This is a genomic window from uncultured Lacinutrix sp. (assembly GCF_947500325.1).
In the GTDB taxonomy this organism is placed as follows: Bacteria; Bacteroidota; Bacteroidia; order Flavobacteriales; family Flavobacteriaceae; genus Lacinutrix.
In genome coordinates, this window is record NZ_CANMRQ010000024.1 from 1 (window position 1) to 53,793 (window position 53,793).

41 protein-coding genes are annotated in these 53,793 nt (G+C 31.0%); 18 read left to right on the forward strand and 23 right to left on the reverse strand.

From position 1 onward, the window contains the following. Positions 1-269 precede the first annotated feature (269 nt). Complete coding sequence (locus tag Q0997_RS17885; RefSeq protein WP_299891427.1) at positions 270-926, forward strand: IS1 family transposase; 657 nt, start codon at positions 270-272, stop codon at positions 924-926. A gap of 159 nt (positions 927-1,085) precedes the next feature. Here Q0997_RS17885 and Q0997_RS17890 read toward each other — a convergent pair whose 3' ends face one another. The 6 genes from Q0997_RS17890 to Q0997_RS17915 are packed head-to-tail and all read right to left on the reverse strand — an operon-like array spanning position 1,086 to position 6,936. Then, complete coding sequence (locus tag Q0997_RS17890) at positions 1,086-1,451, reverse strand: hypothetical protein (RefSeq protein WP_299891429.1); 366 nt, start codon at positions 1,449-1,451, stop codon at positions 1,086-1,088. Positions 1,452-1,454: 3 nt separating this feature from the next. Beyond that, positions 1,455-1,802 carry a DUF6686 family protein gene (locus tag Q0997_RS17895; protein WP_299891432.1) on the reverse strand — a complete coding sequence of 116 codons (348 nt, stop codon included), beginning with the start codon at positions 1,800-1,802 and terminating at the stop codon, positions 1,455-1,457. 10 nt (positions 1,803-1,812) lie between these two features. After that, entirely contained in the window at positions 1,813-4,011 is a 2,199-nt protein-coding gene (locus Q0997_RS17900; protein ID WP_299891435.1) for a PepSY domain-containing protein, read from the reverse strand. Positions 4,012-4,025: 14 nt separating this feature from the next. Further along, positions 4,026-4,484 (reverse strand): DUF2271 domain-containing protein, encoded by a 459-nt coding sequence (locus Q0997_RS17905; protein WP_299891528.1) that lies wholly within the window; start codon positions 4,482-4,484, stop codon positions 4,026-4,028. Positions 4,485-4,529: 45 nt separating this feature from the next. Then, positions 4,530-6,029, reverse strand: a complete 1,500-nt coding sequence (locus tag Q0997_RS17910; protein ID WP_299891437.1) for an ankyrin repeat domain-containing protein — start codon at positions 6,027-6,029, stop codon at positions 4,530-4,532. A gap of 4 nt (positions 6,030-6,033) precedes the next feature. After that, positions 6,034-6,936: a DUF6607 family protein gene (locus tag Q0997_RS17915; protein ID WP_299891440.1), complete on the reverse strand. Its 903-nt coding sequence runs from the start codon at positions 6,934-6,936 to the stop codon at positions 6,034-6,036. Positions 6,937-7,048: 112 nt separating this feature from the next. Here Q0997_RS17915 and Q0997_RS17920 point away from each other — a divergent pair, with 112 nt between their 5' ends. From Q0997_RS17920 to Q0997_RS17935, 4 genes are all read left to right on the forward strand, one after another. Further along, positions 7,049-9,130, forward strand: coding sequence for a TonB-dependent siderophore receptor (locus Q0997_RS17920; RefSeq protein WP_299891442.1), 2,082 nt, complete (start codon positions 7,049-7,051; stop codon positions 9,128-9,130). Positions 9,131-9,149: 19 nt separating this feature from the next. Beyond that, positions 9,150-9,764 carry an HmuY family protein gene (locus tag Q0997_RS17925; RefSeq protein WP_299891445.1) on the forward strand — a complete coding sequence of 205 codons (615 nt, stop codon included), beginning with the start codon at positions 9,150-9,152 and terminating at the stop codon, positions 9,762-9,764. Between the two features lie 132 nt (positions 9,765-9,896). Continuing rightward, positions 9,897-10,346, forward strand: coding sequence for a Fur family transcriptional regulator (locus Q0997_RS17930; protein ID WP_299891447.1), 450 nt, complete (start codon positions 9,897-9,899; stop codon positions 10,344-10,346). A gap of 226 nt (positions 10,347-10,572) precedes the next feature. Next, positions 10,573-10,752 carry a hypothetical protein gene (locus Q0997_RS17935; protein ID WP_299891449.1) on the forward strand — a complete coding sequence of 60 codons (180 nt, stop codon included), beginning with the start codon at positions 10,573-10,575 and terminating at the stop codon, positions 10,750-10,752. A 121-nt stretch (positions 10,753-10,873) separates the two neighbouring features. On the opposite strand, the gene Q0997_RS17940 is transcribed toward Q0997_RS17935, so the two are convergent. The 14 genes from Q0997_RS17940 to Q0997_RS18005 form a co-directional block, all read right to left on the reverse strand. Beyond that, on the reverse strand, positions 10,874-11,503 hold the full coding sequence (locus Q0997_RS17940; RefSeq protein ID WP_299891452.1) for a carbonic anhydrase family protein: 630 nt from the start codon (positions 11,501-11,503) through the stop codon (positions 10,874-10,876). A gap of 18 nt (positions 11,504-11,521) precedes the next feature. Further along, positions 11,522-13,390, reverse strand: coding sequence for a SulP family inorganic anion transporter (locus tag Q0997_RS17945; RefSeq protein ID WP_299891455.1), 1,869 nt, complete (start codon positions 13,388-13,390; stop codon positions 11,522-11,524). A 104-nt stretch (positions 13,391-13,494) separates the two neighbouring features. Further along, positions 13,495-14,118: a DUF2490 domain-containing protein gene (locus tag Q0997_RS17950; RefSeq protein ID WP_299891531.1), complete on the reverse strand. Its 624-nt coding sequence runs from the start codon at positions 14,116-14,118 to the stop codon at positions 13,495-13,497. Positions 14,119-14,178: 60 nt separating this feature from the next. Beyond that, positions 14,179-15,726, reverse strand: a complete 1,548-nt coding sequence (locus Q0997_RS17955; RefSeq protein ID WP_299891457.1) for a SulP family inorganic anion transporter — start codon at positions 15,724-15,726, stop codon at positions 14,179-14,181. Between the two features lie 88 nt (positions 15,727-15,814). Continuing rightward, positions 15,815-16,072 (reverse strand): hypothetical protein, encoded by a 258-nt coding sequence (locus Q0997_RS17960; RefSeq protein ID WP_299891459.1) that lies wholly within the window; start codon positions 16,070-16,072, stop codon positions 15,815-15,817. Between the two features lie 102 nt (positions 16,073-16,174). Then, positions 16,175-16,930, reverse strand: a complete 756-nt coding sequence (locus tag Q0997_RS17965; RefSeq protein ID WP_299891462.1) for a tetratricopeptide repeat protein — start codon at positions 16,928-16,930, stop codon at positions 16,175-16,177. A gap of 51 nt (positions 16,931-16,981) precedes the next feature. Beyond that, positions 16,982-18,754: a BatD family protein gene (locus Q0997_RS17970; protein WP_299891464.1), complete on the reverse strand. Its 1,773-nt coding sequence runs from the start codon at positions 18,752-18,754 to the stop codon at positions 16,982-16,984. 51 nt (positions 18,755-18,805) lie between these two features. Next, positions 18,806-19,651: a tetratricopeptide repeat protein gene (locus Q0997_RS17975; protein WP_299891467.1), complete on the reverse strand. Its 846-nt coding sequence runs from the start codon at positions 19,649-19,651 to the stop codon at positions 18,806-18,808. A gap of 57 nt (positions 19,652-19,708) precedes the next feature. Then, positions 19,709-20,746 carry a VWA domain-containing protein gene (locus tag Q0997_RS17980; protein WP_299891469.1) on the reverse strand — a complete coding sequence of 346 codons (1,038 nt, stop codon included), beginning with the start codon at positions 20,744-20,746 and terminating at the stop codon, positions 19,709-19,711. A gap of 2 nt (positions 20,747-20,748) precedes the next feature. Then, the gene (locus Q0997_RS17985) at positions 20,749-21,261 is read right to left on the reverse strand and encodes a flavodoxin family protein (RefSeq protein ID WP_299891472.1); all 513 of its coding nucleotides are present in this window, start codon (positions 21,259-21,261) and stop codon (positions 20,749-20,751) included. Between the two features lie 2 nt (positions 21,262-21,263). Continuing rightward, positions 21,264-22,268 (reverse strand): VWA domain-containing protein, encoded by a 1,005-nt coding sequence (locus Q0997_RS17990; protein WP_299891474.1) that lies wholly within the window; start codon positions 22,266-22,268, stop codon positions 21,264-21,266. Next, entirely contained in the window at positions 22,268-23,950 is a 1,683-nt protein-coding gene (locus tag Q0997_RS17995; RefSeq protein WP_299891477.1) for a hypothetical protein, read from the reverse strand. Before Q0997_RS17995 ends, Q0997_RS17990 begins: the two co-directional genes overlap by 1 nt. Positions 23,951-23,957: 7 nt before the next feature. Next, positions 23,958-24,824, reverse strand: coding sequence for a DUF58 domain-containing protein (locus Q0997_RS18000; RefSeq protein WP_299891479.1), 867 nt, complete (start codon positions 24,822-24,824; stop codon positions 23,958-23,960). A 91-nt stretch (positions 24,825-24,915) separates the two neighbouring features. Beyond that, positions 24,916-25,917 carry a MoxR family ATPase gene (locus Q0997_RS18005; RefSeq protein WP_299891482.1) on the reverse strand — a complete coding sequence of 334 codons (1,002 nt, stop codon included), beginning with the start codon at positions 25,915-25,917 and terminating at the stop codon, positions 24,916-24,918. 206 nt (positions 25,918-26,123) lie between these two features. On the opposite strand from Q0997_RS18005, the gene Q0997_RS18010 reads away from it, so the two are divergent. The 5 genes from Q0997_RS18010 to Q0997_RS18030 are packed head-to-tail and all read left to right on the forward strand — an operon-like array spanning position 26,124 to position 30,279. Then, on the forward strand, positions 26,124-26,999 hold the full coding sequence (locus Q0997_RS18010; RefSeq protein WP_299891485.1) for an aldo/keto reductase family oxidoreductase: 876 nt from the start codon (positions 26,124-26,126) through the stop codon (positions 26,997-26,999). Positions 27,000-27,009: 10 nt separating this feature from the next. Continuing rightward, positions 27,010-27,768, forward strand: a complete 759-nt coding sequence (locus tag Q0997_RS18015) for an SDR family NAD(P)-dependent oxidoreductase (RefSeq protein ID WP_299891488.1) — start codon at positions 27,010-27,012, stop codon at positions 27,766-27,768. Then, positions 27,765-28,391 carry a hypothetical protein gene (locus Q0997_RS18020; protein ID WP_299891490.1) on the forward strand — a complete coding sequence of 209 codons (627 nt, stop codon included), beginning with the start codon at positions 27,765-27,767 and terminating at the stop codon, positions 28,389-28,391. Before Q0997_RS18015 ends, Q0997_RS18020 begins: the two co-directional genes overlap by 4 nt. Then, the gene (locus tag Q0997_RS18025) at positions 28,388-29,149 is read left to right on the forward strand and encodes a phosphodiester glycosidase family protein (protein WP_299891493.1); all 762 of its coding nucleotides are present in this window, start codon (positions 28,388-28,390) and stop codon (positions 29,147-29,149) included. The genes Q0997_RS18020 and Q0997_RS18025 overlap by 4 nt, the downstream gene beginning before the upstream one ends. Further along, positions 29,146-30,279: an ATP-binding protein gene (locus Q0997_RS18030; protein WP_299891495.1), complete on the forward strand. Its 1,134-nt coding sequence runs from the start codon at positions 29,146-29,148 to the stop codon at positions 30,277-30,279. The genes Q0997_RS18025 and Q0997_RS18030 overlap by 4 nt, the downstream gene beginning before the upstream one ends. Positions 30,280-30,486: 207 nt before the next feature. Here the strand turns inward: Q0997_RS18030 and Q0997_RS18035 are convergent, their stop codons facing one another. The 3 genes from Q0997_RS18035 to Q0997_RS18045 form a co-directional block, all read right to left on the reverse strand. Beyond that, positions 30,487-31,068, reverse strand: a complete 582-nt coding sequence (locus tag Q0997_RS18035; RefSeq protein WP_299891498.1) for a hypothetical protein — start codon at positions 31,066-31,068, stop codon at positions 30,487-30,489. A 21-nt stretch (positions 31,069-31,089) separates the two neighbouring features. Then, positions 31,090-32,022, reverse strand: a complete 933-nt coding sequence (locus Q0997_RS18040) for an OmpA family protein (protein WP_299891501.1) — start codon at positions 32,020-32,022, stop codon at positions 31,090-31,092. A gap of 194 nt (positions 32,023-32,216) precedes the next feature. Continuing rightward, the gene (locus tag Q0997_RS18045) at positions 32,217-33,770 is read right to left on the reverse strand and encodes an aldehyde dehydrogenase family protein (protein WP_299891503.1); all 1,554 of its coding nucleotides are present in this window, start codon (positions 33,768-33,770) and stop codon (positions 32,217-32,219) included. A 121-nt stretch (positions 33,771-33,891) separates the two neighbouring features. Here Q0997_RS18045 and Q0997_RS18050 point away from each other — a divergent pair, with 121 nt between their 5' ends. The 8 genes from Q0997_RS18050 to Q0997_RS18085 form a co-directional block, all read left to right on the forward strand. Next, the gene (locus Q0997_RS18050; protein WP_299891505.1) at positions 33,892-34,971 is read left to right on the forward strand and encodes an isoaspartyl peptidase/L-asparaginase family protein; all 1,080 of its coding nucleotides are present in this window, start codon (positions 33,892-33,894) and stop codon (positions 34,969-34,971) included. Between the two features lie 125 nt (positions 34,972-35,096). Further along, on the forward strand, positions 35,097-40,679 hold the full coding sequence (locus Q0997_RS18055) for an MG2 domain-containing protein (RefSeq protein WP_299891508.1): 5,583 nt from the start codon (positions 35,097-35,099) through the stop codon (positions 40,677-40,679). A gap of 332 nt (positions 40,680-41,011) precedes the next feature. Next, positions 41,012-41,872 carry an SH3 domain-containing protein gene (locus Q0997_RS18060; protein WP_299891511.1) on the forward strand — a complete coding sequence of 287 codons (861 nt, stop codon included), beginning with the start codon at positions 41,012-41,014 and terminating at the stop codon, positions 41,870-41,872. Between the two features lie 108 nt (positions 41,873-41,980). Next, complete coding sequence (locus tag Q0997_RS18065) at positions 41,981-43,714, forward strand: helix-turn-helix domain-containing protein (protein ID WP_299891514.1); 1,734 nt, start codon at positions 41,981-41,983, stop codon at positions 43,712-43,714. 1 nt (position 43,715) lies between these two features. After that, on the forward strand, positions 43,716-45,434 hold the full coding sequence (locus Q0997_RS18070; RefSeq protein ID WP_299891517.1) for a helix-turn-helix domain-containing protein: 1,719 nt from the start codon (positions 43,716-43,718) through the stop codon (positions 45,432-45,434). Between the two features lie 10 nt (positions 45,435-45,444). Continuing rightward, positions 45,445-45,789, forward strand: a complete 345-nt coding sequence (locus tag Q0997_RS18075; RefSeq protein ID WP_299891519.1) for an antibiotic biosynthesis monooxygenase — start codon at positions 45,445-45,447, stop codon at positions 45,787-45,789. A gap of 138 nt (positions 45,790-45,927) precedes the next feature. Continuing rightward, the gene (gene pbpC / locus Q0997_RS18080; protein WP_299891522.1) at positions 45,928-48,279 is read left to right on the forward strand and encodes a penicillin-binding protein 1C; all 2,352 of its coding nucleotides are present in this window, start codon (positions 45,928-45,930) and stop codon (positions 48,277-48,279) included. A gap of 219 nt (positions 48,280-48,498) precedes the next feature. Continuing rightward, positions 48,499-53,793 (forward strand): choice-of-anchor L domain-containing protein (locus Q0997_RS18085; RefSeq protein WP_299891525.1); only part of this gene is annotated, 5,295 nt, incomplete at its 3' end.

The following is a 53,793-nucleotide window of genomic DNA, read 5'->3' on the forward strand; positions in this document are numbered from 1 at the left end:
TGCAATGTCTTTAGAGGTTAATCCATATAGAGGAACTTTAGAAGAAGACTTAGCACATTATAACAAAACATTTAGGTAGTGTCCCAAACGGGTGCTTTTTAAAACTGAGTGAAATTAAATACTGATTATCAGTATTTTAAATAAATGACAAGCCTCTTAATTGAGGCTTGTTTATGTTCATTGAAATAGTTAAAGTTTCTTAGAAGTCGTCAAATAGGGATTCTTTATCTCTACGTGGGTCAAACGGGTGCTTGCTTATATTTACAGTCATGAATTGTAAAAAATGTAACTCATCAAACTGTATAAAACGAGGAAAACGAAGAGGAAAACAAAGGTATTATTGTAAAACATGTTCTTTTAATTTTCAAGATTCGTACTCATATCTTGCTTATAGAAATACAACAAATGTTTTGATAACAAAACTTTTAAAAGAATGCTGTGGCGTTTTAAGTATTTCTAGAATTATAGGGATATCAAAAAATACAGTCTTAACCAGAATGCTCAAAATAAGTAAGGCCATTAAAACACCATATTTCCAAAAGCTTGGATGTAATTTTGAAGTTGACGAGATGTTTGTAAAAATTGGAAATAAGGATGTTAAGAATTATCTGACTTATGCAATCGAACAAAAGACTAAAAGTATTATTGGTTTTGTTTTAGGCAGTAGAAATACAGAAAACTTGAAGTTGGTAATAGATAAAGTACTTTTGCTCCATCCAAGAAAAATTTATACTGATAGATTAAATATTTATCCTAGTTTAATACCTAAAGAAATTCACAAACGCTTTCAATATTGCACAAATAGAATTGAAAGAATGAATTTAAATTTAAGAACTCATATTAAACGATTAAGTAGAAAAACCATTTGCTTTTCAAGAAACAAAATCTATCTTGAAGCACATTTAAGAATCTACTTTTGGGGATAAGAAACTAAAAATAATATGTATTTAGATTATGAGTAAGGCTTTCATAAATTAAAATAACTTATTTATGTTCGTTGAGATAATAAAGCAGTAAGTTGTTTTTTATAATATTAACAAAGGTTCCCTAAAAACACATTATAGTTTGCAAATTGTTAACCCGCTTTATCTGTTTTTACATATAGCATTAATTTTAAACACATTATCTAGCTCTAACTGTACTAATGTACCTTTTACTAAATCTTGAATACTTTTAAGTTCTATATAACTTACTGCAAAACTTATTTGCGGATTTGGAGCTTCTTGCAATAACGACTTACACGATTCATTTTCTTTACAATCTTTACATAAAGATGGCTTAGAAAATACTTTTTCTATATTTTTTGAAAAAACTAATAACTCATTAAAAGATAAAAACAATCCTGTATTTCTAAATACTAATTGAATCTTTTTATAATCTTCTATAGCACATCTTTTCCATTGAAAAGCAATTCCAAAATCATTATAATAAATAGTATTTATATCGTCCATAATTTAATTTATTATTAATTTGTAATCAATATCTTGAAAATCTAAAAACTCATCTTTTTTATTAGAACTAACAAGTGTTTTTAATTCATTTATTTCTTGTCTATTAAAGACTAAATACAAATTTTTTTGAAGTGATGGTATTGGTATCTTTCTTTGAATTTTAGGGCAAGCATATTTATGTTCCCAATACTCTAATTCAATATTAAATAAATAGCTTTTAAAGCTATTAAACTCTTTATTATTAAATTCAAAATAAAGGTTGTTATAAGTTAATTGATACATATTACATTGTTTACACATTGTAAGCTCTCCACTTTTTACTTTAGTAATTAGTTTTATATTATCGCACATAAATTATTTATTAGTAACAGTCCATTTTAATTTGTTCGTTATTTTCGAATGTGCTTAACGGCTCGTTTAACTTTGATTTTGTAATATTCTCTATAATATCTAGAACTACATTTTGCATGGCTATGGAACCACAAATCATTATTACACCTTTATTTACAAGTACATTTATTATTAAATCTGTGTATTCTAACAATAGATCTTGAACGTATATTTTCTCTTCTTTTTCTTGAGAATATGCAATATGAAAGCTTGACAATGTTTTTTTATTAAATGCTTCGTCTATTAATGCAGAATACATTTCTAACGACTCTCTTGTTCTTCCGCCCCAAAACAAATGTGTTTTTACTTTTTTAGGGTTTTCATTTATCATTCCTAAAAAAGGAGCAATGCCAGTACCATTAGCAATCATTAATACTTGACTTGAATATTTTGGAAAATGAAAATCATGATTTCTTTTTATTGCTGCTTTAACCATGTCTTTATTTTTTAATTGATTAAAATAATTTGAGCATATACCAAACTCATGTTTTTTTATGCTTAATAAAATATCTTTATCTATTTTACCTATAGAATATAGACGTTCTACTGCTTCGTTTTTTGGGTATATAGATAGTAAATCTCCTGATTCGAATGTTGTTTTTTCATTGGGTTTAAGCCTAATTAAAAACGAATGATCTTTATTAATCTTTGTTTTACTAACTACTGTAAAAGGTTTTTCTTTTTTATGTTTTGTTTTTAACTCAAGTGCTTTAATGTTTATATTTAATCCTGTACTTTCACTCCATTGACGAGACCAATTTTTAAAAGCATTAAACGACTGATTGTTTATCTTGTATAGTGCCATATTAGGAATGAATTTAGGGTGCAATTGTAACATTGCATCTACCACTATAGCATACTTACAAAAATCTGGATACATTAAAGATCCAAAACCAACAACTGAGTATGTAATTGGTTTATCTTGATGTATCTCTTGAAATAATTTTTCGAATTTTTTTGCATTAACTGGTGCTTCTCCTTCACCATAAGTAGACGTAAAAACAATAAAATTTGTTGCGTTTTTATAAGTAGTATATTTATTTAAATCTGATATAAATACAGCTTTTCCTTCTGCTATTAATGCATTATAAAATAGCGATGCGAAACTAAAAGTGCTACCAGTTTCTGAGCCAACAAGGATAATATATTGCGCTTTATCTTTACTAAATTTATTTTTTAATACTATGTTTTTCTCTTTTCGTTTTATAGTCATTGAAAATCCAGAATACATAAAAAATATTATCGAAAAACAGACCAATAACAAAACAATTGCCCATATTATGGTACCTTGCCCGGTATGTAAAAATAAACTCCAAGCAGAAATTAAAGAAATTAAAGGATAGTCTTGTCTACTTATTACTGCTCCAGTATATTGATTAACCAATAGTTCTTGAGTCTTAAGTTTTACAGTAAAATAGTCCTCTATATCTTTAGAAAAAGGAAATTCTACCTTCTTTATAGTTTCTAAATTAATCGTTTTAAATGTTTGAAAATCTTTTGCAGCTAATTTTGAAATTGAAGGTTCTTGTTCTTCAATTTTATGAGATATTTCATTTTTTGGTAATAATGAAAATTTTTCTAGAGATAAAAAGACGCCTGTTAACGTAATTATTATAATAGGTATAATTGCATACCTCCCAATTATTATATGCCAATACTGTTTAAAATTTTCTTTAACAATGCTTGAAAAAAAATGTTTTATTCCACCTTGTCTTTTTACTATTAATAAAATACCTGTAACAACTATTAAGAATAATAAAAAGGATACAAAACCTATAATAAAACGTCCTGTTGACTTTAAAAATAATGATCTATGTAGATTAGTCGCAAATTTAAAAATGGGCGCTTTTTTAATTAAACCACCAATCTTTTTTCCATTAAATGGATTAACATAAAAGGTTTCATTATTACCTTCATTTGTAAGAACATCTGTTATTACAAAATTATTCTCATCTATTTCAATTGTAATTATTTCTTTATGCTCTTTTCCTAAATTTTCAATAACCTTAGCAAGCGATAGTGTATTTGCATCTTTTACAGCATAAGGTTTTAGCTGATTTGAGATAGGCTCAAATGCTAAAATAATACCCGATAAAGCAGCTATTAATATAAAAATAGAAGAAGATACAGCTAACACTAAATGACTGTATCTCCAAATTGAAATGGTCATATTAAACTTAATTGTTATTGCTGCGGCATCATACGTACATAACGTATAAACCCTATACCTTCAGTTTTTGTCTTTACAGATGTTGATGTCAATTCAAATTCAACATCATTTTTATAATAGTCTTGATCTTCTACTGCTGTTTCAAACCTTATTTTATAACCTGTATCTATTTTATCGTTTTCTATTTCAATAATACTTATTAAACGTTCGCCACCACTAATAGTTGCTCCAGTGATAGCATCTATGTTTGTTCGTTTTTTACCTTGAAATTTCCACCATTCGGTAATATCAAAATACCACTCATCATCATCTCCTTGCACATATAGCGTCTCTTCATAGTCTCCTTCTGGATTAATTAATGATATCGCTATGTAGGCACCTTCGCCTGTATAATTTATCATTTGAATCATACATTTATAAGTGATTTTTTTAGGTTGATTTTTAAAACTTAACAACATAAAAATCATCAACATAAAAAATGTTGCTATTCTAAAAGGTTGTGTCCTTTTCATTTCTTTTTATTTTAAAAAGTTAATATCTATATTTTGTTGTTTAAGTAATTCGTTCTCTTTTGCTAAATCGTAAACAGTTTCATTAAAATTTGTTTTTGCTGTTTTATCTGCTCCAATAGAAATTAAATATTTAATAATAACATCATCTTTGGCTTTCATGACGGCCTTATGTAAAGGTGATATCTTATCATCATTTTTTATGTTCACATCTATTCCCATTTCATGAACACGTTTTAATAATTCTAGATTATTCTTATCTAATGCTACATGATATAAGGTATTTCCTTTAGTTTGAATCGCTTTTGGATTTAAACCTTTGCTTTTTAACAACTCTAATTTCTTATTAAATTCTTCAATTTTATCGCTGTTAAAATGCTTTAAAATGTAATACATAAGGGTATTGCCTTCTTTATCTTTTACAGTAATATCTGCTCCTTTTTTTATTAAAAATTTAGCAACAGCAATAGTATTTCTAGAGATGGCATTTGTTAATGCAGATTTGCCTTCTTTATTTTTTGTATTTATATCTTCTATATGCTTTTCAAGGTGCTTAACAATCTCAATATCATTATTATATGCTGCATTTAAAAAAGCTGTATTACCATCTTCATTGGTTTGATTTACGTTAACTCCTTTAGAAATAAAATAATCGAAAACATTAATATCTTTACTTTTATATGCTAAAGCATGCAATGGCGTAACTCCATTATTTGTTGTTACGTTAGGATTAATACCCAAAGATTCTAAATATTTAAAAGTCTCTATAGCGTTTACATTTCTTCGAGTGCCTTGACTAGCAAAAATCATAGCATTTCCGCCGTCTTTATTTGGTGAGTTAAATAATACTTTCATATGTATTAAACGTTTCATGATTTCTATATTTCCATTTTTTGCGGTATAATTAAAAATACCATTGCCTTTATTATCTACACTATTAATATCTAATCCCTGGGTAAGAAAATAATCCAGTAGTTTAATATCCTTAATAAAAGGTGCCACTAATAAAAGCGCATTAGCACCATCATGATTTTTTTCTTCTTTAATATTAGATCCATTTGCTATACAGAAATCATATATTTTAGTGTTAGATTGCCCTGTAACAGCGGCGAAATTTAACATAGAATAACCATGGCTATCTACAACATCTGTTTTAGCACCTTTTCTTACTAAATAGTCCATTATTTCTAGGTTACCTCTATACGCTGCCCAAAAAATATATGTACGCCCATCATGTGTTAGTTTATTAACGTCGTTACCTTTTTTGTTTAATAAAAATTTTATCGTTTCGTTATCTACTTTTTCTATTAATGCCAATGAAGTAGCATCGAATGCAGATGCATTTAATTCTGAAGGATTATTACCTTCCTTAATTTTCAATTTTATGTCTTGAACACTAGGATTCGTTTTCCAATATGCTCTATCTAAAAAAATGTTTGGTTCTTGTGCATACACAGTTATTGAAATAAAAGCACATAGCAACCCTATTATTTGCCTTGAAATAGTCATTGTTTTATTTTTTTACAAAAGATTCAATCGTATTATTTATCTCTTCAGCGTTAACCATTTCATCAGAAAATAAATACTTATATAACAACTTATTATCTACTTTAGATTCTAATGCTAAATCTAAATTTCTATTATAAATAGCTTCCCATTTGTTACGTACCAATTGCCATTTACTATTATGCTCTTCCCACCAATCTATAGCAGCTTGACATCTACTATCTTCAACTTTCTTATAAGTATTATAACCTTTTTCTTTAGCTATAACTATGTCCTTTTTCCCCGCTTCTCGAATTACTTTATCATTGTTTTGATCGTGAATCCAACCATCTTTAGTAATCTCATGCCTGTTACCTCTAACGGTAATATTATAATCGCTTCTCTTAGTGTATTCTCGTCTTGGTAAAGGAGCATCGGTAGTATTTTCCCAGTAACTTTTACCATCTACATGTACCCAAGTACCAGAACCTTCGTAACGCGGGCTATCGTCTACCTGATACACTTTCTGTGTCCATTGTCCTTTTACCTCTTTTTTAGATTTACTTTCATAATTCCAAGTATTATCACCATTGTACATATAGAAATCTGTATTTTGATATAACCAGTCTTGCCTCCAATGTTTCACTATGTATGGTTTTGATGGTTTTCCTACTTGTAATAAATGTTGAATCGACACTTTATTTTTACCATCTTCTACTAATTGTGCCCATTCTAATCCTTTATCTGTTTTTGCCTTAGATGGTTTGTATAACGAGTCTTTTGTATAACTAAAAGTTTCAACAAAATTGAAAGTAACTTCATAGCAGCCACACATTTTTTTTATGGCATTAGCATCACGTTTTTTTTTGTTTTGGGCATTTACAGAATAGACTATTAAAAAAGTAAATAAAGAATAAAATATAGTTTTCATTGTGTGATTGTTTTTGATTTTAAGTTCGACACAAAATTAGTTATTTTTATTTAATCTAAATAAGAATAATTTATATATTTGCGCTTTATTAAGAATCATTCTAAACAATAATATGCATAAATCACTGATAATCAGTATTTTATTTTTTATACCTTTTTTAAAAATAGAAGCGCAAGACGTTTATAAAGAGGTTCTTGAGCCAACAAATTTAGAAGAAGTGGTTTTAACTGCTACTAGAACTATGAGGCAATTATCCTCTTTACCATTGCCTGTAACTTTAGTTTCTAAAAAGCAAATTTTAGAGTCTGGAACAATAAGATTAAATGAGATTTTAAATGAACAAACTGGAATTATTACAATCGCAGATGAGAGTGGTTTTGAAGGAATACAAATACAAGGCATAGCTTCAGATTATATTTTAATTCTTATTGATGGTGTGCCATTAGTTGGAAGAAGTGCAGGGAATTTTGATTTAAGTAGACTTACTACTGGAAACATAAAACAAATAGAAATTGTTAAAGGACCTTCTAGCAGTTTGTACGGAAGTGAAGCCCTTGGAGGTGTTATTAATATAATTACAGAAAAGCCAAAAACTGAAGATTTAAAAGGGAATGTCTCTTACCGAATAGGTAGTTTTACACAACAAGACATTAACCTTGAGCTAAAACAACGCCTAAATAAATTTAGATATAACGTTTTTGCTAACCGCTTTTCGAGTGCAGGTTATGATTTAGATTCTAATACCGATGGGCAAACCGTAAATCCATTTGAAAACTATACACTTAACGGAAGGCTGTATTACGACTTTAATGATAAATTATCTCTAGTTACTTCAACTCGATATTATAACCAATTACAAGACGCAGGATTTATATTTAATAACGAACAATTTGAAGGTGATAGTAAAGAAAATGAATTAAATGTTCATGGTAGATTAGATCAGAAATGGAATAAAAAGCTATCAACTAGTTACGAGTTGTATTATACCAATTATAAAGCTAATGAATTACTTAAAAATGCCAATTCTGGAATAATTTTAAGTGATAGTGATTTTAATCAAAAATTATTAAGGCCAGAGATAAGAAGTAATTATACGTTTAAAAATTCAGGAACTATTACTGTTGGAATTGGATTACAATACGATGCTTTAGATCGTACGTTTTTTGATAAGCAAGTCGATTTTAATTCGCAATATATTTATGTACAATATGATGTAAACCCTACTGAAAAACTAAATATAATTGCTGGTGGACGTTTTGATAATCATTCAGAATATAGTAATCAATTCAGTCCAAAATTAGCGGTACGTTATAAGATTACAGAGCATTTAGCAACAAAAGCATCAATTGGTTATGGTTTTAAAGCTCCAGATTTTAGACAACTGTATTTCGATTTCACAAACTCTGCTGTTGGCTATACTGTTTTAGGTTATAATGTTGCTATTGAAAAATTAGCAGAGCTTCAAGCACAAGGTCAAATTATTGATGTATTAATACCTGAAAATGAATTAAGAGAACCATTACAGGCAGAAAGTTCTATTGGTTATAACATAGGTTTTACTTACAAAAAAGATAAATGGAAAACTGAGTTAAATGTATTTAGAAACGATTTTAAAAACTTAATAGACACTAGAATAATTGCTCGTAAAACCAATGGCCAAAATGTATTTAGCTATAGAAACTTTGATAAAATATATACTACAGGTTTAGAGATTAATGTTAATTATAAAGCATCAAAAAAACTAAACTTAAGTAGTGGTTACCAATTACTATATGCTTTCGATAAAGCTAAAAAAAGACTAATTGATGACGGTAACGTATTTGCAAGAGATCCAGAAACAAACGAGACAGTAGTAGTAACAAAATCTCAATATTTTGGGCTTGTTAATCGCTCTAGGCATAATGCCAATTTTAAAGTTTTCTACGATATAGAAAAAATTAAAGCAAACATAAATCTAAGGCTTTTATATAGAAGTAAATATGCACAATTTGATACTAATGGCAATGGTTTAATAGACATCTATGACACAAGTTTTATTGATGGTTATGCAACTGCAAATGTATCGGTATCAAAAACATTATATAACAGCTTTAACCTAATAGTTGGCGCAAATAATGTATTGAATTATAAAGACGAAAACATTCCCACATTACCAGGAATTCAAGGGTACATAAAACTCAATTATCAATTTTAATATTTAAACACAATCAACAATGAAAAAAGGAATCTTTTTATTAACAGTACTAAGTATCGTATTTACATCTTGTAATAATGACGATGATACACCACCTGCGTCTAATCCAGACCCATTACAATCTGAACAAATTATAAATTTTTACGCACCTCAAACTGGAGGACAAGGACAACCAGTTGGTGGAGCGTTTACTAAATTTGACTTTACAACTGGTACACAAACTACAAGTGATACCGATTGGGATATTGCATTTAGGGGAACTACAATTGCCATTAATGGAGGAGAAGCTACAGGTACGTTAGATGAGCCTATTCGAAATGGAGAAGCTGCTGCAACAATAGTATCTGGTACTTTTGCAAGTGTTACTAGTGCAGATGGATTAACATTTGCACAAGATGGAGATACTGCTTTTGCAATACCAACAGGTAGTGATAATGGATGGTATAACTACAATTTTATGACAAATATTGTATCGCCTATACCTGGAAAAGTATTGGTAGTAAAAACAAGAAATGGTAAGTATGCAAAAATAGAAATACTTAGCTATTACCAAAATCAAGACACAGCTCAAGATGGTCGTTATTATACGTTCAATTATGCATATAATCCAAATGCTGGAGACTCTTCTTTTTAATCAATTTTTGATTTAAGTTAGTCTAACTAAAAAAGGTTCTTCTAATTTTAGAAGAGCCTTTTACCTTTATTTAAAACACCTCGCAGAAAATATTACACTTACAAAATTTACTAATTTTATTAAACAATAATTATGGCTTGTATCAGTAGTTTTAAAATTATTAAAGAGAAATTTACTTCTTTCTTAGAAGAGAATGGCCATAGAAAAACACCAGAACGGTATGCCATATTAAAAGAAATATATAGTACGAACGAGCATTTAGATATAGAAACGCTTTTCGTAAAAATGATAAATAAAAATTATAGAGTTAGTAGAGCTACTCTTTATAATACTATGGAAATTTTAATAGAATCTCGATTAGTTCGTAAGCATCAATTTGGTGATAAAGTAGCTCATTATGAAAAATCCTTTTTCTATGGAAAACACGATCATATTATTTTGACAGATACTGGAGATATACTAGAGTTTTCCGATCCAAGAATTCAAGAAATAAAGAAAACCATTGAAGACGTTTTTAATATGAAAATTGACGAACACTCATTGTATTTCTATGCTACTAGAAATAAGAAAACTGAAGATTAAAAAGATAAACTAGTAAATAATTCACCCTTTACTTATAATACGTGGAGACAAATATTGTAATACTTTACTATTACTATAATTAAAGACATTCACACTTATATATTATTCACTTTTATATTTTTAGCTTGCACTTATACATTTCCCCCATACATTTATGTATTTTACGTTGGTGTGGTTTTTCTTTTTTTATATAATTGATAATTATTAATTTAAAATACATGAGATTATGAAAAAAGACAATAGAATTTTAAATAGCTTAAAATTAAACACTTTAACGTCTATTGAAAAAAATAATATTCGAGGTGGTTTTGCAGATACTGGTGGCGAAGACAGCGCAGAGTTAGACAACTGTAGATGTGAAGACGAAGACGAAAATGGTTGCAGTTGTGGAGGCAATGATAGATAACATTAATTATAACTCTGATACACGAATTTCTATATTAAATTACAATATAAAGACAAGCTGTTTTTGAACAAAAAAAGCCACTCTTTTGAGTGGCTTTTTAGTTTCTATAATTTATATGTTTTTATAACATACCTACTTTTCCTGTCTGTAAGCTATAAACACCTCCAACAATTTTAATCTCACCGTTAGCTTCCATCTCTTTCAAGATTGGGCTTTTCTCACGAATACGATCCATTGTTAATTTTACATTATATTCTACAGTCTTTGCTACATAATCTTTATTAGCAGATGTTAATTCGCCATCAAACTCATCTGATGCCTTTTTAACTGCTGGTAAGATATTATCTAACATCGCTGTAATATTTCCTAGTTCTACTCCATCACAAGCTGCTTTTACTGCTCCACAAGCTTCATGACCTAAAACTAAAACCACTTTACTTCCTGCTACTTTACAAGAGTACTCTAAGCTTCCTAAAATGTCTGTGTTTTCAAAATTTCCTGCAACACGAGATACAAATACATCTCCAATAGCTTGGTCTAATACTGTTTCTACTGGTACACGAGAATCTATACAAGATAGTACTACTGCTTTTGGAAATTGCCCACCTGTGGTTTGTGACACTAAAGCAGCATTATCTACTGCTTGAGAGTTTCCATTTACAAATCTTTCGTTTCCTTCTAATAAATCTTGTAATACACTATCTGCTGTTAATGTATCTTGAACTTGTTTTGTTATTGCTATATTTTTCATTGTAATATATATTTTGTTTTAATAAATATCTTCTACATTATTATTAATCCACTGTAGACAGGATTTAAAATCTTTAAAAATAAAATCTTTAGATACTAAGCCTGGTATAATATCTATACGCTCCATCATATATCTAGGTTGCTTAAGAAGATCTACAAAAAGTATTTTCACATTTTTCTTTTTTAAATCTAATAATACATCTTCCATAACGTATAAACCCGATTGGTCTAGGTACTGCATACGCCCTAATCGTATAACCACAGCTTTGGCTGTGTTGGGGATTTGTTTAGACAACGCTTGAAAATCGCTTGTCGACCCAAAAAATAAAGGCCCTTTAATGTGTTTTATAAACACCTCCTCTTTTAGTTTTGATGGAAAATCACTCTCATCTTCCCAATAGTCTTCTTTAAAAGCTTTAATATTTGAACTTTCAGCCGTAAGGTCACCTATTTTTTTCATAAACATTAAAGAAGAAATTATAAGCCCTATTCCTACAGCATATACTAAATCCCATAGTGATGATAACACTAAAACAATAAGCATAATCATAACTTCAGAGCTTAATTTAACTGGTCCTAATGTTATATCTTTTGGTAAATGCGGAATGGCTTTTAACCCTTTATAATCCATAACACCAATACCAACAGTTATTAATATCCCTGCTAAAACTGCTGTCGGTATTTGAGACGCTAAGTTTGGTAATCCGGGAATCATTAAAATACTAAATAATAGTAATCCAGCAATAACTCCTGACAATTTAGTTTTACCTCCAGAATTTATATTTACTACCGTTCTTATAGTCGCACCAGCTCCAGGAATACCTCCAAAAATTGCTGCTATACTATTACCAATACCTTGCCCAACTAATTCTTTATTAGGTTTGTGTTTGGTTTTAGTCATATTATCTGCCACAATACTCGTTAATAACGAATCTATAGCACCTAATAAAGCCAAAGCTACTGCTGTAAAGATATACGGTTTTATAGTCCCAAATTTAAATTCTGTTATAATACCCAGATTTGGTATTGGTAGACCTTCAGGGATTTTTGGTATTGGTCTGTAATCTAGGTTAGCAATAATGGCAATACCAGACATAATAACTAAAGCTACTAGTGTACTAGGTATTTTTGTTGTAATCCGTTTAAAACCATAAATAACAAAAATGGTACTAAGTGCCAATATAAGCTCTAACCAATTGATGTTCTTGATGGCACGTGGTAATACTTTTAAAGCTCCCAAAACACCTGAAGCATTTTTTGCAGCTAGTGTTTGCGACTCCTTTAAAATATCAGCTTCAGTAATCTTTTCTGCTCTAATAATAGTCTCTTTAAAATCCTCTAACACAAGTATGCCTTCTTCAGCTTCTTCTATTAAGATATTTTCTAAGATAACTTCCTCTGCTTGAGGTTTAAATTTATCTACATAGCTCATATCTTCCTTTGGGTAGTAGCCAAGCGACGGTAAGAACTGGGTTATTAAAATAATAACACCAATAGCGGTCATAAAGCCAGAGACTACAGGATAGGGAATATATTTAATATACTGCCCAACACCTATAGCACCCAAAACTATTTGTATGAGCCCTGCTAATAAAAAAACCGTTAGTATGGCTGGAAGTGCTTTAGTAACATCGCCATCATTAGCTGCAATTATGCCCGCTATAATAACCATACTAACTGCTGTCATAGGTGCAGTTGGTCCAGAAATTTGAGTATTTGTACCTCCAAAAATCGCAGCGAAGAAACTAATAAAAATAGCACCATATAAACCTGCGCTTGGACCTAACCCAGAAGAAACGCCAAAAGCTAATGCTAATGGTAATGCTACGATTCCTGCGGTGATGCCTCCAAAGGCATCTCCTTTAATGTTTGAAAACAATTTCTTCATAATCTGCTTTTTGGTTTAACGTCCTTACTAATTTAACTATTTCTTGAATATTATAAAGGCAATACTGGCTTAAAAATCAAGTATTAACGATTAATTCTATAAAATTAGAAATTAACAAAAGCTATTACATTAATTTGATCTCTTCCCGAGTTTTCAAAAAACTGGTTCATATAACCTAGTTCAACTCTTAAGGCTTTTGAAAATTTATACCCTAATCCTCCATATAAACGATTTCTATCAAAAACAGATGATTCTGTATTTAAAAATATCTCATTGTATGCTGAAAGATACAATGGATTTTTACCATCTTCTTTGTATTGAAGTGGAATATTTAAACCAAGAAAATATCTTAATCTCATTTTAAAATCGTCTTCAACAAAACGTTGCTCGAAACGGTAACGATGGCTTAAACCTATCTTACCTATTTTTTGTTTTGTTGTGAACTGTTGAAAAATACGATGTTCATTAACAGATACTTTCTCGTTAGAATCACCTACATAATTTTCAGACAAAATATAACCATATCCAAATAATATATTATTATTGTTTTCGGTTAAATTATATCCTATTCCGGTTCTTAATAATAATTGTTCTAAGTCACCAATAGCATCATAATTACGGTATTGCACCTCATTATGTATATTCCATTTATTATTAAGTTTTTTACTCCCAATATAAATAAGCCAATTCCCAAGATTACTATCTTGAGCCATTATCGCTTTTGGCATTAAAAACACTGTAAATAATATAGAGAATGTTAGGTATTTAAAAATTTTCATCTTAATTATTTATACAGCTTTTGGTCTTAATTTGAAAAACTCAATAAAACTTTCAGGGTTTTCAACTATGCCGCGTTCTGATATTAACTTTATGTCTATGTTTCGTTCTTTAGCTTTGAAAGCAAAATCTTCTAATATTTCAATAATATCATTATCAAGATATCTTGTATTTCTAACGTCTAATTCTAAGTATGAATTTTCAGGAAGTTTATCTAATTCTTTCAATATAGAACCTTTATTAAAAAAAGTTACTTCTTCTGCAAGTGTCATTTTCATTTTCTGTTCTCCATTACTTTGATCTTCTTTATGCAAAAAGTGAGAATTTTGGAAACTTTTAATTAAAATAACTACTATACCTACTGCCAATCCTAATCCAATTCCCCATAAAAGATCTATAAATACAATACCTAACACGGTAACAGTAAAAGGGATAAATTGTTTCCAACCTAAATTGTACATTTTTTTAAATAAAGCTGGTTTGGCTAATTTATAACCAACAAGTAGTAATATAGCTGCTAAAACAGATAACGGAATCATGTTTAGTAATCTAGGTATTATAATTACTGAAGTTAATAAGAAAAAACCATGAATAATTGCCGACATTTTACTAACCCCACCAGATTGTATATTTGCCGAACTTCTTACTATTACTTGAGTAATTGGTATTCCTCCAATTAAACCTGAAAGAATGTTTCCCGTTCCTTGAGCAAATAACTCACGATTAGTTGGTGTTACATTTTTTGCTGGATCTAATTTATCTGTAGCTTCTACACAAAGTAAAGTTTCTAAACTTGCTACTAATGCAATAGTAAAAGCAATAATCCAAATTTGTGGATTAGTAATTGCATCAAAGTTAGGAAAGCTAAATTGTCCAAAAAATGAGGCTGCATCTTCAGGAACTGGTACATTTACTAAGTTTTTATTTTCAATTAATAAAGCTGGTGTATCTTTAAAAATCATATAAAAAACAATCCCTACTATTACGGCAACTAATGGTCCTTGTATTAGACTAAATATTTTATGCTTTTTTGTAAGCACTTTTTCCCATAATAATAATATTGCTAAACCAATAATAGATATAATAATATTTGGTTTACTAATATTTAAAAGTGAATTATAAATTGGCGTAAAAGTCCCTTCTCCTTTTGAAGGAATATATCCTACAAAATATGGTATTTGTTTTAAAATAATAATAATACCAATACCTGTTAGCATTCCTTTAATTACTGAAGATGGGAAATAGTAACCAATAATCCCTAATTTAAATACACCAAAAAGTATTTGAATTATTCCTGCAATAACTACTGCAACTAAAAAGTTTTTATAGCCTAATGTAGCAATTGCTGCAAACACAATAGCAGCTAAACCTGCTGCTGGACCACTTACTCCTATTTTAGAGCCACTAAGACCTCCTACTACAATACCTCCTATAATTCCTGCTATTAATCCAGAAAATAATGGCGCTCCACTCGCCAATGCAATACCTAAACATAATGGTAATGCAACAAAAAACACAACTATACTAGCTGGTAAGTCACTTTTTAAAGTTTTAAACATATATAAATTCATTTATACTATTGAAAAGATCAATAGTTATTTTTTAATAATTTTGTTTGGACTTTCGTCCAGTATTCCTATAAAATTATTAAATGAATTCTGGTGGTGGAGATATTAAATTAAGATGTGGTTTAGTATACTTCTTATAAGCATATTGAAGATTGTCTTCTTTTTCTGAAGCGATAAAAAACTCTGAATCACAAAGGTCTTCAGTTACAAAAAACTCTAATCTTTTATTCTTGTCTTGACCTTTTTCTTCCTCTTCTTCTGAAAGATCTAATATTAAAGAAACGTCAAGTGTATCATCAGCCAACAACAATACAGATGGCGCAACTATTGTAGCCATAAACAGTACTGTAAAGAAAATTGAAAGATTTCGTTTTAACATACTTTAAAATAATAAAGTACAAATATATACTATGGAAAGCATTAAATTGTTAAAGAAACTCTAAAAAGTGTTCAACGGTTTAATATCCTCACTTGTTATCCAACCTGTTTTACCATCACTTAATTTAATTTTCCTCCAATTGTTGACAGTATCTAGTATTTGGACTTTAGTACCTTCATGAAGAACAAAAGCTTCATCGCTTCTTAAATTTGGTTCACTCTTTACTTGAGACTCTTGAGCAAATACAATAGCTGGATTATTTTTTTGCGTTAAATTATAATTATAAAAAGTGAAACCTAAAGCCACTAATGCTAAAATAACAGACAGTGAACTACTAACAAAAAACAATCTTTTTTTACGTGTAGCTACCGCAAAATAATATGTTATATACAATACTACAAATAGTATTACCAAAAGTATAGATAGCTTTGCCCAGCTATCAAAAGACATAGTCTTAGCAAAGTTTTTTACAAATTTTGACAAACCTACTTCTGGTAAATTATCTATAGCATCAACAGTCATATTATTGGCAAATGCAAGATTATTTTTTATATCTCTATCATTAGGTTTTAATGCTAATGCTTTTTCATAGTAATACACACTAGGTGCCACATGATTTAATTTATAATGTGCATTGGCAAGGTTAAAATACAATTCGGCAGAATGCTTATCGGTTTTTAAAATAGCTTCATACCTGTCTAATGCTTCGGCATATTTGCCTTCATTATATAAGGCATTACCCTGTTCAAAATATTTAGTATTTTGAGCTGTAAGGCTTCCAAAAAAGAATAGAAATATGTAAAGTAAGTTTTTCATTTATAAAAAGCACTTCGACTAGCTTAGTGTGACATCTTTGTTAAGTATAAATTATCTAATTTGCTTATCTATTAGGTTAATTGTTTTTGCTGCTTTATCGTAATCTTGTTGCATTGTTACTGTTGTTATTGGAGTATATCTTGCCAATTCACAATTTTCTAAAAGACTATCAAATTCAGAAATTACAGTTGTATCAACTTCTCTTTGAGATAATAATATCTGTATTCTATCTTTACTTAATTCACTAGTTTCAATGTTTAACTTAGCCTTTAAATAATTATGTAGTGCTTTTTCTAAAGCAACATAAAACGCTTCTTTTTGCCCTAATGCTTTTTTTGCTTCACCTAAATATTTTTTAGATAACCTATCTGCTTTTCTTAATCTATTTCCAATAATATCACCAGCTCGTTCTTCTCTCTTCCTTCTAAAAACAATAGCCAAAGGAATAGCTAATAAAGGAGATAGAAGACCTGCCCAAAATGCAGTAGATTTAAAAAATGGCGTCTTGTTTTTTGAAACTAAATTTGCATTAGTTTTAATAAATGCGAATTGGTCGTTATTTAAAACCACTCTTTGTTTATCTGATCCTTCAGTCGATAAATTATTGTCTGAAGCACCATAAACTGGACCTTCAAGAACATTAATTATTGTTTCGTTTGAGGAAAGACGTTTATAAGTTTCTGTTTTTAAATCAAAATATGAAAAAGAAATTGTTGGTATTGGATATTTACCTTTATACTGTGGAACAATAGTATAACTATCTGAAATACTACCTTGCATTCCACTTAAATTAGTACGTACTTTTTCGTTGTGTTCTGGTTCGTATACTTCTAAAGAACTTGGTAAATTTAGTTTTGGTAATTCAAACAGTTTTAAATTGCCTTTACCAGAAATTTCTAATTTAGCTTGTAATGGCTCTGTTGCATTTAGAGCGGTTTTCGAAGTACTTAGATGCATTTCAAAATCTCCTACAGCTCCAGTAAAATCGTCTGGTTTATTTTCTTCTGGTAATGGTTTAACATTAATTGTACGCCTACCAGCAGACACATTAACATTAACTTTACTCATCATTCTTTGCCCAAAAATATCACGTCTTCTTGTAGGGATTTCGGCAGTAACATCTAAGCTTAATGGTTCTATTTCTAATTTTCCCGTTTTTTGCGGATATAAAACAGTTCTTCTTAATACAACAAATTGGTAATCTTCTCCTTTGTATTGCCCTCTTTCAATTTTAAGGCCTTTAGGATTCATATTTTGACTCCAAAAATCATCGAACTCAGGATCTTTAGTTTCTCGCCAATTACTAACACCTGTATTTGGTGATACATATAATTTATATATTACAGTAATGGCTTCATTTAAATATGGATTGCTTTTTGAAACCTCAGCTACTAAATGAATATTTTCACTAGCAATAGAACTAGCATTATTACCATTTTTAGGCTTATCTATAGCTTTAGTAACCTTAATTACTATCGGAGATGTTTTATAGGTTTCACCATCAATTTCTATAGTAGCAGAATCAATCATAAAATCACCTTTACGTTGTGGTGATAAAAAATAACTGTACGTTTTCTCAAACGAACGCACTCCATTTCTCCATGAATTACTAACCGATTGATTTGGCCCTCCAACAACATTAAAACCGTTAAATTTAGGTGGCTTAAAATTGTCGCCATCTTTATTCATAGAAAAATCAACACGCAATCGCTCATTTAATCCCAATTTCTTTTTACTAACTTTTGCCTGAAATTGTATTTGAGCAGAAGCAATACTTGTTGAAAGTATTATTAATAAAATTGATATGTGTTTTTTAAATTTCATTTCTTTATTACATAGACTCTATATCAAATAATAGAATAACAACACTTTTTTTTACCAGTCTTTTTCTGTTTGTATTTTTACGCCTTTTGCTTTTTCAGCATTAATTTTTTCTTGCACTTTTTGTTCTTGATTATTCATAGCTTCTAGCAAATTTTTAATTTGCTGTGGCGATAATTGTCCAGGTTGTTGTTGAGGCTTTTGTTTTTCTTTCTTCTCTTTATCGCCTTTTCCATCTTTCTCTTTTTCATCTTCAGGCTTACCTTTATCTTCTTTATCCTCTCCTTCTTTTTTATCGTCGTCTCCTTTTTCTTTATTGTCTTCTTTATTTTCTCCTTCGTCTTCTTTCTCTTTATCGTCCTTATCATTTTGGTCTTCATTTTCCTTTTTATCCTTCTCTTCATCTTTTTTATCGTCTTCTTCTTGAGGAGGTTCTTGATTTTTGGCACATTCTTTAGCTAAACCAAGATTATAACGAGTCTCATCATCTGTAGGGTCATTTCTTAATGCATTTTTAAAAGCTTCTATAGCTTCTTTACACTTTTTATTTTGCATTAAAATGTTACCAATATTATGAAATGCTTTGTGTTTTTCTACTTTATCAGTTGTATTTTTAGCTGCTTGTTGATTACGATATAATGCCTCATCATAATTCCCTTTTTTATAATAAGAATGACCTAAATTATAGGCTCCAGCTGTATGTGTTGGTTGCGTAGATAATGCTTTTCTATATTCCATTTCTGCTAAAATAAAATCATCACTACTTGCTAGGTCATTAGCATCATAGACCAAGTCATTAGCATTTTGCGTGATTTTAGCTAATTCCTTTTCTTTCTCTTTCTCTTGAGCGAAAGAAAAGGTTACTATTAAAATGAATATGTAGGTTATTATTTGTTTCATAACTGTTTTTCAACCACTAAATATATAAAAGCATTGCATTGGTTGTTGTTAAGGATTTTATAAATTCTCGTTAAATAGATTTAGTTTTTTTAACCAAGCTGTTTTTCTTTCTAGTAAAAATATATCAATAAAAAGAAGTAAAACTGCTAGACCTAAAAACCATTGAAACTGATCTTGAAAATCTGCAAATTGTTTAGCTTCAAACTCTGTTTTATCCATTTTATTTAATATATCCCTAATCTCATCTACTACTTTATCTGTTGTTCTGCCATTTATATAGGCACCATTAGCTTCTTTAGCAATATCAATAAGTGTGTCTTCATTTAACTTGGTAATTACTGTTTCTCCTTGTCTATCTTTTTTGTAATTTAGAATAACACCGTTTCTTTTAATAGGTATTGGTCCGCCTTTAACATCTCCAACCCCAATTGTAAAAATTCTTATTCCTTCTTTACTTGCTTCTTCAGCAACGCTTGCAGCTGCTTCACTATGATCTTCTCCATCTGAAATAATAACTAAAACACGATTTGTTTGTTGATCATCGTCGTAATACGTTTTTGCTAACTCTATTGCTTCGTTAATTGCTGTACCTTGAGAAGACAACATATCTGTATTCATATTCTGCAAAAACATTTTTGCAGAAGCATAATCTGTAGTAATTGGTAATTGAGGAAAAGCTTTCCCTGCATAAGCAATAATACCTACACGATCACTAGCCAAATTATTAATAATTTGAGTTACTAATTGCTTTGATTTTTCTAATCTATTTGGCGCTATATCTTCTGCCAACATACTTTTTGAAACATCAATAGCAAATACAATATCTACACCTTCTCGTTTTATCGTTTCTAATTTAGATCCAATTTTTGGGTTTACTAAAGCGATTACTAAACTAGCAAATGCTAAACACAATACTATTATTTTAAGTACCGATTTAAAGACCGATTTATTAGGGCTTAAACGTTTTAAAATAGCTTGATTAGCAAATTTATTTTGTGCGCTACGTTTCCATAACTGAAGCATTAAAAACAGTACTAAAATCACTGGAATGACTAGTAATGCCCAAAACCATATTTTTTCTTCTAATTGAAACATATTTATTTTAATAGTTTAGAGTTAACAAACTCTTCTATATTATTATTCACCTCTATAGAAACACTTCCATTATCGATCCATGTATGTAAATGCCCTTTATAATTCATCCCTAAGTAGTCTGCACTATTTTCAAAAGGCATCTCAAACCCTTCATAAAACCTACTATCATTACTACTACTTACACTTGCCATATCCATTCCTCGTAATTGCCTTCCATAATCTTTTTCTAATTTTAAAAAATCTGAAATACGATCAAAAAACACCTTCATTATGCCGCTCATTGCATACCAATAAATAGGTGTTACAAATACGATAACTTTATAATTCGTTACAATGTTTTTAAACAAACTAGCAAAATCATCTGCTTTGTTTTTAAACTCATAGTCAAAATGACCAATGTTTTTCGTTTTTAAATCAACGACATCAAAACCCGTTTTAGTTTTTAATATTGATACAATTTTACTTGTATCTCCATTGCTTCTTGAACTTCCTTGTATGATGATTCCTTTTTTCAATTTTAAACAAAGCTTCTAAAAACAGTGATTCTTAATAATAATTCAAACAGTAATAATATTCCTGCTATCCATACAAACCATCGAAATTTTTCTTCGTAATTATAAAATTTAAATTCTTCGATTTCTGTTTTTTCAAGTTTATTTATCTCATCATAAATTTCAGCCAACTTCTTATTATTTGTTGCTCTAAAATATTTTCCACCTGTTACTTGGGCAATTTCTTTTAAAAGTGCTTCATCTATTTCTACTTGCACTCTTTGGTATTGAATTTGTCCATTTTGTTTTATAGCATAAGGCGATAGTGCCATACCATTAGTACCTAAACCAATTGTGTATGTTTTTATACCAAACTCAACGGCTAGTTCACTGGCAATTTTTGGATTTATAGATCCAGAATTATTTACGCCATCGGTTAATAAAATAATAACCTTACTTTTTGCTTTACTATCTTTTAAACGGTTTACAGCTGTTGCTAAACCCATTCCTATGGCAGTTCCTCCTTCAATAATATTATTATAACGTATCTCTTTTAAAGATCTTAAAACAATACTTTTATCACTTGTTATTGGCGTTTTAGTATAGCTTTCTCCTGCATATTCTACTAAGCCTATACGATCGTTTGGCCTACCTTTTATAAACTCACTGGCAACACTCTTTAATGCCTCTAATCGATTAGGTTTTAAATCTTTTGCTAACATACTTGCAGAAACATCAATTGCCATCACAATATCAATTCCTCGTGTTGTTTTTGTTTTAGTAGACACATCTACTGTTCTTGGTCTAGCTAATGCAGTAATTAAAAAAGCTAAAGCCAATAATCTAAAAACAAACAATAAATGTTTTAATTTAGGCAACCAAGAATTGGTGACTTTAAAGCCTTTTAAACTTGATATTTTAAGTTCTGCTGTTTGTTTTTTATTCTTAAAAAAATACCATAGCATAGCTAATGGAAGTAATAATAACAACCAGAAAAAGTGTTTGTTTAAAAACTCTATACCTTCAAACATTATTTAGCTTTTGGTTTTAATTCAATTGAATCTAAGATACGTTTTACTAAATCTTCTAAGTAAACATCGTTATCTTCTGATGTAATAATTATTTGTTGTAAAATATTTTCGACAGTAAACAATAATACGTTAAACTTTCCTGCTCTTAAACTTTCGCTTCCTGCAGTTGGCAAACTTAAAGTCCCATAAAGTCTTAAACCTTCGGCACCATTAGGTGTTGTAAACTTATCATTTAAAATAACAATATCTTTAACGCCTTTAGATTCTAAACTTCTTACAATTGCTTCCCCTATTTCTGCTAAATCTATCTCTGGAGCATCTGCTTGTTCTTGAGTCTGGGCTTCTCGCACTTGTTTTTGAAGCATAACAGTACTTAGGGTTACGCTTAAAATATCATCTATACCTCCGTAATTAAATCCTGATGCTTTTACCTTAGTATTTTGAGTTGTCGAATCTGGACGTACTACTCGTTTTAACACTTCAGGAGTACTAATTGTTACTGGAGGAAAACCATACTCACTGGTTACCCATTTACGTTCAAGCAACTGCTTACTTTCTTTACCAGTAATAGTATCCTTAACATAGTTAAAACCATATTTGTATGCAAAGCCTGCAAAAGTTGCGATTAATAATAAGCCCACTATTCCAGCGGTTAAAATAATTTTTTTACGTTTCTTTTTACGTTCTTGCTCTTCTTTATATTGTAGATCTAGTAATTTTTCTTCTTCGGTTGGCTCTGGCAATGCTTCTTTAACATGATCTATTTCTAGCGCTATAGTATTTCTATCTATTTCTGCTAAAGCTATATCTGGCGTACCTTTAGCAAATTTTACTAAATCGGCACGTTTTAAAATGGTTTCTATATTACGAATATCTTCCTTACTTAATTCGATTTGATTACCGTCTTTAAGTAGATTTAAACGAGATACTAATTGATCGGTTGTACTTTCTAAAGCACGATCATAAACCTTTTCATCTAAATACTTTCTAATAATAAACGTTAAGTCTGAATAATAATCTTTTAGATTTTCATTTTGCAAATAACCACTTTCATCTAACTTTTGAAGTGCTAATTTAGCACGATCGTAAGGCGGAAGTAATGCAATTTCTTCTTCTTCTGTTAATGGTTTTTGTCTCCAAATAAACCACCATAACAAGAAAGCAACTAAAGCTATAGCTAATAAAGTGATTAGTAAATATTTCCACCAATTACCTACACTTTTATTTACCTCAATTATAGGTTTAATATCATACAACCCTTGCTTAGTCGTATCTACTACAATTTCTCTAACTTCTACTTTAAGAGAATCTGTGTATAACTCTTTAGCATCAATTAGAATCTTTTGTTTAGGAATAGAATAGACTCCAGAATCAAACTTTGTTAATCCGTATTTTTTTACAAGATTGTATTTAGCATCTTTTCGTGTAGTATCAATAGTATAAGATTCAATCATTTCTAAAGCACCAAAAGTTTGCCCTTCAGGAAAAATGACTAAAGCCGAAGTATCTGCTTCTACTTCTACTTTATAAGTTATTTGTTCTCCAATTTTTATAGAATCTACATCTATTGAAGATTTAACTTGGCTAAATGAAAACAAAGACAAAAGAGCAAAGAAAACAAACAGAATAGTAACTTTACTCTGTTTAATTTCAAAATTCATGATTCGTAATTCGTTATTCATATCTCTATTATCCTCTTCTTTTAAAATATCCTAAAAGCTTTTTTACATAGCTTTCATCTACACGACAATCTATAGTTCCGGCTCCTGCTTTAGCAAAGCTATCTTTATAATAAGCCACTTTTTCATGATAAAACTTACTATAGTTTTGTCTTACTTTTTTAGACGATGTATTTACTAACATAAGTTCTCCAGATTCTTCATCTTGCATTTGTACCATTCCTAAATTAGGAATCGCCTCTTCACTTTTATCATAGACGCGAATACCAGTAACATCGTGTTTTCCGGCAGCAATTTTTAGCGTTTGACTATAATTATCAGCAATAAAATCACTCAATACAAAAACAATAGCTTTTTTCTTCATAACATTACGCATGAATTTTAAAGCTTCAGCAACATTTGTACCTCTACTTTTTGGTTCAAACTCTATTAATTCACGAATGATTCTTAATACATGAGAACGGCCTTTTTTTGGAGGAATAAACAATTCTACCTCATCTGTAAACAAAATCAGTCCAATCTTATCATTATTTTGAGTTGCAGAAAAAGCTAACGTTGCAGAAATCTCGGTAACAATTTCATTTTTGAATTGTTGATCTGTACCAAATAATTCAGACCCCGAAATATCAACCATCAACATCATTATTAATTCTCGTTCTTCTTCAAAAACTTTAATATGTGGTTGATTTGTTCTAGCGGTTACGTTCCAATCTATATTTCTAACATCATCACCAAATTGATACTGGCGAACCTCAGAAAAAGTCATACCACGGCCTTTGAAAGTCGAATGGTATTCACCTCCAAAAATATGATCAGACAATCGTCTTGTCTTAATCTCGATTTTACGTACTTTTTTTAGTAATTCTTTAGTATCCATTTTTTAGGTATGCAGTGTGCAGTCTTCATATTAACAATTATAACCAATCGGCCTTCAAGCAAGTCTACTGAAAACTAATTATTGTTAACGTCTATGGTACTTCAATTTCGTTTACAATCTTATTAATAATATCTTCACTAGTAACATTTTCAGCTTCAGCTTCGTATGTAATACCTATTCTATGACGTAATACATCATGAACCACAGCGCGAACATCTTCTGGAATAACGTAACCACGACGCTTAATAAATGCATAACATTTAGCAGCAGTTGCAAGATTAATACTTCCACGAGGTGACGCTCCAAAAGAAATTAATGGTTTTAAATCTCCTAATTTATATTTTTCTGGATAACGTGTTGCAAAAATAATATCAAGTATATATTTTTCAATTTTCTCATCCATGTAAACTTCACGAACAACTTCTTGAGCCTTTATTATTTGAGCCACAGTAACAACAGGATTAACCTTATCCCATGAGCCTTTTAAATTAGCTCTCATAATTAATTGCTCCTCATCTTGTTTAGGGTAATCTATTACTGTTTTTAACATAAAACGATCCACTTGCGCTTCTGGTAAAGGATATGTTCCTTCTTGCTCAACTGGGTTTTGCGTTGCCATTACTAAAAATGGTTTGTCTAGTATAAATGTTTCATCACCAATAGTCACTTGCTTTTCTTGCATTGCTTCAAGTAAAGCAGATTGCACTTTTGCTGGTGCACGGTTTATTTCATCTGCTAACACAAAGTTGGCGAAAATTGGTCCTTTTTTAATAGAGAAATCATTCTCTTTCATATTAAAAATTAATGTCCCAACGACATCTGCAGGTAGTAAATCTGGAGTAAATTGAATACGACTAAAACTACCATCTACTGCTTTAGACAACGTATTTATAGCTAGTGTTTTTGCCAAACCAGGAACACCTTCAAGTAAAATATGTCCACGACCTAAAAGACCTATTAGTAAACGTTCTATCATATGTTTTTGACCAACGATTACTTTATTCATTTCGTATGTCAATAAATCAACAAAAGCACTTTCCTTTTCAATTTTTTCATTAATTGATTTAATATCAATTGTGCTAGTTTCTTCCATCTTTAATTAATTTTTTAGGAGCCGAATATAATATCGGAAATTAAGATTTGCAAATTGTTACTTTTTTTTATGCTATCGTGTTAATAATTGGTTAAAAATTACAGTATTAAAAGCCCTACATCACAAATTGTTTGGTATTTTTAAAGTTTAAAATTTATTCAATAAAAAAGATTTCCGTTTTCGCGGGAAGGAAACACAAATTTTCAATGAGTAAAAGAAAGTATTCCAAAATTATTGCTGGCACAATGACCTGGGGCATTTGGGGAAATAAACTCTCTAAAACCGAAATGATAAAACGTATGCATCATTGCATAGATAATAATATAACGACTTTTGATCATGCCGATATTTATGGTGACTACTCAACAGAAAATGATTTTGGCAAGGCGCTTGTTGAAAGTAAAATAGATAGAAGTAGTATCGAATTAATTTCTAAATGTGGTATTCAATATCTTGGCGAAGCACGTGCTTACAATAAAGTAAAACATTATGATTATAGTAAAGAATACATTATTTCTTCTGCCGAAACCTCGTTAAAAAACTTAAAAACAGATTACTTAGACTTATTTCTACTACATAGACCAAGCCCTTTAATGGAAGGAGAAATTATTGCTGATGCCTTTGAAACCTTACAAAAAGAAGGAAAAGTAAAACGTTTTGGAGTGTCTAACTTCACTCCTTCTCAAATGGAATTAGTTTCGAAGCATGCTAACATTTCTGCAAATCAAATTGAATTTTCTTTAACACAACATTCTGCTATGCATGATGGCACTTTAGATTATATGACAGTTAATAATATTAACGCCATGTCTTGGTCTCCTTTAGGAAGTGTATTTAGAGAAGACAATGAACAAACACGAAGAATACATAAACAATTAGGTGAATTAATAGATAAATATAAAGCTACAGAAGATCAATTATTACTAGCTTGGATTTTAAAACACCCAGCAAATATTCACCCAGTAATTGGTACTACAAATCCAGATAGAATAAAAAATGCGGCCAAAGCTGTGGATATTGAATTAGATTTAGAAGATTGGTTTTTAATATTAGTAGCCTGTCAAGGCCATAAAGTACCTTAAAAAGAACAGAATGAACAACAAAAAAGTAGCTCTAATTACAGGAGCAACAAGTGGAATAGGTAGAGCTACAGCTCACGAATTTGCGAAACATGGTATAAAATTAATTATTTGTGGCAGACGCCAAGAGCGTTTAGATACAGTACAAGAAGCATTACAAAAACTCACAGAAGTTCATACTTTAAACTTTGATGTTCGCGATAAAGATGCTGTTTTTAAAGCCATTAATTCTTTACCTAAAGATTTTAAGCAAATAGATATTTTAATTAATAATGCTGGAAATGCTCATGGTTTAGACCCTATACATGAAGGCAATATTGACGATTGGGATGCTATGATGGATATTAACGTTAAAGGGTTGTTATATGTTAGTAAAGCAGTAATCCCACAAATGACAGAAAGAACATCTGGACATATTATAAATATTGGTTCTTCAGCAGGAAAAGAAGTATACCCAAAAGGCAATGTGTATTGCGCTAGTAAGCATGCTGTTCTTGCTGTCACTGAAGGCATGCGTATTGACCTTAATCCATTTGGAATAAAAGTCGCTGCTATAAATCCGGGTTTAGTAGAAACAGAGTTTTCACAAGTGCGTTTTAAAGGAGAAACCCTAGCCGATAATGTTTACAAAGGATACAAAGCGCTACAACCCCAAGATGTTGCAGATGTTATTTATTTTGCTATTTCAAGGCCAGCACATGTTAATATTGCAGATGTTTTAATGTTTTGTACTGCACAAGCTAGTTCTACAATTGTGAAAAAACAAATATGATCGACTGGTTAAAAAAGGAGTGGAATAATTTAGCTTTAACTTATTGTAACGATAACTTAGCTGAAGCACTTTGGAATGAAATAAAAACCAACTACACATCTAAAACCAAACACTATCATAATCTAACGCACATTTATAATATGCTATTGCAAGCTGGAGATTTTAAAGCTGAAATTAACAATTTGGATGCTTTTAAGTTTGCTATTTGGTACCATGATATTATTTATAAATCTTCAAAAAAAGATAATGAAGAAAAAAGCGCTCTTTTTGCTAAAAAACGGTTAAAATCATTCAATTTCACTGAAAAACGAATAGAAATCGTTGAGAAATTAATTATTTCAACAAAAAAGCACCAGTTAATTTTAGAAGAAAATAATGATAACGCCTATCTTTTAGATTTAGATTTATCCATTCTTGGAACCGAATGGAAAACCTACGAAAAATACATTCAGAACATTAGAAAGGAATATAAAATCTACCCAAATATTCTATATAATCCTGGTAGAAAAAAAGTGTTATTACATTTTTTAGAAAGAGAGACTTTATATTTCACTGAAACCTTTAGAGATAAATATGAAATTCAGGCGAGAGACAATTTAAAACGAGAAATAGAATTGTTATGATTAAAAAAACAGTCTTCATATTAGTTCTGATTCTATTGTCTTGTAAAACAGATAAGAAAGCCAAAACAACACCTGTTTTAGTCAATAACTTAAAAACAGATTTTAACGATTCTATAATTTTAAGTTATACTCTAAATCCAAAAAATAAAAACTTAAAATTCTATTGGAAAAATAAAGAGGATTCCATTATAAAAACCTTTAAAAATCTTAAAATAGAATTAGAAAAAAAAGAACAGAAGTTAATCTTTGCTGTGAATGGAGGTATGTTTAAAAAAGATTTTTCTCCTCAAGGTTTATATATTGAAAATGGAAACATTATAACAACACTAGATACCATACAAAAAGGTTATGGCAATTTTTATTTACAGCCAAATGGCATTTTTTCTTTATCTAAAAAGGGTATTCCATCTATTTCTACTACTAGCAATTTTATAATAGACAATACTATTAATTATGCAACTCAATCTGGACCAATGTTAGTTATTAATAACAAATTGCATCCAAAATTTAATAAAGGCTCTTTAAACTTAAACATAAGAAATGGTGTGGGTATACTTCCAAATGGAGACTTACTATTTGCGATGTCGAAAAAGAAAATAAATTTTTATGACTTTGCTTCTTATTTTAAAAATAAAGGATGCAAAAATGCATTATATTTAGATGGGTTTGTATCAAAAACCTACTTACCATCAAAAAATTGGAAACAATTAGAAGGTAATTTTGGAGTTATAATTGCTGAAACGACATCAATAAAATGATTAATAAACGCCTACTTATTAAAAACTTACTTGCACATAACGACGAGAACAGTTTTTATGACAAAAAGCGAAAAATTGATATTGGCCAAAAAGAAGGTAAGGCAAAGTTTTTAAAACACATTTGTGCGCTTTCTAATAGCAATCCTAAAAACAATTCTTTTATTGTTATTGGTGTTGAAGATGAAGACAATAAGATTATTGGTGTCGATTTTTTTGACGATTCTAAAATTCAAAACCTAATTAATGCTTACCTCACCAATCCTCCAATTGTGCAATATGAAAACATTCCTTTTCCACATTTACCAGATGATAAAGTTGTAGGTCTAGTTACTATTCGTGCAAACGAAGGCCTAACCTCACTTCGTAAAAATATATGGAAATACTATGGTGGAGCAGTCTTTTTTAGAGACGGCAGTATGAGTATGCCTAAAGTATTTAAAAGCGACATAAAAGACGTTAATTCTAAAATTGTTGAAGCTATAGAAAGTCATTCGCATAACAATATTGAATATACACTTGATGGTGTTTTCGATTTCATGAACAAACGAAAAGACTACAATCCACAATATAAAGTTTTTAAAGAATACTTTGTTGTTTGTTGGGCTGGGCATAAAAAAGAAGTAAAAAACGAAACTTTTTTATCTCGCGTAGATATAGAACTCATTAATGAACAGGTACGTTTATTTTACTCAGCCATGGATGAAGTCTCTATTTCTTTTGATAATAATACTTTTAAAATTATAGAGTATGTTTCTTTAGGGCTTCAAAACAGTTATAAATATTACCCATTAGAAGAAACATTAATTAAGTTTAATGACAATGCTAATTATACTATTGATACTACTTTAATATTTCAACCTCCAGAATTCGATAAAAAGGTTTTACATCATATTTACAATGCAAATAATGCTTTATTAGAAAAACTTAAAAAAGGCAACGCATTAAACCAATATGAAAATAAAGATCTTCAAAATTTACCAGCTACTTACCTTATTTGTTATTTAAATGGATTTCATGAAGCAATAGATAAACTAAATGAATCCAAATCTTTTCTAAAATCCTATAACAGAGAGATCTATATTCACTACAAAGAATCTATTAGAATTTTAAGAAAAATGAAATACAGCTAAAAAAACTTACCAATTATACATATAAACCTACCAATTATACATTTTAAATCTATACCAATCTATTTAAAATATATATTTACCGTGCTATTAATCAACTCTTTAAATCTTAGCTCTCCCGATAAAATTTTGGCATTGACCTAAGATTTATATACAAAAAAACCGTTTCAGTAATGAAACGGTTTTTGTTATTAATAAATATGGGGATTATTATCTACCGCCATCTAATTTATCTTGCCAATCTTTAAGTTCTTGCCATTTACCTTCTGCTGCTAATCTAGCTTGTTCTGGCCACGTTCCTGGTTTATGAATTTCAAAACGTTTACCACCACTATTTAACACTTCTTGACATTTATCTACAGAACAATCTGCTAATCCAGACCAAGTAGTTACATCATGATTGTGAAATAACTCTTTAATTTTTGGACCTATACCTTCAACAACTGTTAAATCATCTTGCTTTATTTTTTTACCAAATGCTGCTTTAGCTCCAGCTGCATCAAAGGCGACTGTAGCCGCACTTCCAGATGCTGCACCAGCAGCAAAACTAGAGACTGCACTTCCAGAAGAATTACCGCCATTAAATGTTGATTTTTTACTCGCTTTACACGCTTCTAAATCGGCTTCTAATTTTGAAATTCTATTTTTATAAACATCTACATCTATGTCATCAGATGAGTCGTTTCCACCTCCTAATAATCGTCCTAAAAGATAACCTAATATTGCACTTATAAGTCCTACTAATATTGGGATTAACCAGCAAGGCATTCCACTTATTGCTAATAAATTCATAATTTTTTATTTTAATTTTTGTTAGTTAATTGTTACGACTACTCTTCTGTTTTTTGCTTTACCTTCATCCGTATTATTATCAGCAATAGGCTTATCTGGTCCTTTAGAAGAGGTGCTTATTTTATTTGCAGAGATCCCGTTTTGCACTAAATACGTTTTAACAAATTCGGCTCTGTTTTTACCTAGTTTTATGTTAGCATCTCTATTACCTGTATTATCAGTATGTCCTATAACACTTATAGAGGTATCTACTTTATCTACATAACGTACCATTTTTGCTACCTTTTCACGCTGATTAGCTGTAAGACTTATTGATGCCGCTCCACTATCAAAATAGAGCACTAAAGGATCTGCTTTTATCTCTTCCCCTAACTGCTTTAACGCATCCGCTGCGCTAGTATCATCTGGATCTATTGTTCCTATTTTATAAGTTGCTGGACCATAATAAATATAATTCTCATCCGGAACCAAATCATCATTTAATTTACCAAATGTATTAATGTCTTTAGAAGACATCCCATGTGAAACAAAATAATTTTTAACTGAGTTTGCCCTTGCTAATCCTAGATTAGGGAAAACTGTATTATTTTTTTCGCCGCTGGTATAATGTCCAGTTATATCAACTGTTTTTCCTGGATTATCTTTTAAATAAGTTGATAATCTTTCGATTTTGTTTGTTAAATCACTTGAAACTGGTTCAAGAATGGAAAAATCTGACGCTTTAAAGTTAAAGTTGTCATTAGAATTAAACCTGATACTACTTTTCGTATCTATAATAGAAAAGGCATTTTTGGTTGCTGCTTTTACTTCGGGTTTTGCTGCCTCTATCGCTGCGGCTTCTATTGCTGCTTGTTTAGCCTCTAAGCAGGGCTTACAGCATAAAAACCAATACAATAGCGTACCAATAATAATGGTTAGCAAAATACCCAATAAATAACCGGTTTTTTTACTCATTGTAATGTTGATTTATATGTTAGTGACTATCAAGTTATTAAATTTTTGACAAAGTTTTAACACTTTAAGAAATAAAAACTATTTTCCAAACGTTAAAATTCGACAAACACAACAAAATCGGCGATTAAACTCAAATTAAACAAAAAAAGCCACATCTTTCGATGTGGCTTTTTTTATACTAAATTATTTTATGTCTATAAATCAAATTTAATTCCTTGAGCTAAAGGCAATTCATCTGAATAATTTACAGTATTTGTTTGTCTTCTCATATATACTTTCCATGCATCAGATCCAGACTCACGTCCTCCACCAGTTTCTTTTTCTCCTCCAAAAGCACCACCAATCTCTGCACCAGATGTTCCAATATTTACATTAGCAATACCACAATCAGATCCAGCAAAAGACAAGAATTTTTCAGCTTCCTTCATTTCGTTAGTCATAATTGCAGAAGATAAACCTTGTGCTACACCATTTTGCATATCGATTGCATTTTCAACATCTCCTGAATATTTCATTAAATATAAAATAGGAGCAAAAGTTTCAGATTGTACAATCTCAAAACTATTTTCAGCTTCAATAATCGCTGGTTTTACATAACATCCAGATTCGTATCCTTCACCTTCTAATACACCACCTTCAACTAATACATTCCCACCTTCGGCTTTTGCTTTCTCAATAGCTGCTAAATATGTGTTTACAGCATCTTTATCAATTAATGGTCCAATATGATTTTTTTCATCTAAAGGATTACCTATTGTTAATTGCCCATAAGCACCAACAATTGCATCTCTTACTTTATCATATACAGAATCGTGTATAATTAAACGACGTGTAGATGTACAACGTTGACCACATGTACCAACAGCACCAAATACAGCACCAGGAACTACTACTTTTAAATCTGCAGTAGGCGTAATAATAATAGCGTTGTTTCCTCCTAATTCTAATAACGATTTACCAAAACGCTCAGCAACCGTTGCTCCAACAATACGTCCCATTCTTGTAGAACCTGTTGCAGACACTAATGGAATTCTGTGATCTGTAGTTAGCATTTCGCCCACTTTATAATCTCCATTAATAATACAAGAAATACCTTCTGGTAAGTTATTTTCTTTTAATACCTCAGCAATAATATTTTGACAAGCAACTGCACAAATAGGTGCTTTTTCAGAAGCTTTCCATACACAAGTATCACCGCAAACCCATGCTAAAGCAGTATTCCAAGCCCAAACAGCAACAGGAAAGTTAAATGCTGAAATAATACCAACAACACCAATTGAGTGCCATTGTTCTCTCATAACATGTCCTGGACGTTCAGATGGAATTGTTTGTCCATTTAACTGTCTTGATAAACCTACAGCAAAATCACAAATATCTATCATTTCTTGAACCTCACCGTAACCTTCTTGTAAAGACTTACCCATTTCGTAAGACACTAATTTACCTAAAGGTTCTTTTAGTTCTCTTAGTTTATTTCCAAATTGACGTACAATTTCTCCTCTTTGTGGTGCTGGCATCGCTCTAAAAGTTTTGAAAGCTGCAGTAGCAGAATCCATTACCTTATCGTAATCTTCTCTTGTAGTAGTAGATACTTTACCAATTAAAGAACCATCTGTAGGTGAATATGAAGCGATTAATTCTCCACTTCCAAAATTGTTAGAACCTGTTGATGTTCCATCATTTATATCTTTAACACCTAATTGCTCAAGTGCTTCTTTTATTCCGAAATCAGCTAAAACTGCTCCCATAATTGTTCTGTTTTTACGAATTATTAAATTTTGATGCGAATATACTAATAAATGTGCGTTTTTTGAGACTTAACTTTCTTAAAAATAGTAACTTTAATGCAACTGAAAATAATTCTAAAAAATGAAAAAACTACTCTCTCTTTTTATCATCATTTTAATAGCATTTAGTTGTGGTGAATTAGTCCCGAATCCAGACGATAACGCAGAAAATATTACAAGAGAACATCCTAAACAAAAAAAGGTTAATGATTTTGCCATAGTTATTCATGGTGGTGCAGGTACTATCTTAAAAAAGAATATGACAGATGAGAAAGAAGCCGAGTACAAAGCTAAATTAGAAGAGGCGATAACAGTAGGCTATACTATCCTTAAAAATGGCGGAACTAGTCTTGATGCAGTTGAAAAAACTATTAATGTTTTAGAAGACTCACCTTTGTTTAACGCTGGAAAAGGTGCTGTATTTACAAATGCCGAAACTAACGAATTAGACGCTTCAATTATGGATGGTAGTAATTTAAATGCTGGTGCTTCCGCTGGAACAAAAACGGTAAAGAATCCAATTAATTTAGCTAGAAAAATAATGGAAAATTCACCTCATGTTATGATGGCTGGAAATGGAGCTGAAACATTTGCTATAGAACAAGGTTTAGAAATTGTTTCACCAGAATATTTTTCTACCGAAAAAAGAATGCAATCACTTAAACGTGTAAAAGCCAAAGAAATGCAAAAAGAAAAAGAAATCGATTCTGAATCGGCGTTTTACGATGCAGATATAAAAGACAGTAAGTTTGGCACTGTTGGCTGTGTTGCTTTAGACAAAAACGGCAACTTAGTTGCTGGGACTTCAACTGGAGGCATGACCAATAAACGCTATGGAAGAGTTGGAGATGTACCAATTATTGGAGCTGGAAATTATGCAAATAATGCAACTTGTGCAGTTTCTGGAACTGGTTGGGGAGAATACTTTATTCGCGCAACAGTAGCACATGATATTTCTGCTTTAATAGAATATAAAGGCCTATCGCTAGAAGCAGCTGCCAATGAAGTAATCCAGAAAAAAGTACCCAATTTAGGTGGTAATGGAGGTATTATAGCAATAGATAAATACGGGAATATAGAAATGAATTTCAATACTGCTGGAATGTATCGCGCTAGTATGAATGACAAAGGCGAATTAGTTATTGGAATCTACTCTAAATAAATTTTAACAAAAACATAACAACCAACTAAAGACTAAACATAAACATTCTAGCGTAATTATATTAACAAGAATATTCCTTCCGATTTTTCTTTTACTATAATTCACGTTTTAAACCAATAAATCCTATGCAATTAAAATCAATTTTTGCCTTGATACTCTGTATCTTTTTGGCTCAGTCTTGTAAGAAAAAAGAAACTGAAACAGACAACCTGTTTAAGTTTAGAGACTATATTAGTTATACTACCTCTGGTCGTGTATCTACTGCAAGCAGCATTCAAATAAGTTTAGCAAAAGAGGTTGAAGGCTGGGAAATTGATAATGAAATCTCAGATAATATTGTATCTATATCTCCTAATGTTTCAGGGACTTTAAAAGTCGCTAATAAACATGCTTTAGTTTTTACCCCAAACGAGCCATTAGATTCGGATACTGAATATTCTGTTACAGTAAAATTGAATAAAATATATCCAGATTTGCCTTCAGAATTTTCAAATTACACATTTCAGTTTAAAACTATTACTCCTAATTTTAATATAGTTACTAACGACTTACAATCTTATAGTAAAGAATGGCAATATGTATTAGGTACTGTTAAATCTGCAGATAACATTTCTTTAGACAAAGCGAAACAATTAGTGGCAGCCTCTCAAGCTGGTAAAAAACTTAATATTATATGGAATGAAAACACACAACCTTCAAAAATATTCGAATTTAAAATCGATAGTATTAATAGAAAGGTTGAAGATTCAGAAATTTTAGTAAAATGGAATGGTAAAGCAATTAATGCTGAAAATGCAGGTGAAAATACTGTATCAATTCCGGGTAAAAACAACTTTACCATAACTAGAATAGATGTGGTTCAATATCCAGAGCAATATCTTTTAATTAATTTTTCAGACCCAATAAAAAAGCAACAAAATTTTGACGGATTAGTAACCATTCAGAATACTAAAAACCCAAAATATATTGTAGATGGTAATATTTTAAAAGCCTATCCGGATACTAAAATAGATGGTAACGTTCAGGTAGATGTTTTTCAAGGCATTAAAAACACAGATGGTTATAAACTAAAAAAACCATTTTCTGAAACTATTTCTTTTGAAGCTCTCAAACCTCAAGTACGTTTAGTTAATAGTGGTACTATTCTACCAAATTCTCAAGAGCTTAAATTTAATTTTGAAGCTGTTAATTTAAAAGCTGTAAATGTAAAAGTGATTAAAATTTACGAAGACAATGTCCTTCAGTTTTTACAAGATAATGAGCTAAGCGGTGGCAATGAAAATAGTATTCGTCAAGTTGGGCGTCGTATTGCAAAACAAACAATCACATTAGTTGCCGATGGTATAGAAAATACAGGAAAATGGAAAACCTATAGTGTAGACTTATCTAAATTCTTCACTGCAGATCCAGGTGCTATTTATAGAGTAGAATTAAGCTTTAAAAAGAGTTATTCTTTATACGATTGTACTGTAAATAGAAGTATTACAAACTCCGAAGATAATGACGAGTACTATGAAGATGAGTATTACGAAGAAGATTACTATTACGATGATTATAATGACAGTACTACTGAAAATGAAGATTTACGTGAAGAAGAATACTGGGACAATGTAACCTATAGATACAGAGATTACAACTATAATTGGAGGGAACGCAAAAACCCTTGTCATGATGCGTATTACAATCAAAACAAGGAAGTGTCTCAAAATTTATTAGCTTCTAACATAGGTGTTATAGCAAAAAAAGGAGCGAATAATTCTTATTATTTTGCAGTAACAAATATTATAAACACCAATGTAGAATCTGCTGCAAAAATCACATTGTACAACTATCAGCAACAGGAAATTACTAGTCAAAATACAGATAGCGAAGGTTTAGCAACTATAAAAACCAATAGAAGAGCTGCATTTGCTATCGTTAGCAAAGGCAATAATAAAACCTATATAAAATTAAAAGATGGTAATGCTTTATCTCTTAGTAAGTTTGATGTCTCAGGAAATAAATTACAACGCGGTTTAAAAGGTTATATATATGGAGAACGTGGTGTTTGGAGACCAGGAGACTCATTACATCTTAGTTTTATTTTAGACGATAATGGTAATAAACTACCTGAAGGACATCCAGTAAAAATGGAAGTTACAGATCCTAATGGGAAATTAGCTTACAAAAAAATTACTAGTGATCATGTTAATGGATTTTACACCTTTACTGTACCTACATCTACAGAAAATAAAACAGGTAATTGGAATGCTAAAGTAAGTGTTGGTGGCGCTACCTTTTATAAAGGCCTAAAAGTAGAAACTGTAAAACCTAACCGATTAAAAATTAAGGTAGATTTTAAAAATGAAATTCTTTCTGGAGCTGCGCCATTAAATGGTACGCTAAATGTTAATTGGCTACACGGCGCCCCAGCTAAAAGTGTAAAAACAGAGATTAAAGCGAAATTTAGAAATGCGTCTCAGCCATTTAAAAACTATAAACAATATGTATTTAGAGATCCTTCTCGCTCTTTTTCTGGAGATGAAATCACGGTTTTTGAAGGCAATGTAAATGAGGATGGTTTTACAGAAATAAATAATAAATTAAGTGTTGGCCAAAATGCACCAGGCATGCTTAACGTACAATTTTTAGTACGTGCTTTCGAAAATGGCGGCGATTTTTCAATGGACGCATTTACTAAACCATACGCACCATACAAGTCTTTTGTTGGCTTACGTTCACCTAAAGGAAGAGCATACGGTTCGTTTTATACAGATGAAAATCAAAGTTTTGATTTGGTTGTTGTAGACGATCAAGGGAAACCTATACAACGTAATGGTTTAGAAGTAAAGGTATATAAAGTTGAATGGCGCTGGTGGTGGAATTCTTCTTATGATGATTTATCAAAATACACCTCAAGCTCATATCATAAACCGTTTATAAATACTAAGGTCAATACAAACTCTAAAGGTAAAGCGAGTTTCAATATTAAAGTACCTGAAGCAGAAGGCGGACGTTATTTAATTCGTGTTTACGATCCTAAAAGTGGGCATGCCACTGGTCGTACAGCCTATTTCTATAAAAACTGGTGGAAAAAGCAACCTAGCGGAGATAAAGAAGCTGCTAAAATGTTAGTATTCTCAGCAGATAAAGAAAATTATAATGTTGGAGAAACAGCTAAAATCACATTCCCATCGGGAACAGAAGGTCGCGCACTTATTTCTATAGAAAATGGCACAGAAGTTATAGAGCATAAATGGTTAAAAACGAAAGCTGGAGAAACTATTGTAGATATTCCTATCACAAAAGCCATGGCGCCTAATGTGTTTGTTAATATATCTCTATTACAACCACATGCTACAACAGCTAACGATTTACCATTACGTTTATACGGTGTGATTCCGTTATTGGTTGAAGACCCAAACACTAAATTAGAACCAGAAATAAGAATGCCAAGTGTATTGCGTCCTGAACAGGAATTTACAGTTATTGTTTCAGAAAAAAATAAAAAAGCAATGACCTACACTATTGCCATGGTAGAAGAAGGTTTATTAGACTTAACACGTTTTAAAACTCCAAATGCTTGGTCTGCTTTTTATGCTCGTGAAGCTTTAGGTGTTAAAACTTGGGACATTTTTGATGATGTTGTTGGTGCCTATAGCGGCAGTATAGATCAAATTTTTGCTATTGGTGGAGATGGAAGCGCTGCTGGAGGGAAAAACAAAAAAGCCAATAGGTTTAAACCTGTAGTAAAAGTTTTAGGACCTTTTAAAATGGATGCTGGCGGAAGACAATCGCACACTATTAAAATGCCAAATTATATTGGTGCAGTAAGAACAATGGTTGTAGCCGGAAATACAAAAACCGAAGCGTATGGTAGTACAGATAAATCTGTAGAAGTAAAAAAACCATTGATGGTTTTAGCTACGCTACCAAGAAAATTAAGCCCTGGTGAAAAAGTAACCTTACCTGTTACAGTTTTCGCCATGGAACCTAAGGTAAAAAATGTAAAACTACAATTAAAACTTAGTAATGGCATTTCTGTAGTTGGAGACCAATCTAAAAGCTTATCATTCGCAAAGCCAGATGAACAAATGGCTTATTTTGAACTAGATGTTAGTAAAGCTAATGGTATTAATACTGTAGAAGTTATTGCTACTGGACATGGTGAAAAATCAACATACAAAGTGGAGTTAGATGTCGTGAATCCAAATCCTATAACATCCAAAAGTATTGATAATACTTTGGAGAAATCTTCAACAGCAACTATTAACTTCGACACGTTTGGTGTTTATGGTTCTAATACTGCAACTGTTGAGTTGTCAACAATGCCACCAATGGATTTTTCAAGACGATTACAATATTTAGTACAATATCCACATGGTTGTGTAGAGCAAACAACATCTAGTGTTTTTCCTCAATTATACTTAAACGATATTTTCGATTTACCATTTAAAAAGAAACAGGAAATACAATCTAATATTGAAAACGGAATTAAACGCTTAGGAAACTTCCAAAGACCAAATGGCGGAATGTCTTATTGGATGGGAGAAAACACAGCTAATGATTGGGGCACAAGTTATGCCGGGCATTTTTTAATCGCTGCCGAAAAACAAGGGTTTGTTTTACCACTAACTTTTAAAAGCAATTGGATTAAATACCAAAAAGAAGCAGCAAGAAACTGGAGACCAAGTTATAAGAACTATAATAGTGATTTAGCACAAGCCTATAGATTATATACACTTGCATTAGCTGGAAGCCCAGATTTAGGAGCTATGAACAGGCTAAAAGAATTTAGTGAAATATCTAACGAAGCTAAATGGCGTTTAGCTGCAGCTTATGCTTTAGCAGGACAAAAAGAAGCTAGTAATGCTATTTCTAAAACAGCGAATATTAATTTTAAACCTCAAAAGTATAATTATTATACCTATGGTTCTATAGATAGAAATCGTGCCATGGCTTTAGAAACTATGGTGTTAACAAAAGATAGTAGAATGCATGAGTTGGCAAAAACGCTAGCTAAAGACTTGTCTAGCAATCGCTGGATGAGTACACAAACTACAGCTTATAGTTTATTATCTATGGCAAAAATGGTTGAAGCTAATGGTGGTAAATCGCTTAAGTTAAATTATACTATTAATGGTAAAACAGAAACGATAGATACCAAAAGTGCTATAGCACAAAGAACACTTAATATTAAAGATGGCAGCAACCAATTACAACTTAAAAACAACCAAGACAATGTGGTTTACATTCGGGTACTAAGCTCTGGAAAATTACCATTAGGTAATGAGTTAACAGAACAAAGAGGCTTAAGTACAAGTGTTGTTTACAAAGACTTAAAAGGAAACACTATAGACATTAGCAGCTTACAACAAGGGCAAGATTTTGTAGCCACAGTTACTGTCTCTAACCTTAAAAACGAACAGGTAAATGATGTGGCATTAACTCAAATCTTCCCTTCTGGGTGGGAAATTGTAAATACCCGTTTTACAGCCTATGGCAGTAATACAACTAGTCAAGCACGATTTACAGATATTCGTGATGATCGCGTTAACTTTTATTTCGATTTACCTAGAAAAGGAAAATATAGTACCAAAACATTTAATGTCATGTTAAATGCATCGTATTTAGGCACTTATTATTTACCAGGAGTACAAGCAGAAGCCATGTACGACAATGAGTTTTTAGTAAGAACCAAAGGACAATGGGTAACTGTAGAAAAATAACCGAATCCCTGTGAAAACAGGGATCTCACACAAGAATAATGAAAATTATTCTGCCTTTTGACAAAATGTTGTCAATTCGAGTGAATTTTATGGTTTTTTATCAAAAATCACTCGAACTGACGAAAAACAACATTGATAACATCAAAATGTAGAATGAGTTAATTAAAACAAAAACCAACCAAAAATGTTTAATGCCAGTTATTAATTTAAACTGCTGTAAAAAAAGAGGCCGTTTTATTACAGAAGCTTAATAACAATAAAAGGTAAAACCGTATTTATTAATTCGTACCATATATTATTTAAATATATAGTATCATAAAAACATAGAAATTATGAAAACGACAAAACATTTTATTACAGCAATTTTATTATTATTAGTAGCTTTTAGTTACGGACAAGATTACGCATATGTCACTGCAGATAGTGGTTTAACCATTAGAGAACAACCAGATGTTAATGCTTCAAAAATTGGTAAACTTTTGTATAACGAAGGTGTAGAAGTTTTAGAAAATACTAACATTAAACTAGTGGTTATAGACGAAGGTAAAAAAGTATCAGGAGAATGGACTAAGGTGAAACTAAATGAATACAACAACAACATTGGTTATGTATTTAACGGGTATTTATCGTCTAAAAAAGAAGCAAAAATTATTAATATAAAGTTTCCAGAGGTAGATATTCTTATTAAAAATCTAGCAATTTACGATGACGATAATTTATTAAGCTTTGTAGAAAAAGACACATTAGCTTTAGGTGTACATAAAGAATACACACCAGGCGTAAAAAGAATTACTTTAAAAAATAACAAATACAAAAGTGTGAAAATTTTACAGCGTTTTGAAAACAGCGTGTCTATTATAGATGAACATAAGCGTTGTGATTTAACCGAATGGCAACACTACTATTCGGACTGGAAACCAATTAAAAAAATAAACAGTTCAAGGTTTGAAACGCTAAGGTATACAGAAGACGAATGGCAACAATTTATTCCTGTAGCAATAGAAGAATTAAAAACTGCTGCTTTAGAGCATTGCAATAAAGATTTAGCAACAACTATTAATGGTATAAAAGACATAAATGAGCATCCTGCAAAAGTGGTAACAAGCCGTGTGTTTTTAAAATTTATTTTAACAGATTTTGAAGACAATAGTACCGAAAAAACAATGGTGTTCACCATACCTATTAGTAAATAAAATTATAAAATAATAAGCCGTTATCTTCATTTCTGTAATAATAAATGAAGGTAACGGTTATAAAAAAAACTATATTTAGACTCTCTTCTTTTTATTTAAATCTACTTAATGACCTTTAAACCCCAATTTCGCAATAGCTTACTTAATTTTTGTAGCATTTTAATAGTGGTTCTCTTTAATTTAAAAGGATATTCGCAAGCACAAAAAACGTATGCTATACCAGATTCTTTAAAAGATAAGACTTACAAAGAACTATATAAGCAAAATAATATATCAGCAGAAAAAGGAGATTCTATAAGACGACTTTTTTATGCTAAAATGTATTTACATAAAGCAAAAAATGAAAATGATACTATAAGAATAGCTCATGGATTCTCTCAACATGTGCAATTAAGTAATCATAAAACAAGTATAATATATGCGGATAGTATTATTACACTTACTAATAGTTTAAATAATTATTATTACCCAGGTTACGGTTATATGGTTAAAGGAATAAGCTATTATAATTTATCTTACTATAATAAAGCTTTAGAAAATTATTTAATTGCCCAAGACTACGCAATAAATAATAATAATGGAGAGCATCTTTCTTATATAACTGAAGGCATAGGAGACATCAAGTTATTTTGGGGAAACTATAATGAAGCTTTATTACATTTTAAATCCCAATTAAATTATTTAATCAAAAATGATAACACATATACAAATCGACAAAATTACAATACTCTAATACATAAATTAGCAAATTGTCATATTCAACTCAAACAATTAGATTCTGCTTTATTTTATACTAAAAAAGGATATGAAAATAGTACACTAAATAAAAATGATTTATGGAAATATTCGTTTGCTAAGCAGGCAGGATATATCGCTTATTATAATAATAATTTTAAAAATGCTTTAGACAGCATTAATAAAGGAAAAGTATCTGATGAAAGAGCTAATGAATTTATTAATACAGCTTATTACAAAGGCAAAATTTATAATAAACTAAAAGACAGCACTAAAGCTCTTTATTACTTTAAAAAAGCAGATTCTATATATAGTGCACATCCAGAAGAAATAATTCCAGAAGTAAGAGACGTACAAGAATATTTTGTAAAGTATTATGCCAAACAAAAAGAGGTTGATAGTCAATTAGTTTACGTAGAGCGTTTATTACATGTGGATAGTATTGTAGATTCATATAAAAAAGAGCTCAACGAAACCATTATTAAAGAATACGATAGACCAAAGTTATTAGCAGAAAAGCAAAACATTATTAATAGCCTAGAACGTAAAAAAACAAGATTGAGACTATACATTATTAGTTTAATTACTGGCTTGTTTGTACTCTTAGGTTTTACTATACGATTTTATTACAAAAAAAACCTTTACAAAAAACGTTTTAGAAATTTTATTAGTACTAATAGTGAAATTGAGAAAAAAGAAGATCTAATAATTACACCTAAAAACCCATTACAAGGGGTTTCTCAAGATGTTATTGAAGCTATATTAAAACAATTAGAAGTATTTGAAAACGAAAACAACTATCTAGATAATAGTATTACACTTGGTAATCTAGCCAAAGCATTAAATACTAATTCTAGCTACTTATCCAAGATTATAAACCATTACAAACAAAAAAACTTTAACGCCTATCTTACAGACTTAAGAATAGATTATTGCATCGCGACATTAAAAACCAATAAAACCATAAGAAGTTATACCATAAAAGCCATTGCAGAACAAGTTGGTTTTAAAAATAGCGAATCGTTCTCTAAAGCATTTTATAAAAAAACAGGCATTTACCCATCGTTTTTTATTAAGCAAATTGATAAACAAGATAAAAGCGAATAACATGAAACTAACTACAACATTTTTTCTGTTTTCTATTGTGTTTTTGTTGACCACAAAGTGCTTTTCTCAATCGCAAAAAAAGTATTTTATTCCAGATTCTTTAAAGAGTAAGACTTATAAAGAGCTTTATAAACAGTATAATATCTATGGAGAAAAAGGAGATTCTATAAAACAGTTTTTTTTTACTAAAATATATTTACATAAAGCTAAAAATGAAAATGACACTATACGGATAGCTAATGGTTATTCCCAATTCATTGGAACTACTGATAATGAATTATTACAAATAGCTTATGCTGACAGCATTATTTCACATACTAAATATTTTAAAAACAATCATATTTATCCAGGTTATGGATATATGGTTAAAGGGATAACTTATTATATCTTATTTGACTATAAAAAATCTATAGAGAACTACCTAATAAGTAAAGATTATGCAATAAAAAATAACAATACACAACACTTGTTTTATATAAATGATGGTATTGGAGAAATTAAAATGTTTTGGGGAAACTATAACGATGCTATACTACACTTTAAATCTCAATTAAATTACCTAATTAAAAATGATAATGTTTATTTCAATCGATATAACTATTTACTGACATTATCAAAATTGTCAGATTGCCATATTCAACTGAAGCAACTAGATTCTGCTTTATTCTATAATAGAAAAGGATTCAAAGAGAGTATTAAAAGAAAAGATAATTATTGGCCTTCAAAATTCACAAAACAAAGTGGCTATATCTTATATTTTAAAAATAATTTTATAGCGGCATTAGATAGTATTAAAAAAGGTGAAAAATCTGACGTAATGGCTATCCATAAATTAAATACAAATTATTATAAGGGTGAAATTTATAATAAACTAAACCATAATGCCAACGCTCTTTATTTCTTTAAAAAAGCAGATTCTATTTATAATGCACATCCAGAACAAATACTTCCTGAAGCAAGAGCTATACAAGAGTATTTTGTTAAATATTATGCTAAACAAAAGGATGTTAATAATCAATTAAAATATGTAAATCGCTTATTACATGTAGATAGCATTCTAGATGCTAATAGAAAAGAACTCAACGAAACCATTATTAAAGAATACGATAGACCAAGATTATTAGCAGAAAAGCAGAGCATCATTAATGACCTAGAACGTAAAACAACAAAATCGAGATTATATCTTATTAGTTTAATTGCTGGCTTATTATCGCTCTTAGCTTTTACTATACGATTTTATTACAAGAAAAACCTTTACAAAAAACGTTTTAGTAATCTTATTAGTACTAATAGTGAAATTGAGGAAAAAGAAGACCTAATAATTACACCTAAAAACCCATTAAAAGGGGTTTCTCAAGATGTTATTGAAGCTATATTAAAACAATTAGAAGTATTTGAAAACAAAAACAGCTATCTAGACAATACTATTACACTTAGCAACTTAGCTAAAACATTAAATACAAATTCTAGCTACTTATCTAAGGTTATAAACCATTATATGCAAAAAAACTTTAACGCCTATCTTACAGACTTAAGAATAGACTATTGCATCGCGACATTAAAAACTAATAAAACGATAAGAAGTTATACCATAAAAGCCATTGCAGAACAGGTTGGTTTTAAAAATAGCGAATCGTTCTCTAAAGCATTTTATAAAAAAACAGGCATTTACCCATCGTTTTTTATTAAGCAAATTGATAAACAGGATAAAAGCGCATAAATTATTAATCATGAAAGAAAACTTTATACCATACTACGCTGTTATCTTCACTTCTATAAGAACAGAAGGAGACAACGGCTATAACCAAATGGCAGAATTAATGGAAACCTTGGCAAAACAACAAGACGGTTTTTTAGGTATTGATTCTGCAAGGAGTGATATTGGCATTACTGTGAGTTATTGGAAAACGCTTGAAGACATTAAAAATTGGAAACAACAAACAGATCATGTATTGGCACAACAAAAAGGAATAAAAGACTGGTACAAATGGTACAATGTAAAAATATGTAAAGTAGAACGTGAATACGAATTCCTGCGAACGCAGGAATCTCCTAATAAAAAGAAACGAAACTAACCAAAAATGGATTCCGCATCAAGTACAGAATGACAAGATTAATTTAAAAACATAACATCACTTCGAGTAATTTGTGAAGCATGAACAAATTGTATCGAGAAGCAATTAAAAAAAGATTCCTGCATACGTAGGATGTGTATGAAAAAAATAATAGACTACATAAAACAACGTAAAATAAAATCTGTAATAATAGCAGTGCTTTTAGTTGCCTATTATTTTTGTTTACCAAGACAATTATTTAAAGATCCTACCGCAACTGTAATTACAAGTGCTACCAACGATTTATTAGGTGCGCAAATTGCAAAAGATGGCCAATGGCGATTTCCAAAAAACGATAGTGTACCAGAAAAATTTAAAACTTGTATCATCAATTTTGAAGACGAATATTTTTACAAGCATCCAGGTTTTAATCCTATTTCCATTTTTAAAGCACTTAAACAAAATATAAATTCTGGCGAAGTAAAACGTGGCGGAAGTACTATTACGCAACAAGTAATTCGCTTATCTAGAAAAGGCCAATCCCGAACCTATTTAGAAAAAATAAAAGAGATTATTCTTGCTACAAGATTAGAGTTTAGGGCAAGTAAAGACGATATTTTATCGTACTATTCTAGTTATGCGCCATTTGGAGGTAACGTTGTTGGAATAGATGCTGCTTCATGGCGTTATTTTAATAGAAATGCGCATGATTTATCTTGGGCAGAAAGTGCAACATTAGCAGTATTACCAAATGCGCCTAGTTTAATATATCCTGGTAAAAACCAAAAAAGACTACTTGATAAGCGTAATCGATTACTTAAAAAACTACTTGAAAATAACATAATAGACTCACTAACATATAGTTTATCTATTGCCGAAAGTTTACCGCAAAAGCCGTATCCGTTACCTCAAATAGCGCCACACTTATTACAAAATATAGCTAAAACAAACTATGGCGAACGTGTTAAAACAACCATCGATAACAAATTACAAAACCAAGCAAATACTATAGTTTACAACCATTACAATTTGCTAAAACAAAATGAAATTTATAATATTTCTGTTTTAGTTTTAGATGTTAAAACTAGAGAAGTTTTAACCTATATTGGTAATTCGCCTACAGATAAAAAACATCAAAAAGATGTAGACATTATTAATAAACCAAGAAGTACAGGAAGTATTTTAAAACCATTTCTTTATGCTGCAATGTTAGATACTGGTGATTTATTACCTGATGCTTTAGTACCAGATGTCCCTAGCCAGTTTGGAAACTACTCACCAGAAAATTACAACAAAGAGTTTGATGGTGCTGTTCCTGCAAGCAGAGCTTTATCTCGCTCTTTAAATGTACCAGCAGTTAGAATGCTTCAGCAATTTGGGCTAGATCGTTTTCATCACTATTTAAAAGACTTAAAATTAAAAGATGTTAAATACAATGCTAACCATTATGGTCTTTCTTTAATTCTTGGTGGCGCAGAAAGTAATTTATGGGATTTATGTAAAAGCTATGCCAACTTATCTTCAACATTAAATCATTTTAATGAAACCTCAAGTGAGTACTATACCAATGAATTTTCCGAACCTACTTTTTTGGCAGATAAAACTATTGACTTTGGTAAGAAATCTTCAGAAAAAACACTCTTTGATGCCGCTTCAATTTACCTAACCTACGAAAGCCTAAAAGACGTTAACCGACCAGAAGGTGATGACAATTGGGAATTTTATGATGATTCTAAACAAATAGCATGGAAAACCGGTACTAGTTATGGTTTTCGAGATGCCTGGGCCATTGGCACAACAAAAGATTACGTTGTGGGTGTTTGGGTTGGTAATGCAGATGGTGAAGGACGACCGGGATTAGTTGGTGTACAAACTGCTGCTCCAATATTGTTTGATGTTTTCGATTTATTACCAAATAGCGATTGGTTTTCTATACCATTTGATGAAATGCAAGAAATAAACATTTGTGCAAAAAGTGGTTATAGAGCTAATGAGAACTGTAAAGAGGTGCAGCAAAAACGTATTCAAATTAGTGGTTTAAAAACAAAGACTTGTCCATACCATAAACGTATTCATTTAGATCAATCAGGACAATATCAAGTTAATAGTTCTTGTGAAGATTTAACTCAAGTATCTCATACCTCTTGGTTTGTCTTACCTCCTTTAATGGCATATTATTATAAAAGCAAGAATCCATTCTATAAACCACTACCGCAATATAGAGAAGATTGTATTGGAAACAGTCCTACTAATATGCAGTTTATTTACCCTAAAGATGAAGCTGTTATCTTTCTTCCAAAAGATTTTGATGGACAAACAAACGAACTAATATTAAAGGTAGCACATTCTAAACCTGAAACTCAATTATATTGGTATATTGATAAAACTTTTATAGGTACAACCACAAATATTCATGACATAGCTATAATTCCTTCAGAAGGAAAACACCTAATAACTGTTATAGATAAATATGGTAATGAAATTAGGAAAAATATTACAATTAGTAATTGATTTTTAAAAAATCTAATTATCAAATTCCTAGTATATTAGTAGGGTTTTTAACGATTTAACAACAAAACTAACAGTTGTTCGTATTTAACATAAAATTATACTCTTTTTATCGAATATAATCGCACTTACATCTATTATAATACACATATTATATATCGGATAACATTTTTTTTTAGTTTAGGGAATTACTTTTAATAACTTTCTAATTATAACCACAAAATGAAAAAGATTATATTATTGTTATTTTTATGTTTAGGTATAAGCTTTGGCTTAAGTGCTCAAACGTATTTAACAGAGAATTTTGACGCAAGTATCCCAGCGACATGGACAATAGATGATGCCGGAGGAGCAACAGGAGATTCATGGATTTCCGGACAACAAGGCGGAGCAAACAATTTAGATGGCTCTAACGTAGCCATAGTAGATAGTGATGCTAACGGAAATGGCGTTCTTCTATTAGAAACATTAACATCTCCTGCTTTTGATACTACGGGAGCAACTTCAATCTTCTTAGACTTTGATCAATTTTATAATAATGGCGGTGGTGATTCTGCTGTGGTAGAAGTATGGGATGGAGCTGCATGGAATGCTGTTTTAACACAAACAGCAGATGTAGGAGGTTTTGGTGCGCCAGACCAACAACATATTAACATAACTGCATATTCTAATGCAGCTATGCAAGTACGTTTTGTATATAATGATGCAGATATATGGGCATGGTATTGGTTAATAGACAATGTACAAGTATACAATGCTACTTGTGCAAACCCAGATAATTTAACTTTTGTAAGTGCTACAGATACTACAGTTAACCTGTCATGGACGGCTGGTGGAACAGAAACAGATTGGGAAGTAGCTATACAACCGCAAGGTACTGGTGCTCCAACTGGAGCAGGAACCGCTACCTCTACTAATCCATATACTGGTATGGGATTAACACCTGCTACAGATTACGAAGCATATGTAAGAGCAGATTGCGGAGGTGATTTTAGTATTTGGATTGGACCTATAAACTTTACTACAGAATGTGTAACATTCACAGCACCATATACTGAAGATTTTGAAAATGCAGGAGCTATTCCAGTATGCTGGTCTATGTCTGGTGGTGAAGACTGGTTATTTAATAATGCTGGACCTAACCATGTTGGAAATAATGGAACTTTAACTGGATCTACTACTTCAGGAAATTTTTATGCTGTGGTAGATGCATCGGGTACAGATGCACCAGCTGTTCTTACGTCTCCATTAGTAGATATTTCTGGATTAACAACTCCTTCACTTACATTTTATGAAATTAGTGATAATGAAGGCAATGCAAATTCTACTTTAGATGTAGAGGTTTGGGATGGAGCTGCGTGGAATAATGTTGGAACATACGATACTAACACTAGTGGGTGGGAACTTAAAACTATTGATTTAAGTGCACTTACTATAACTGGAGATGTTCAGGCCCGTTTTACTTTTTCTGAAATTATTACACCAGGTGATTTTTATGATGATATTGCTATAGATGATGTTACTTTTGATGAATTACCATCTTGTTCAAATCCATCTGCCTTAACTTTTGTTAGTGCAACAGCAACAACTGCAGATTTATCGTGGACTGCTGGAGGCTCTGAAACAGCTTGGGAAATAGTTGTACAACCAGCAGGAACTGGTGCGCCAACAGGAGCAGGAACAGCGATAACAAATAATCCATATACAGCAACAGGCTTAACTCCTGTAACAGATTATGAAGCCTATGTAAGAGCAAATTGCGGTACAGAGTTTAGTATTTGGTTAGGCCCTGTTAATTTTACCACAGAATGTGCTCCATATACACCAGATTACATTGAAAACTTTACTACAATTCCAGCTGCATGTTGGGATGAAGCAGATAGTGGAGATGCTACAACTGGCCCTGGTGATATAGGTGCTGGTTCTTGGAATCAAGATGGTTTTTTAAATAATGGTTTTGACGGTGCTTATAGTATAAACCTATGGTTAGCAGCTAAAAGCGATTGGCTATTATCTCCTCAATTTGATTTAACGGGAGGTCCTTTTCAAGCTGAATTTGATTTAGGTGTTATGCAATTTGGTAGTTCTACTAATCCTGGCACATTAGGATCTGATGATATAGTACAGTTTTTAATTTCTACAGATAATGGTGCAACATGGACTATATTAGAAACTTGGGATAGTACTTCTGTTTTCCCAGCTACAGGAATTCATCCTGTATATGATTTAACAGCTTATGCAGGTCAAATTGTACAATTTGGTATTTTAGGATCTGAAGGTACTGTTGATGATGCAGCAGATAATGAAGCCTTTATTGATAATTTTAGAGTAAGAGGAATTCCTACTTGTGCTGAGCCAACAGATTTAGCATCTACTAATATAACTTTAACATCTACAGAAGTAAGTTGGACAGAGAATGGTACATCTACAGTTTGGAATATTGAATATGGCCCAACTGGATTTGCTCAAGGTACAGGTACAACTGTTGCCGGAGTAACAAATCCATATATAATAACAGGATTAACAGATAATACTAGTTATGATTTTTACGTTCAAGCAGAATGTGATCCAACAAATTTAAGTTCATTTTTTGGACCACACACTTTCCTAACTGGATATTGTGAATCTGTACCTACTAGTAATGATGGTGACGGCGTTACAAACGTTACGATAAACACTATAGCCTTTCCTAGTTTAGGAGATGTAACTTACGAAGATCAAACGTCTCCTGTTATAAATGTATTTCAAGGTGTTCAAGCCAATGTATTAATAGATTTTGCTACTGGCTTTACATATGACACAAATATATGGATAGATTTTAATGACGATTTAGTATTCGATGCTACGGAACTTGTTTTCCAAGGGGAATCTACAAATGCTAACCCAACAACATTAGATGCTTCTTTTGTTGTACCAATAACAGCTCCATTAGGACAACATAGAATGCGTATTGGAACTGCAGATAGCGGTCAAGCAACTCCAAACCCATGTTATGGAGGTGCATTTGGTGTAACATTAGATTTTACAGTAGATATTCAACAATTAACTTGTGATTTACCTGCTGCAAACTACACATTAGTTAATGATTGTGATAATAGTCAAATATTTATAGATGTAGAAGTTACAGATTTAGGAACTGCTACTTCTCTTGAAATTTCTAATTCATTTAATGGTGATACTATTCAAGTAACCGCATTAGGGACTACACAAATAGGACCTTTCCCAATTGGTCAAAATGTAACAGCAATAGTTACTAATGAACAAAATACGAATTGTGTAATTAGTAGTCCTGTATTTAACTTACCTGCATGTCCTCCAGTAAATGATGAGTGTTCAGCAGCAACACAACTTACAGCATCTGCAGATGAAACATGTAATAATACTAGTGCGACATTATTTGGAGCTACTGGTTCTACACAAACTAATGATTGTGCTGGAACGGCAAATGATGATGTTTGGTTTGAGTTTACTGCAGTTTCAGAAACACATATGGTAATCTTATCTAATGTTACAGGCGTTGTAGTTCAAGGTTTATATGAAGGGACAGACTGTAATAGTTTAACCAACTTATCTTGTGAAGCTGGAGATAATAATACGGTTTCAGGCTTAACAATTGGCAACACTTATTATGTTAGAGTATTTACAAATGGAAGTGATGATTTTCAAAATGTTACTTTTGATATCTGCATTATTACTGTACCACCTCCAATTACTACAAGTATTACACAATACACTGTAACAGAACTAGTAGAAGACGTTCTTGTAAATTCACCATGTTCTTCAATTTCAAATGTTACATCATCTACTGGTATTGATTTTGGCTCAGATAATGGTATTGGTTATTTTGAAGCTAATGGTTCTAATTTCCCTTTCGAAAGCGGAATTGTAATGACAACTGGTAATGCTAATAATGCCTCTGGCCCTGAAAGTGGCACCTTAAGTGATGGTGGTTTTAACTGGCCTGGAGATGCAGATTTAGAAGCTGAAATAGGATTAGCAAATACAAATAATGCTTCTATTATAGAATTTGATTTTGTTCCTTTTCAACAAGATATGTCTTTTGAGTTTATTTTCGCTGCTGAAGAATATGGTACATTCCAATGTGGCTTCTCTGATGCTTTTGCATTCTTACTAACAGATACAGTAACAAATATAACTACTAATATTGCTCTTGTTCCAGGAACTAATATTCCAGTTTCTGTATTCTCAATTAGAGACATGGCAAACTTACCTGGTGGTCCTTGCGGCTCTTCATTTCCTGAATTTTTTGATTTCTATTCTGATGTTGATGATTTCCCTATTGGAATTGGTGAAAACCCTTTATTAAGTCCTATTGATTTTAGAGGTCGCACTGTGCCATTAACAGCAATGGCAACAGTAGTTCCAAATAGAACATACCATATTAAATTAGTGGTTGCAGATGATCAAGATACTGCTTTTGATTCAGCTGTATTCTTAAAAGCTGGAAGTTTTGAAATTGGTGAAGCAGATTTAGGAGAAGATATTTTATTATCTGGCGGAAACGCAAATTGTGAAGGAGACGAAGTTATTTTAGATATAGGAGTACCGGTTGGTCCTAATGCAACTATAACATGGTACACCCTAAATAATGGTATTCAAGAACCTATTCTAGATGAAAATGGAATTCCTGAAAGCGGAACCACTTTAGCTGTAACACAAACAAATAATTATATAGTTGAAATTGTTCTTAATGCTAATGCTTCTTGTTTCGTTATTGATGATGTTCTAGTGGAGTTTTTCCCTAATCCTGTTATACCAAATACGCTTCCAGATGTACTTGGATGTGATGTAGATAATACAGGTGTCGCTTTCTTTGACTTAACTGAAAATGATGCACTTATAATAGGAACTCAGACAGACTTAGTTATATCTTACTATTTAACGCAACAAGACGCTATGGATGGTATGAATCCTATAGCTAATCCAACGGCATACCAAACAGCTCCAATAACTATATATTATAGCGCTGAAAATGGAACTACAGGTTGCGCCAAAGTTGGTACCTTTAACTTATCACTAGCTCCTAAACCGATTTTAGTACAAGCCGATGATATTTTAGGTTGTGATGATGACGAAGATGGAATTGCCAATTATGATTTAACATTAAATGAAAGTACTATTGTTAATAATCAAACTGGTTTTATCTTTTCTTATTATAATAATTTAACAGATGCTGAAACAAGTATGAATGCTATAGCGAATCCATCAGATTTTGATGGTGGCGTTCAAACAGTATTTGTTAGAGTTGAAGATGCAGTAAATGGTTGTTTTGAAACAACAACATTCGAATTAACATTCGGCATTGCACCAATGACATCTTTCGATCCAAATATTATCTACGAAGTCTGTCCAAATGCTACAGTTCCAATTATAGTAACAGCAACAGCAGATAACTATATGGAATCTAATGTTACTATTACATGGTATAATGAAGGTGTTTTAGTGCCAGGACAAACAGATTTAAGTATCGATAATGTATTAACAGCAGGTACTTAT

Bases quoted from the DNA above. Each gene is read 5' to 3' on its own strand.
- Q0997_RS17890 (WP_299891429.1), bottom strand. From the start codon at position 1,451: ATGGACGATATAAATACTATTTATTATAATGATTTTGGAATTGCTTTT.
- Q0997_RS18010 (WP_299891485.1), top strand. From the start codon at position 26,124: ATGAGTAAAAGAAAGTATTCCAAAATTATTGCTGGCACAATGACCTGG.
- Q0997_RS17945 (WP_299891455.1), bottom strand. From the start codon at position 13,390: ATGAAGAAATTGTTTTCAAACATTAAAGGAGATGCCTTTGGAGGCATC.
- Q0997_RS17930 (WP_299891447.1), top strand. From the start codon at position 9,897: ATGGCTTGTATCAGTAGTTTTAAAATTATTAAAGAGAAATTTACTTCT.
- Q0997_RS18030 (WP_299891495.1), top strand. From the start codon at position 29,146: ATGATTAATAAACGCCTACTTATTAAAAACTTACTTGCACATAACGAC.
- Q0997_RS18060 (WP_299891511.1), top strand. From the start codon at position 41,012: ATGAAAACGACAAAACATTTTATTACAGCAATTTTATTATTATTAGTA.
- Q0997_RS17975 (WP_299891467.1), bottom strand. From the start codon at position 19,651: ATGAAACAAATAATAACCTACATATTCATTTTAATAGTAACCTTTTCT.
- Q0997_RS17905 (WP_299891528.1), bottom strand. From the start codon at position 4,484: ATGTTGATGATTTTTATGTTGTTAAGTTTTAAAAATCAACCTAAAAAA.
- Q0997_RS17920 (WP_299891442.1), top strand. From the start codon at position 7,049: ATGCATAAATCACTGATAATCAGTATTTTATTTTTTATACCTTTTTTA.
- Q0997_RS17990 (WP_299891474.1), bottom strand. From the start codon at position 22,268: ATGTTTGAAGGTATAGAGTTTTTAAACAAACACTTTTTCTGGTTGTTA.
- Q0997_RS17965 (WP_299891462.1), bottom strand. From the start codon at position 16,930: ATGAAAAACTTACTTTACATATTTCTATTCTTTTTTGGAAGCCTTACA.
- Q0997_RS17935 (WP_299891449.1), top strand. From the start codon at position 10,573: ATGAAAAAAGACAATAGAATTTTAAATAGCTTAAAATTAAACACTTTA.
- Q0997_RS17900 (WP_299891435.1), bottom strand. From the start codon at position 4,011: ATGACCATTTCAATTTGGAGATACAGTCATTTAGTGTTAGCTGTATCT.
- Q0997_RS17970 (WP_299891464.1), bottom strand. From the start codon at position 18,754: ATGAAATTTAAAAAACACATATCAATTTTATTAATAATACTTTCAACA.
- Q0997_RS18015 (WP_299891488.1), top strand. From the start codon at position 27,010: ATGAACAACAAAAAAGTAGCTCTAATTACAGGAGCAACAAGTGGAATA.
- Q0997_RS17910 (WP_299891437.1), bottom strand. From the start codon at position 6,029: ATGACTATTTCAAGGCAAATAATAGGGTTGCTATGTGCTTTTATTTCA.
- Q0997_RS17925 (WP_299891445.1), top strand. From the start codon at position 9,150: ATGAAAAAAGGAATCTTTTTATTAACAGTACTAAGTATCGTATTTACA.
- Q0997_RS17940 (WP_299891452.1), bottom strand. From the start codon at position 11,503: ATGAAAAATATAGCAATAACAAAACAAGTTCAAGATACATTAACAGCA.
- Q0997_RS17885 (WP_299891427.1), top strand. From the start codon at position 270: ATGAATTGTAAAAAATGTAACTCATCAAACTGTATAAAACGAGGAAAA.
- Q0997_RS18035 (WP_299891498.1), bottom strand. From the start codon at position 31,068: ATGAATTTATTAGCAATAAGTGGAATGCCTTGCTGGTTAATCCCAATA.
- Q0997_RS18000 (WP_299891479.1), bottom strand. From the start codon at position 24,824: ATGGATACTAAAGAATTACTAAAAAAAGTACGTAAAATCGAGATTAAG.
- Q0997_RS18055 (WP_299891508.1), top strand. From the start codon at position 35,097: ATGCAATTAAAATCAATTTTTGCCTTGATACTCTGTATCTTTTTGGCT.
- Q0997_RS17960 (WP_299891459.1), bottom strand. From the start codon at position 16,072: ATGGCTACAATAGTTGCGCCATCTGTATTGTTGTTGGCTGATGATACA.
- Q0997_RS18050 (WP_299891505.1), top strand. From the start codon at position 33,892: ATGAAAAAACTACTCTCTCTTTTTATCATCATTTTAATAGCATTTAGT.
- Q0997_RS18065 (WP_299891514.1), top strand. From the start codon at position 41,981: ATGACCTTTAAACCCCAATTTCGCAATAGCTTACTTAATTTTTGTAGC.
- Q0997_RS17895 (WP_299891432.1), bottom strand. From the start codon at position 1,802: ATGTGCGATAATATAAAACTAATTACTAAAGTAAAAAGTGGAGAGCTT.
- Q0997_RS17915 (WP_299891440.1), bottom strand. From the start codon at position 6,936: ATGAAAACTATATTTTATTCTTTATTTACTTTTTTAATAGTCTATTCT.
- Q0997_RS17980 (WP_299891469.1), bottom strand. From the start codon at position 20,746: ATGTTTCAATTAGAAGAAAAAATATGGTTTTGGGCATTACTAGTCATT.
- Q0997_RS18005 (WP_299891482.1), bottom strand. From the start codon at position 25,917: ATGGAAGAAACTAGCACAATTGATATTAAATCAATTAATGAAAAAATT.
- Q0997_RS18045 (WP_299891503.1), bottom strand. From the start codon at position 33,770: ATGGGAGCAGTTTTAGCTGATTTCGGAATAAAAGAAGCACTTGAGCAA.
- Q0997_RS17955 (WP_299891457.1), bottom strand. From the start codon at position 15,726: ATGTTTAAAACTTTAAAAAGTGACTTACCAGCTAGTATAGTTGTGTTT.
- pbpC (WP_299891522.1), top strand. From the start codon at position 45,928: ATGAAAAAAATAATAGACTACATAAAACAACGTAAAATAAAATCTGTA.
- Q0997_RS17950 (WP_299891531.1), bottom strand. From the start codon at position 14,118: ATGCCAAAAGCGATAATGGCTCAAGATAGTAATCTTGGGAATTGGCTT.
- Q0997_RS18040 (WP_299891501.1), bottom strand. From the start codon at position 32,022: ATGAGTAAAAAAACCGGTTATTTATTGGGTATTTTGCTAACCATTATT.
- Q0997_RS18020 (WP_299891490.1), top strand. From the start codon at position 27,765: ATGATCGACTGGTTAAAAAAGGAGTGGAATAATTTAGCTTTAACTTAT.
- Q0997_RS18025 (WP_299891493.1), top strand. From the start codon at position 28,388: ATGATTAAAAAAACAGTCTTCATATTAGTTCTGATTCTATTGTCTTGT.
- Q0997_RS17995 (WP_299891477.1), bottom strand. From the start codon at position 23,950: ATGAATAACGAATTACGAATCATGAATTTTGAAATTAAACAGAGTAAA.
- Q0997_RS18075 (WP_299891519.1), top strand. From the start codon at position 45,445: ATGAAAGAAAACTTTATACCATACTACGCTGTTATCTTCACTTCTATA.
- Q0997_RS18070 (WP_299891517.1), top strand. From the start codon at position 43,716: ATGAAACTAACTACAACATTTTTTCTGTTTTCTATTGTGTTTTTGTTG.